Raw genomic sequence first — 57,671 nt, 5'->3', positions numbered from 1 at the left:
TTGGAATATTTACCCCAAATGGAATAGGAGAGTACGCTGGTAAGGCACTTTATTTTGAGAAGAAAGATGCCCCTCGTGTTATATTCTTGAATATGGTGTGTAACGGGGTGCAGGTGATCTACGCTATTGTTTTTGGGTTGATTGGGTTGACTATTCTGAATCAGTTCCATGAGATTATCCCCAATACGTATCTGTACATTGTATACGCTGTGATAGCAGTTGTATTTACGTTGTTATTCTCTATCAGAAACTTCGCTATAAAAGGCTATTCTATACAGACTATTCTCAATTTATTAAATGAGATACCAAAGAATAAACACCGCAAGAATCTATTCTTAGCCCTACTTCGCTATGCATCGTTTACCCATCAGTATGTGATTTTGTACTATCTATTTGGTGTAGATATACCTTATTTTGAACTCTTATGTGCAGTATCTGCTATTTATCTGATGGCCTCTTCATTGCCTAACTTTCAGTTTTTAGAGTTTGCTGTTAAAGGGAGTATTGCCATGTTTATCTTCACTGCTTTAGATGTTAATCAGTGGGTTGTTGCTTTAGTTGCTACCTTGATATGGTTACTGAATATTGTGTTGCCGATCAGTATCGGAAGTTACTTTGTATTGACATTTAAAGTAAAAAAATAGATAACAACAGCAGAGATACAGTACATATTACTGCTTACTCAAGACAACAGGAACCACGAATTGACTCTTCACAGGAACACCTCTTTTTAGAGCAGGATGTACTGTAGTGAAATCTTGACTTTGTTTGTGTAAGATATCATCTATTGTTTTAGTCAATCCTTTTAGGCTATCAGGAATCTCGTATAGCTGAAAGTCTATTTTAGAATTTGCTTGTACAGTCACCAGTATTTTGAGTGTGTCTAGTTGATCGAAGTTGCCTTGAATAGTATCTGCATTTAATCTTAACTGTAGATTTTGGGTAACATATGAAAAGAAACAATCCTTTTTAGCTTGGTTATCTGTTAGAGAATCACATGATTCTACAGACGGATAAGTATCTACCTTACTCCAGTCTATCTTCTCTAATTCCTCTTTTAATAAAGCCTCTTCGTCTAGTTGATAATTCGCTTTATTCTGACAACCTAGTAATACTATCGATAAGAAAATTGAAAAGAGTAATTTTTTCATAGCTTGGATTATTGTATCTTTAATTCTCAAAAATACAAAAAATACAGATGGAATATGTACTATTATTAATCAGTATCTTATTATTAGCAGGAGGACTTATCGGAAGTGTGCTACCTGCGCTACCAGGATTACCATTGAGTTGGGTAGGCATTCTATGTCTATATTTGACTAAGGGAGTAGAGATGGATCATCCTATTCTATGGGTTAGCTTTGTGGTGATGATAGCGATTTCCATTTTAGATTATATCATTCCCGCACAAGGCACTAAGAAATTTGGAGGGAGTAAGTATGGCGTATGGGGAACCAATATCGGACTAGTAGTCGGGATATTTGCACCTATTCCATTAGGGTTTATTATAGGGCCATTTGTCGGAGCTTTAGTAGGAGAGTTGATTTATAATAGCAAAGAAAAAGGTAGAGCATTAAGAGCAGCTACAGGCTCGCTGATTGGTTTTTTAGTTTCTACTTTTATGAAAGTAGTAGTCTCTATCATCTTTATAGGTTTAGGGATAAAGATTATTTGGAACAACGCCTCAGTGTGGTTCTAAGATAGTCGTCAATTATTTATCCAAAAAGCAATGTCATGCTGACGAAGGAAGCATCTCATACTATAAGAATTCTCGTATGAGATCTTTCCTATCGTCAAGGTGACACGCTAAGCGTATATAGCAACACATTACACCTACCACACAGTCTGTGACTTTAGTACTACTGTTCTATTTTTACTTTGAATGTTTCTCTCCATGCACTTGATACTTGAGTCTTGATTTCAGAATTAGTGATACGCACTTTTAGCTCATCATTAAAACGGACATTTACATCATTTGCGTACTCGTCGAAGTTATTGACACGTACATTCATACTACCATCTGCATTTAGAGGTACTAATCCATAGTTTGTATTAGCGCTAGGAGTGAAGTTAGCGGGAGTATTCGCTTGTGCAGGAGTGATGATAGAAATATCTTTAAATACTATCACCACTAGACATGCAGCTATTACTGTAAGTATAGCTTTAGTGTATAAATCAACTTTCATAATATTTTTTTTAATAGTTAACTAGTTGAAATATACAAAAATAAGCGTTCTAAATATAGACTATCTTTTATTTTTTACTTCCTAATAACGGTTTTTCTATAAAAGTAATTCCGATACCGAGTAAGATAATAGCACCTCCTATCATCATCTGTACAGTGATCTGCTCGTCTAAGAATACCCAAGCTAGTATAGCCGCTAGCAGTGCCTGACTAAGAAGGCTTAACGATACACGAGTAGCTCGCATATGCTGAGTAGAGTAGCTGATTAATAACCAAGCTAACAATTGACAGATAATCCCTTGTATCACTAGTGTCACCCATCCCTCTGTAGACCATCCCGTAAAAGGCGAACCTGCTATTAGATTCACTATCGCTAAGAACACAGATGAGACCAGTAAACTATATGTCATAAATGGGATAACTCCTACAGTAGATAGCACCTTTTTACTCATCAAGATATAGCATGCATACAATATCCCTGACAATATCCCGAAGGCAAAAGGCAGGTCAAAAGAGAAATCCATGAATACTTCTACTCCGATAAGAACCACCATCCCTAGAATAGCGAATACTGTTCCTATCCAGAAGTTAGACGTAGGCTTAGTACTTAAGAATAAATAACTACCTATACCTACCCATACAGGAGCGAGGTTAGTCAGTAATGTAGCCTGTGTAGCAGAAGACCCTTGTATCGCATAGTTCCATACAGCGATATCAGATCCGAAGAAGATTCCACATAGCACGATCAAGATCATTGTTTTAGCATCATATAGCTTGATCTGTTTCGTAAAGATAGCATAAGGCACTACGAATACTGCAGCTATAGCCATACGATAGAATGCAGATACTAGACTCGGAGTCAAGTTTAACTTCACAATCACAGGGAATATAGAGATACATATTATTCCGATAAACAATGCTATACGTGGTTTATTAGCCATAATGGGTCTTTTTTTTAATAGCTGCAAAGTAACACTTTTCTTTTGCTAGTTTCTCTGTTTTTTAACAAAGGTCATTAGAATATGAGTTAGATTGTTGTGATTAGAGAAAGGGGTTTAACTTTTTCTTCTTACATTTAGTTCTGATAACACATATAGAAGCCCCCAACTCTATATTACTTAAACTCGAGAAGAGAATGAATAAAGAACTTTGGGCAAAGATAGAAGCGTTCCAACTAGATAAATGGACAGATGAGTATGGATTCGTATTGCGCTTAGCGAAAGAGAACTTATGGACTAAGCATTTTACAGAATCAGCTATACTAGAATACAAGAAGTTTATGTATCTCGCTGCCACTTCTAATCAGATGGTCTCCCCATCAGATATTGTCGATATCGTATGGCATCAGCACCTTATCTTCACACAGAGCTATAATCGCTTCTGTAAGCTGTTAGGAAAGGATATACAGCATATCCCTTCTACACATAACCGTACAGAGATAGACAAATTTAGAGAAGCAAAAGAACAGACCACCACCCTCTATACTAAAGCATTCGGAGAACAACCTAAAGAGATATGGGAGTATCGCACGATGTATGACAGCCTTCGATTAAAGAAATCTAAGCTAAGTGATAATGGACTATTAGGGACATCATTAGTACTTGTTATAGCACTCTCTATTATTTTATTTTATCCTTTGCGCGCTATTTATCGAGAGATTAGTAGTGAAGTATTCTTACCATTTTGTATAATTATCTTTATTGGGTTATATATATTTATGGTTCGCCATAGTAAGACTAGGATTCAAGAGATTATTACAGATAGTAGTTACGAGTCATTTATCTTTAATCTACATCCTTATGAAGTGTTGTATCTAAAGAATAGAGGAGTTAGTGAAGGTGTGATAGGAACATTTCACGAATTGATAGAACAGAAGAATTTAAAGCTAGAACCTAAAGGTAGAATTAGATTGATACAGAGTCGTATTGTGAAAAACCGTGAACAGGCTGCTGTACTAAAAGGTATAGAAGAAACAGATATAAGAGATTATGAGGATTTAGTGAATATGCTGAAGACTAAACCCGTCTTTATGAATAACAAGATTGTTATAGATGCACTGTTTAGTTATATCCGTAACTCAAATAAAATTAACCAATTGATTATTCAACTACTTGTTACATTAGGTGGTATGTCTTTTTTAGCATTTATGCGTATAGTTATTGGTATTAGTAGAGATAAACCTGTGTTTCTTATTTCTATATTGACTATCGTGATGGTTGTAACTACCATCGCTACTATAAGTGCAGTATCATCTAGCTTAATCGAAAAAGGTGTTTTAGCCTATTATCAGTCAAGAATTATCCCTAAGAAAGCAAAAGAGAACAACTGGCAGTGGTCTTATGTAGAGGGAGGTATGGCGGCTCTAGGAGCAGCTCTAACTACCACAGTTATATTATCGAATAGTAAGCACAATAATGTATTTGATTCTAGCAATAGTTGGGGTACAGACTCTAGTAGCTCTAGTAGTAGCTCTCATAACACCTATAGTAGCGACTCAGGTAGCTCATGTGGTAGTAGCTGTGGAGGTTGCGGAGGTGATTAGAGATAATCTATTCAACGACATCCCACGTCTATTCAACCCCATCGTAGGGCTGTATTACATACAGCCGATGATGTATAGCCACACAACGTATCACAGATTATAAACATAAACACCTCATACTGAATTAATTATTTCATAATGTTAAATAAATAATTATTTTTTGTTTAAAATGTTAAAATATATTTGAATATATGTCTATATTAGCATTTTGAAAATTATTATTGCTGTGAAAAAGAATCTTTCATTGTCTGAAAGATAGAGGTACTATTAGTTTAGACTCGTTTGATTATCGTAAGTTTGTTATCTAATGTTCATATAGTAAGTGTAAGTGATAAGATTAATTATTTTGAACATTTGAAAAGCCAAAAGGATACTTCCTTTTGGCTTTTTTGTTTCTTAACGAATGCAAAGAACGACTTAAGCCTACTATCTCTCTAACTCCACAAATGAATTGTACTATCATCATGATGGCAACCTGCATAGATAAGGAATGCTGATATCAAAACATTTAGACATAATGTATTGTTTTCCCTCTCATTCCCAATACCCTATTTTCCAAACTCTGTTCCCCGTTCCCCAATTCCCATCACTTTATCACGATAACATTGAAGAGCTGTTGTAGCATCTTGCGAAAGTGTTGTCCATATCTATCCTCTATCTCAGTAGGAGAGAGTGAGGTAGTGATATGTATGCGAGGGTACATCTGATCAAAGCGTTGCTCATAGTGACTCTCGATGATATTCGTAACTACCTCACAGGCGTACCCGTAGTGTTTTGCCACTTGTTCTTTGCCAAGGTTATCTAGGCAGAAGGGTTTTGCATTGATGTTTTCGTATCGTGTAGTCGTCTCGAATCCTCTCTGCATAAAGTCATGAGCGAGTGAGCGACACGTCTTGATATCATACTGTTTCTTTCTAGAGAAAAAAGGTTTGACCAGCTGCATCACAGCAGTCTTGCCACTACTAGGAGCCCCCATGATGAGCAATCCTTTATCTAGCGATAAATCTAATCTCTCTAGTGTAGCGTGATCTTCTATGGCATAGATAAGCACTTTGTACAGTGCATCTTTGTGAAACGGATTAATGATAAACTCTTCCCCATATAACTTTTTTCCTCTTTCGAGGATATAAGATAAGCAGGTATTAAAATCATACTGCTTCGTTCTCTCAACCAAATCGTATGTGTCTTCTAAATTAGTTTTATAGCGCTTCATCATATTTTGAAATTGTTGAATTATTTATATTTATATGTTTTTGTTTATTGTTTATAGTTTTATATATGTGTCCCACTACTAGTCCACGACTTGTCCCACTTTCGGGACAAGTGCTGACCTCCTCTAGTGTCCCACTTTCGGGACAAGTAGTGGACTGGTGCACTGTACCATTTTTTGGACTAGACGTGTCAGACTTAGCCTTCTTTATTTTCTTGTGTCGCTCTATGATATCCAGAGTATAGATGATCTTCATCACAGAGTTGCTATAGCTAGACGTAGACGGTGTATAGACTATCCATCCCCAGTCCACCATCTCTTGGAGGCACTTACTGTACGTAGTCTCGCTCCCTATTTTGCTCAAGCTCATTAGTTCAGGACGGTTGATAATAAATGTTTCTGTAAAATGGTTGAGGTTCCACTGCTGGAATAAGGCGATGTATAAGCTAACATGGGTTGGTTTTACAGCAGGATTATCCTTTAGTAATTCGAACCAAAAGTTGAGATGCTTGATGTAATTGATGTTTTTCATATTGTCTTTTTTAAGTTGATAAATAGCTTTAGAATAGTATCAAATTTAAAAAAGAGATTCCATTTAAAAATACAATTTATAAACAAAGTTTCGATTATAGGAGGTTTTGGTTTTAGGTAGTTTATAAATGGTTATAATACCTTATTTAATCAGCTATAAGGCTTGTTTTACTAGAAGAAATAAAAGGATAAATACCGTTTTTAAACCAGATTAATGTAACTATTCAAATATTGCCAAAAGCGAGAGAAGTGCATTTGTATTCGAAACATTGTTCTTGTTTGATTACATGGTTCAATAATTGGACTAGAGATGGACTCATCTGCTTTTTTTGACCGCTTATGCTATCTTGTGCCCTGATTATAAACCCATCAAAAAAGTAAAATGTTATGAGAAGAAAACCAACGAGATTTTGTATTTACCCAAAAGATGTCATGCTTATCACGGGTAAGAGTTATTCTACGTCGCTAAGACTGTTGCGAAAGATCAAGACAGTCTACCGCAAACCTAAGGAAGCTTATGTCAGCTACACGGAGTTCTGTGAGTATACAAATCTAGATGAACAAGAGGTGCTAGAGGCGATCAGTAGATACTAAGAGACGGCTATAGCGATGTAGAAGAAAGCCTATATCGCTATTTTTTTGTGCGATGAGGTAGAGATAGTTCAGATCAACTATTGATGAAGTAAGGAGATGGTTCGGATAGAGAATGACCATAGTTCGGTAAAACACCTTCTAATCCAAGTAATCACTGCTACTCTCCGAATAGTTTCCGAACGAGATAAAAATGAAATCTTGTTGTAGTTTGATTATCAGTGTGTTGTTTTAGTTTCAGTCAGGCATACTGAGTCAAAAAGGGATTTTAGAGTCATTATCTCCATATCTGTTCATTTATAGGCATAGCGCATCGCTCCACCTAGAGATAGAGGAGATGAGAATCAGGAAGGATTAGGCTATCCCAATGTTGGCATCATAGGAGTAGATGAGGTACATGTACACACAGTGGACTTCTTCTTTCTAAATAAATAGTAGAGATGATTAGCTCCGTCGACAACGAGCGTGTTGATGTGAATCAATTCATACCCTTTGCCATCTAGATAGTTCATGATATCGATATCTGAATTAAAAATCATGGGTGTACCATCATCATTTTTGAGTTGCTTATTTTTTGCCTTTTGCCCGTAGTTTATATTGGCATAATGCTTACTTGATAGGGTAGGTACAGTTACGGTTACCTCTAGATAAGTAGCCGTGATCTCCGATAGAGGCGTGTCACTGACCGTCTGCCCATAAGATATTGTACAGAATAGTGTAGCGATAAGTAGGATAAATCTATTCATAGTTGCGTTTGATTATATATGTAAAGCTAAAGATAGGCTATATCGCGAATATATATATGTGTTAGTCTTATTAATTTAAGAGTACATACTGAGAATGTTGAACTACGATATAATAAATAGGGGATATCACAGTTAATTAGGTATTGCTAAAAAGAAATAAAAACACAGCGCTAAATCGCACGAAACAAATTGTTTATGAAAAAGAAAATACTACTAGTATCTACTGTGCTTACACTACTGACTACTACTGATATCACCGCTCAAGTGAAGAAGGATAACACTCCTCCTAACCGCGATCAGACTACCAAGAGCTATAGTAAGGAGGCTACTCCTGTGCGCTCTCGCATCAGTATCGAGCAGCTATCTCGCAATCTGACCAAAGCCTTTAAGGAGAAATTTCCTACTAATTCTGTGGATTATGATCGCTCAGTTATTTTTGACTTTATGATAGAGCCTGACGGTACTGCATCTTATATCGAGGTAGTGCGCAGTGACTTCGACAAGGAGATGGAAGTCCACCTTATCCAACTAATCGATAAAGTAACCATGAACGCCTGGGAACCTGCCTCTCTAAAAGGTAAGAAAATACCCATGCAATACACCGTAAAGCTATACGTGATGAAGGGAAATTAGTTTTAATGAGGAATAATGTACGTCTTGTATATAAAGGTAGAGACGGATCATCATCCGTGTCACATAATGTATGCCACATGCGTTAGACCCTGAAACTATACGTGATGAATAATTGACAATGAATAATGAGGAATAATGTACGTCTTGTATATCAAAGTAGAGACGGATTATCATCCGTGTCACATAATGTATGCCTACATGTGATAGACAGATATTGTTTATTCCTCATTGATATGCCTTGCAATATTTTGTGTCTACCGCAATGCGTTGACATCTTTCTTTATCCATGTAGTATGTCATCTTGACGATAGGAAAGGTCTCATATTATAATTAGGAATTAAAAATTAAGAATTAGGAGTGTGTGCCTATGGCATTTATTATTTCATCCTATAGGTATGTAGAGACACAATATTTTGCGTCTACTGTAGTGCGTTGACACCTTTCTTTATCTATACCATATGTCACCTTGACGATAGGAAAGGTCTCACTCGTATTGTAGAGTGAACACTGCTTATGGATGATTTATTTCTTATAGATTTTTCTTTTTAGTCAGTTGAATATTAGTAACTAATACATTTTTGACTTTCAGATATGTACCTTCCCTAAATAAAATGAGGTGATTACGGAATACCGTAAAGGTTATGTGTAAAAAGTGGTTATTATTGTATGTAAGTTTAAAATTTTTAATTATGAGTTTATCTGCATTTTATGACTTTGTAAATTGTTTAAAAACAAAAAGTAGAAAGAGGGAATAGTAGTATTTATTGCGAAGCATTATTAGTAACTTACTATTATAACAATAAAGTAGAACAAGAAGTACTTCCTTGTACATTTAGAAGAGATACTATGGGGTATGGTAAAGTTGCGTTAGAAGAGGGAAACATAATACATCCTGATAACTTTCATTTAGATTTTGATACAGATTATCAAGAGTATAAATTTGAAAATAACACTTTAATAATTACTGGAGAATCATCAAAGATGGGTGGTAAGTATAAAGTAGAGCTAAAGGAGCAATAGTTAAAGTTGCTTACGTAAAAACACTTTATTTCTATAAATTAGAAGTAAAGTGTTTTGTTATAGCTGTATAAGCTATGTGTTTTCTCTTGCGTACTTGTCTTTTAAAGCTATTTGTGCCAAAGGTTGAACTACATCGTAAAATGTAGCTATAGTAGTTTGCCTGTTTCTTATTTTTTACTTCGAAATGTTCAAAGTGAAAGAATCCATCTATATGTTTCACTAGCCTATAACGTTTACGTTTTAAAGTGCGTAACTCTTGTAATTCAGTATCAGGTCGTTTTATAGGTACATTGTAGACTTTTTTAAGTTGATTTAGGTATAACGTTGTTTTAATATTTGAATTTTCTTCTAATAGTCTTAAAGTTCTTTTACTTCTTCTTTTTATTGTAGATACGATTTTTCTGTAATATTTAGATAAGTTAGGAGATTTAATACATACATTATATCCTCTAAATTCGAACCCTAAATAAGTTAAATGTGAAGGTACAAGTTTATTCGTATCACCAATATTTTTTATTTTAAAACATTCAAGACGAGTGTCTTTATTCTTATTAAAGATTACTTTTTTGAATAGGAATTTCTCTGTCTTTTCTTCACTAATACGAATATGATAACTTTTAATTAAGTTAAGGACAGATTCTTCAATCTGCTTTTCTTGACTTGGTTTGCACATAATAAGTATATCGTCAGAATACCTTCTATAGAATCCTCCTTGTTGTTTCACGATATTATTTATAATTGTTAAATCAAATTCATATAAGTAGAGATTAGCAAGAGTTGCACTAATAGGAAGACCTTGTGGTATTCCCATTTGTACCTTCTTACCATTGTTAAGTTCTCGATAAAAGTGATTCTTAAAGACAGGTAGTTTACCTTCTTTTATGTGATTTCTAAAATCTACATTGTCATAGAAGAAAGAGCGGTAACCTTTCTTCTTGCGTATGTCTGAGAGCTTAGATTCATCAAAGCCTCTTTTTTTACCTCCCTTTTTAGTTTTAGTTAATCGTAAGTTATCTAGTAATACATAACTAAAGTTAGTACAGGATTTAAAGACATTGTAATGATCTTTTGGAAGCACTGGTTCATTTATTAGCCATGCCCATCGTTCTTTAAGATATTTGTGATCTAGTGTTGAAAAGAAACTTTTAAGGTCAAAAGCTAGTACCATTACTTCTTCTGAGTCAAGCGCCCTATGCTTAATCTCGTCAAAACACTCTTTCGCAAAGTGGATATTACTTTTGCCACTAGAATTTTCTTTACTAATTAATATTTTTCGATAGGCAGTAATTGCTTGATTAAGTAAAGGTTCTTCTTCAAGTTTTGCAATATATTTTTGATTCAATAGATAAGCGTAATAACTATAGACTAATGAGTCAAAGTGACTTGCATAATGTAGTGGGCGCACTTTAGCATTGCGTATAGGTTCTTTAGTCTTTATATCATAGTGAGTGTGACTCCTATCATCAGTAGTGTGCTTTGTACTATTTCCTTTTTTATATTTTCTATCACTAATATTAGTATGTATAAGGGGGTAAAAAGCATAAGTACTAATGAAATGAGGATTTTGAATTATTTGTACAATTCGCTTGTAATCTTTACCTATTTGTAAAGATGGAGATAAATGTAAGTAGCCTTTTTCTTTTAGCCAAATAGGTTTTTCCATATTAATCAAAAAATAACTGCGAGTAAACAATAACGTCTTTTATATTACATACACCTTAAGGTTGGATCAGTACCCAGTAACTGAGTCATTGGACTGACGATTATCTTTGTATCAAAATTAATTAATAGTTTATTAACCCCTAAATTAATAGTTATGGAATTTATATTATCAACTGTATTTACATTAGATACAAATAGTTTATTAGAAGCAATATCATTTATAATATCTTCTCTACTCTCCTGGTTGTTTAATGACAACTGTAGAGGTCGAGAAATAAATATTAAGAAAGATTTGGATCTTAATAAATTTATGATTCCTTTACCTCTATAATCTCTTTATTATAAAGTAGACAAGATATCTTTAATCCACACAACAGTAATATGACTTTTACTCGCAGTCTGTACAAATATAAGTATATTTGTGTACTACTAACTGAAAATAAGAATATATGACATTAAAAATAGGAGATGTTGTTTTTTATAAGACACATCCATATACTGCAAATGATCAAGAAATTAAAATAGCAATGTATGCTGATTATACTACTCCTATAATGGTGGTAAATAAGAAAGGTGAAGGAGAAAAATTTAATACTAAAACTGGTAGAAAAGCAGGAGAATTTGTTGAATGTATTTATTACAATTCGAGAGATGGAAAGTATGTGTCAAAAAGGATGAATGCAGAAGAGTTGATAAAATGTGGGGATTCTTATGTAAGAAAAGAAGAAAGCCGCTCCTTTTTGAAAGAGTTAGGTTCTGAATGTACTACTATTGAGGAAGTAAGAAAAAATATTGAAGAAAAGTATATTTATAAGCAGGTTGTATTGAAATCAGTAGACTTAGAACTATTCAAACATAAAATAAATAGAACAAAAGAGAATGGTGATTTGGTAGAAACAAATCATTTAGAGTTCCTACCTCCTGTAATGACTGTTATTGGATGTAAATTTATTGATGAGAAAGATAAATTTTGTAGTCATACAGGTGGACCTGCAATTGAATTAAAATGTAAGTGGTATAACTCTCAGAGTAAAACTTTTTCTGAGGAATCATTTAGAATAGAAAATTTGTATTTGATAGACTTAAAAATAGAAGGAATTACAAATGATTTGTTGAGTGAATATAAAGAACAGATTGAAAGTAACTCATTTAACTTAATTGAGTTAAAAAAACCTTTAGTTTTAGAGGGGACTGATGGATTATCAGTGAAGTATTCTCTATTACAAATAGAAAGTATTGTGTATAAACATTATTTTTATGAAGCCTTAGTTTACAGCCTTCTAAAAAACAGTAAAGAATCTATTTTGATTAATAAAAAGATTAAGGAGATTAAGGATGGTGTTTTATGGGGAACAAGTTACCCTGATTATGCTTATAAAGGTTACCTAAGTGGTATTACAAGCTATCCTATTAGAGAGAATGAGTATTATCAAATTTCGTATAATGATAAAATGGATAGGTTTACAAAAAGAGTTATTAAAATTAAGGACATTTTTTTTGTTATTGAAAATGAAAAGAAAGAAGCTTTATTTGAGAACTTAGGGTGGCTGAATGATGATATTAGTGCAGCTGATAATGAAGTAAAAGAATTTATAGATAGTTCTAATTTATTTTTTATAAATTCTTTTGGAAATAGCAATGTAACTATTAGTAAAGATAAAGGAGAAGTAGGTATATCAGTATCATCTAAACTTATTAAGGATAAAAACATAGTAATTCTTTTAGAGACTAATTGTTTACTTAAAAATGGAGCAATTAGGCATTTTAGATTAGATGGAATATCAGAAATACGTGCGATTAATAATGGTGTTGATTTGTTTGAGAATGGAGTTATTCCTGAGAATGAAGTGTAGTGCCTTATAAGTACATAAGCTCTTTGTCAGTTATAATTAGGTATAAGATTTTTTTTGACATAATGTCTTGAAAATTAACTATATCGACATTTATTGTCTTTGTAAATATGACATTATGTGATTTTTATATAATTGGTATGCCTATTGTCTATTATTTGTCTTATTAATGTATAAAACTGTAATATGGACAAAGCTTATCGAGTAGATACTCAGAAGATTGTATGGGCAGAAGAACTTCCTATGTTAATGAAGGGAAGGACTAAGGAGGAATTATCGTTTCAATGCTCAGACCCTAAATGTAGAGTAAAAGTTGTTGCTAATAGCTACAAATTAACGAACAAAAAAATACCGTATTTTAGTATTAATCCTAAGTTAGCTCATGTTGACAATTGTGAGGAAGCATTGCTATATGGACTAACAGGTAAAGCTAAAGATCGTAAGTTAACAGTCAATGAATTAAAAGTGGTAGGTTATCCATCACAGTTAGTATTATCTGATGTTGCTGAAGATCCTATTGAAATCATTGCTGATTCTATTACTACTAATAGTAGTGATGGAACAACTACTGGGAAAATGAGATTAGGTTATAATGATGAGCTTTCTTTTGACCCAGAAGACGGTAAGAGAAATAGTAAGGTTAGTTCTATAAAAAGAATCGTTGATTTTTATCTTGGTTTTGAAAGAAATAGAGATGTTGAGATAGAGGTACTAGGAGAGAAAAGTGAGTATCGTTATTTGTTTAGACGTATCGGATATGGTTTGAATCATAGTCCATTTATTGATAATAAGATTTTTTATGCTCCCTTAAAGTTATTTAAAAGTGGGGCATTAACTGAAGATGATGATAAAATGGTATTTGAGTTATTGCCTCATAGAGAAAGTAAGGAGAATAATTATAAAGTAGTTTTGTCTAAAAAAGATCTATCTAGTCAAAAGATAAGTAGAATTCGTAATAATTATAAAAGGGTGTTTGATGAAACCTACGAAAGATTTACATTGAAGACCTTAGATAAAGGTTATGAAGGATATGTATTTTTTTTAGGAACAGGACCGACTAAGGATAAACCATTAGAATTTAATGTAGTGAGCTCTTTTATTTATTTTAAATATACCGATGTTCGCAAGACAATTAATGAAGCAAAGTAGTGTAATACAAAAAACGAGACCACTGGTCTCGTTTTTTTATTATCGGTGTCCTAGGATGCTTTTAAGATAGGTGTTACCTCTCTCTTTAGCTTCGCGTAGTTTTATTTCTTCATCGGTGAGGATGACCTCTTCTTTTATCCATACGCGTTCGATGTACTTCTGTAGGTAGATGAAGTAGTTAATCGCTTTTAGCATACGTCTGCGGGTAGATACTTCTAAGAAGAATACATCTGCATCTGGGCTGATCTCACGTTGGTAATACAGCTGTATGTACGGCTTGCCTTTTGGGTCAGGGTCTTGCTCTAGCTCGTAGTGGAAGTACTCGTATTGGTTCTCTCCATTTTTACCTTTGCCGAGGTAGTTTTGTATGGTGATACGTGGAGCATGACCTGCAGCTCTGTCCTCTAGTCTGAATCTCCACTGCTGTCCACAGTAGTATATCGTAGAGTCTTCCTTCTCATAGTATCGCTGACCTAGTCGCTGTACGACAGGGCGCTTCATGATGTCGTTAAAGTTGGCTACGGTGATGATCTTCTGTTTCTTATTATAGATACCAATCATATCACTGTATTCTACTAATAGCTTCTCCCATTCGATGGTCAGTGATTCGGCTATACTGGTATTCACCATCGGCTGCCAAGTCTGATCTAGCTCTGTAGGGTATCTATAGAAGGTCTGTAAGGCGTAGTCTTTAGAGAATGGAAGTAGAGACTTCTTCTTCTCTATGGTGACTAGCATTGCGTATAAGTCTTGGTACTGGAAGTACACAGATGTAGTGTACGAGTTTCCATTCGTAAATGAGATACGCTTATACATATCTTCTTCTGCATAGTCTATGACGATCTCTTCTCCAGTAGGGATATGATCTTGATTAAAGATGCTACCACCTGCTAGCTTCATTAGGTTGTCTAGGTTCACCTCCTTATTCGCAAAAGCAAATGGGTACTTCTCATCTGCATAGGCAGGATTAGGCGTTTCTAGTAGAATGGATTGGTTCTGAGCGAATGATTGTAAAATAGCATCAGTACGCAACCAATTTGCCCAAGAATATATGGTGTCATCTAGTTCTTCTCGTTTATATAAGAATTCTGGTTTGATCAAATGGAATAGGACTGTAGGCTCTGCTACGTCTCGTTCTAAGTCATGGTTTAGCAAGAAGTCTATCTCTATGCGATCTTTCATACTGAAGCGATAGTCGTCTACACCATAGTCTGTATTGATAAACAGTCTAGCGCGTATGGTACCTCCTACGATAAGTTCTCCATGATTATAATCTCCCCAGAATACCTCTGCTACCTTTAGATTTCTTTTGACATAGATACCTTGTCCTCCTACTGCTATATTATTAGTAGTAAGGCTACCTAGTACCACGAGTCCTGTAGAAATCTCTGTATTAGCATTGAAAATTTGGGGTACAGTAAGATTGCCATTTATAAGAATAAACGGGATAAGGTCATCAGTATAATGTTGGGCAGAGATGGTATCTAGGTTTAGTGGGTCTTCCCACTGCTGGTGCCCTTCGTAATATAAGATCGGCAAGTCTAGATTCTCATGCTTATACCAACAGTCCTCTGGTAATAAGTGCTTTATCTCTGCTAGAGGGATAAACTTCATAATCGGTGAATTAGTAATGTTTTATTATAACAAAAGTAAGTAATTATTGGCTCTATCGTTAGATGAAGATAGGAATTATCTTCATCATTTTCTAATGAAAGTAATGATAATAAGTACAATGATTGAAAATAGGGTTTAAAGAGTTTTTTTAGTTGTTAATCAATTGATTAATAGTTGGTAAAATATTTTTTTAAAGAAGAATTTGACTACTTGTCGGTTAGAAGTAGTGTGTAAAATATTTGAATAGTATAATTAATTGTTCTGATATATGTGATGAGTGTTATTATTTGTTCTCTGCTAGAGGCTTTCTTTTCGTTAAAATTCTATCAATTAGAGAGGTTTGTTTAAAAAATACGCAATTGCTATGTACCATATTTGATTTGTTTTAGTTAATAAAAAGTGAATTTTGTTAATTTGTAATTAAAATTATTTAGTTAAAAAAGTTATGAAGAGAATTTTATTTTTATTTCTAGGTCTATCATTATTAGCTTCGTGTAGTAGCGATGATAATGCTGTGATAGATGATGAAAAATTAGGTGAGTTAGTCGTAAAAATTGAACAGAAGAACTACTACGTAGGTGATAAGGTATCTATAAAGGTAGAAAGCCAAAAAGGGGAAGAGGTGAAAGGTGCTAGAATCTTCATCAATGAGACACAGGTGAATGCACTATATGAGTTTATGAAACCAGGAGATTTTAAAGTAGTAGCGAAGAAGGCGGGGTATACTTCTAGCAAGGTTGTAGATATTAAAGTGAAAGCTTATGTAAACATAAATCTATCGGTAAAGGAGAGCAAGGTAATCGTGGGAAACAAAATCGTATTCGACGTATTAAATGATTTTAAAGAGACTGTAGCTGCTAAAATATACCATGTAGAGAGTGGAACAGAGATAGAGGGAGCTGAATATACTCCGACAGAGGTAGGTGTGTACACTTTCGTAGCAAGAGGTGGCGAAGGCTATAAGGAGAGTAATAAGGTCACTGTAGAGGTGTTAGCTGATACGAGTTACTTCTGGATAGGAGGTAAAAACTATGAGGTTCATGAGTTAACCTTTGACGTAAGCCAGTATAAGTATAAATCTGGGGTTAAAGACAGAGTGTATCTCTTAAATGGAAAAACGATGAATGCTGTAGAAATCAATGTTTGGAATATAAATGGAGAAGCTGCTAATAACATGAGTATTACAGTTTGGATTCCAAACCCGACGATTAAATTGAACAGTAAGAATCAAATTACTGATTTTGGTCAACGTGTTTCTTTAAGTGATTCAAGTGATTGGATCGTAAGAAGTGTGTTTTTGATGTTAGAAGGGGAAGATGCCCAATCATATGAAGTGAATGAAGATCGATTGACTGATATTACATTAAAAACGAAAGGATTAGTAATACCAAATAATGGGGTTGGTGCTGGAAAGAAAGGTGTTGAGAGTCAAGGGGTATTTGATTTTAAAGCCTTTGGCGATAAGGAGATGAAGTTATTATTTAATGGATATTTTACTACAACAGAAGCTGTTAAGAAATTCTAAGAGAGTAACGTTATAGAAAGAAGAATTGTTTACATTTTTTTTAAAGGGAAGAAGAGCCTTACTGTTTTATACTAGTAAGGCTTTTCTGTATCTACTAGTTTAGGTGTAGATCTGATGTAAGAAGTGGCGTATAGTGTCCCACTATATGCGACCATAAGTGACTAGAATAGGTCATGTGTGGTTAAAAAAGTCATGATTTAAAATAAAGTTTTTGATATGAAATAGATTTGTATCAGAAGATTAAGCGATAGAGTAGCTACTGAGTAATAATCTGATATCATAATTAATAACCATTTTAAAAAATTAGAAATCATGGCAGAAATTAAAAAAGGAATTTTAGGAGGAGTACAAGGAAAAGTAGGTACTGTAGTAGGGGTAAACTGGAGAGGTAAAAACATTATCCGAAGCTTGCCAAAAAAGAGTGGTAAACCTGCAACGGAAGGACAGTTAAAACAACGTGCAAAGTTTAAATTAGTAGCAGAGTTCTTATCTCCGTTGAATCAATTGACAGGGAAGTATTTCGGAGAGTATCAAGGGGCTAAGTCTAGAACCAACTTAGCGATGTCTTATCAGTTATTAGAAACGGTAATAGAGAAAGATGGTGACTTAGCAATAGACTACGCTAAGGTAGTGATCACTAAAGGGGTGTTGCCTGTGCCTATCGTAAGCGATGTGAAGATAGAGAATGCTAAACTTACTGTGAATTGGAAGTCTGATGTGGGAATAGGATTGGCAAAGGAGAAAGATGATATGGTCTTCGTGGTGTATAATCAAGATGCTAACCAGTTCTACGTGATAGAGAATCAGGCTAATCGTAAGGCAGGGACTATCTCTGCTAATATCCCTGCTGAGTGGGCTAAGAATAACTCAGTGTGGCTAATCATAGTAGATGAAGCTAAGAAGTATAGCAGTACAAGTGCTTTCTTAAGTGTAGTGTAGGCTGTGTGAGGATGAATAAAGAAGAGCCTGGGGATAACTCAGGCTCTCTTTATCTTTGCATATATACTGTGTTTTCATAAAAAGAAAATAGTTCTTTTTAGAACGTTAGTCATTATTAATTTTCTTTTTGTATTTCAAAATATTTAGTGCAAAAGGGAATATACTATTTTAGTCGTTATATTAGTGTATAATTGATTTGATGTTTTCTAAAAATATAGAATTCTTATGCTGAGTAAATTAAGTATTGTTTTAGGAGTTTGCCTTATGACTGTAGTAGGCTGGGGGCAGCGCAGTAATTCTGATTATAAACCTATATTTAACGTAGGGTATAATCAAGGAACGCATAGCATGATTCAGTTAGGAGTGGAGTATGATGTATTGAGTTCTGATGAAAAATGGCTTTTTGTAGGAGGTGGTGTATTGGCAACTCCTTATCACAAGGAATGGCATTGGTTGCCGTATGTGGATATTACTAAAAGCAACGGATTATTGTTCTATGGAGCAAAAACTTCTACTAAATATGTACAACCACAAGTAGGTATATCATTATTAAACTTGATGGATATAGGACTGGGATACGGTATCCCCTTTAACGAGGATAGGATACCTGTAATAAAAGGTTTTAATCTGAATATCAAAATACGCCTTAGTGGGAATGATAGTGTATATCCAAAGTTAAAAATGGGGTTCTAGATATTGTAAAAGTAAAGAGCCTCAGTTTATTAGCTGAAGCTCTTTACTATTATCCGTGTATGTGTTCTTTGTTTCCGTAAGATTGGATTAGTTCTCCTTCGAACTCAAGCCATTCTTTCCAACGTTTGTCTACATCTACTTTCTCTGTGTATTTCTTAGCGAACTTTAAGAATGTAGTATAGTGATTTGCTTCTGATACCATCAGTTCATGATAGAACTTTGCTAACTCTTCATCTTTGATGTTTTGAGATAGTGTTCTAAAACGTTCACAACTTCTCGCTTCTATCATCGCAGCGAATAATAGTTTATCAATGAAGCACTCATTACGGCTACCGTCTTTCTTAGAGAATTTATACAGCTGACCTACATAGTCATCTTTGCGTTCTCTACCTAGTGTGTATCCACGTTCTTTAATGATGTTATGTACCATCTGGAAGTGTTGCATCTCTTCGATAGCAATCTCCGTCATCGCAGTCACTAAGTCTTCGTGCTCTGAGTTATACGTAATCAATGTTATGGCATTCGTAGCTGCCTTTTGTTCGCACCAACAGTGGTCCGTTAATATCTCTTCTAAGTTAGACTCAGCGATATCTGCCCATCGAGGGTCTGTTAATAGTTTTAATCCAAGCATAATTCCTTTTCGTTTTATGCAAAAATAGCAATTATTAGGTAGTAACATACTGTATTATTGGATTATCCTATCGCTATTAGAGAGTTGCTTTTGTCTGTATTATACGTTATTGCATATAAAATGATGTTTTAGAGGTGGATTATATGTAATTGCATATAGTTTTGTATATTTGTGTATAATTATATGTTATTGCATATAATATGAGTTAAGATTTTCATTGTATTTAATTCTGGAGTATATGAGCACATCATTAGGAGAGTTTGTTAAAGAACATCGCAAAAGGGTTGGTTTAACACAAGAGCAGTTAGCTGATAAGGCTGGAGTTGCATTGACTGTTATTAGAAAGATAGAGCAAGGGAAAGATAATTTAAGCTTAGCTAAGGTAAATGAAGTACTTATCATGTTTGGACATACTCTAGGGCCTATAAATACTAAGGAATTATGAGAAGGGCATTAATTAAGTATGATTCTGTTAATGCAGGAGTATTAACGGAGACTGATCAGGGAGAATATGTATTCGAATATCTAGTAGAGTACATAGAGAAGTATGGGCAGCAGTTCATTTGTCTATGCGTTTGGCAGAGTTGTTTGATATCAACGTAGTGTCTTCTAGCTTAATTAGAATGGCATCAGGAGAGTTGTGTTATATAACAAAAAGAGTGGATAGAACTGCAAATAGCAAAAAACTGCACATGATTGATTTCTTGCAGATCCTAGAATTAGAAGATAAGTATCTTGGCACAATGGAGCAAGTGGGTAAGGAGATAGGAGAATTATCATCTTATACAGCATTAGATAAGATGCGTTTCTTTGAGTTGGCTGTTTTTAATTTTATTATAGGGAATAATAATATGCACTTAAAGAACTTCTCTATGTTATGTATAGATAATGTGTGGGGATTATCACCTGCGTATGATTTGCTAAATGTAAAAATAGTTCTGCCTAAAGATAAGGATGACTTTGCCTTAAACTTAGGAGGTAAAAAGAAGAATCAAAATAGAGCATACTTTGAACGCTTTGCAGAAGTATTGAAGTTGAATAAAAAACAGGTAAACAATGTGTTTTCTAGAATAGAAGGATGGAATAAAAAAGCAGTGGAGCTTATCAATAAATCGTTCTTATCAGAGGATTTAAAGAAAGATTATCTTCTTACAATAAATACACAGATAGAAAGGCTTAAGCAATAGTTTATGAAACACAATTTATCCAGAAAGAAAATATTAGTTATTGGACCTGTATGGCCAGAGTCTAAATCCTCTGCAGCCGGGAAGCGCATGCTTCAGCTGCTGCAATGTTTTAAAGACTGGGGGATGCAGATCTACTTCGGGAGTACAGCGAAAAAGTCTGAGGTGAGTGATGATTTGTCTTGTTATGGGGTGACTGAAGTAGAGCTGTGGTTAAATGATGCGCGTACAGATGAGGTATTAGCTGATCTGATGCCTGATATAGTGATGTATGACCGCTTTATGATAGAGGAGCAGTTCGGATGGCGTGTGACAGAACAATGTCCTGATGCGATGACGATATTAGATACGGAAGACTTACACTTCCTTCGATTTGCTCGTCAGGAGATGCAGAAAAAAGGAGGACAGGATATAGAAGAATATTTATACAGTGAACGTACTAAACGTGAACTAGCTAGTATATTGAGATGTGATTTGACTTTGATTATTTCAGAGTATGAGTATAAGTTATTAGTAGAGAAGTTCCATATATTACCGAATGCGCTGTTGTTTATCCCTTTTATGGAAGAAGAGATTACAGTAGAGGATATTGGTAATTGGAAACGATATGAGGAGAGAGAGGACTTTGTGTTTATAGGGAACTTTATTCACGAGCCGAATTGGCAGACTGTTCTTAAGCTAAAGACGGCAATATGGCCGCTGTTGCGCAAGAAGTTACCGCAGACAAGAATGCATATTTATGGAGCTTATCCTTCTCCTAAAGTGATGCAACTACACAATGAGCGCGAGAAGTTCTTAGTACACGGTAGAGCAGATGATGCCCTAGAGGTCATTAGTGATGCTAGAGTGATGTTAGCTCCTATACCATTTGGAGCTGGGATTAAAGGGAAGTTTATTGACGCTATGAGAGTGGGGACGCCTTCTGTGTCTTCGTCTGTAGGTGGAGAGGCAATGCGTGGGGAATATGAATGGAACGGTTTTATCACAGATGATGTAGAAGAATTCGTGGATAGAGCAGTTGAGCTTTATACAACGGAATCTTTATGGAAGGAGAAGCAAGAATATGGTGTGAAGCTTATCAAGGCTAATTATGATAGTAAGTATTATGGAGACTTATTTTATAGTGCTGTCAATACCATGTTTAGCAATCTAAAAGAGACGCGTAGAGCCAACTTTATAAGTGAGGTACTAAGACATCACAGTGTACAGAGTAGTAAATTCTTTGGGATGTGGATACAAGAGAAAACAAGTAGATAGGGTGCCACGGATTATAAAAATCCGCGACAACAACTCACTATCTACTACATCCTATTAGGTTCAAAAAGCATCAGAGTAACTTCTTCTTTTCCCACAGGTTTATTTTCTACTCCCTTTGGGACAATAATGCATTCGTTAGGGTGAAGAGTAATTACTTTATCTCTAAAGTGAAGTTCTAGGATTCCATCTACTACCATAAACAGTTTGTCTTCATGGTCATGTGAGTGCCATTCAAACTCTCCTTGTAGTTTTATTAAATTGATGGTGTGATCATTGATATTTCCTAAGTTTTTTAATTGCCAAAAGTCTTTTAGAGAATCTGATTCTTGAGCTAAGTTTATTTTATTCATTTGAGTCTATTTTAGATGTATTATCTTTGTTATTTAGAATTAGTAAAAACAACTAAGCAAAGCTAAAGAGGTATACATCTGGTTTTTGCAGTATGATGTTTGTTTTTTGCAATAATAAGATCGTGTATGAGATTAGGATTAGGTTTTGACGACTGTAGAAGAGGAGAAGGGTATGTACAGATGCATAGACAATTGTGTACAGAAGACTTAGATCTGCACTTCTATCAGAGTACTCAACAGACTTCGAGTAAGACGTATGTGTATAAGGAACAACCTTATATACAGCTCCATTATGAGCTAGATAAGGGGTATACGGAGTACAAGGCACGATATCAACAGAAGTTTTCTATCTATACAGAAGTAGGGAAGTGTACCTTATTTTATCTGCCTGTACTAGATGGTTATCTATATGATCCTGTATGTGATAGTGCTATAAGCTGTGAGATCGAAATAGGAGAAAATTGGTTAATCCACAACTTGAAAGAGGAGTCTAAGGAGAGTTATCAATTCTTAAAAAAGATGTCTCTCGGTGAAATCGCCGTATTAGGAGACGATAGTTTCACAATCACTCCTGATATGAAACAGCTCATTTATGAAATCAATACGTGTCCTTATACGGGTATGGTAAAAGATTTGTTTATCGAGGGTAAAGTAATGTTACTTCTGGCATTACAGTTAAATCAGGTGCAATCTGATGTAGACCAAAAACACGCTCAGCGCATACATGCTCAAGATATAAGTAGATTATATGACCTAAAGACGCTCTTAGAGCAAGAGAGTTATCTAAAACATACCATAGAAGAATTAGCGATGCGTATAGGAATGAATCGTACGAAGCTGCAAGCAGGGTTTAAGCAGTGCTTTGGGATGACTATTCACGAGTATGTATTAGAGATGAGAATGAATGAGGCATATCGTTTATTAACGTCTTTCTCTAAGGGGACCTATAGTATAGAGGAAGTAGCTAGATCAGTTGGCTATAAGAACTATGCACACTTCTCTATGATGTTTAAAAAGAAGTTCGGTGTGTCGCCTAGTACTTTTATATAATCTACTTTGAAGTACGACAAAATAATATAAATTAATGGAATACAGAAGACGCTGTCAGGGTACTCGTTATTGCATTTTTGTTGCCCTTATCGCATAGTTATCGGATAGTGATTACATAGTGGTCGCATATTTTTGGTCGTTTTTAATGCGATCAGTATGCGATTGTGATTCTATTTTATTGTTATCACTAGAATGAAGGGGAATAAAAAAGGCATAAAAAAAGCGAGTAATTTCTTACTCGCTCTAGTATTATAGTTAATGATGGATTATTTCATCATTTCAGTATAGTATTTGTAGAACAATGGAATAGTCTCAATACCTTTTAGGTAGTTGAATACTCCGAAGTGTTCGTTAGGAGAGTGGATCGCATCAGTGTCTAATCCGAATCCCATCATTACTGATTTAGAACCTAATTCTTCTTCGAATAAAGCTACGATAGGAATACTTCCTCCTGAACGTACTGGAATAGGTGTTACTCCGAATGTATCTGTATATGCTTTAGAAGCAGCTTGGTATCCGATAGAGTCGATAGGAGTCACATATCCTTGTCCTCCGTGATGAGGTTTTACTTCTACACGTACTCCTGCAGGAGCGATGCTTTCGAAGTGTTTTTTGAATAGTTCCGTGATTTCTTCCCAGTCTTGGTTTGGTACAAGACGCATAGAGATTTTAGCAAAAGCTTTACTAGCGATAACTGTTTTAGCACCTTCGCCTGTATAACCTCCCCAAATACCATTCACATCTAATGTAGGACGGATAGAGTTACGCTCATTAGTCGTATAACCTGCTTCTCCGTATACATCGTCAATATCAAGTTTTTGTTTGTAGTCTTCTAAAGAGAATGGACGTTTAGCCATTTCGTCTCTTTCTTCACGAGATAATTCTTCTACTTTATCATAGAATCCTGGTACTGTGATATGGTTGTTCTCATCGTGAAGAGAAGCAATCATCTTCGTCAATACGTTAATAGGGTTTGCTACAGCTCCTCCATATAATCCTGAGTGTAAGTCTCTGTTAGGTCCAGTTACTTCTACTTCTACATAGCTCAATCCTCTTAATCCTGTCGTGATAGAAGGTTGTTCGTTAGAGATCATTCCTGTATCAGAGATTAAGATTACATCATTCTTAAGTTTCTCTTGGTTTCTTTTTACGAACCATCCTAAACTTACAGAACCAACTTCTTCTTCTCCTTCGATCATGAACTTCACGTTACATGGTAATGCATCATTTGCAATCATGTATTCGAACGCTTTTACGTGCATATACATTTGTCCTTTATCGTCACAAGCTCCACGAGCGAAGATTGCTCCGTCAGGGTGTAGATCTGTTGTTTTGATTACAGGTTCGAATGGAGGAGAAGTCCATAACTCAATAGGATCAGCAGGTTGCACATCATAGTGTCCATAAACTAATACTGTAGGAAGAGCTGGATCGATGATTTTCTCACCATAAACGATAGGATAACCAGGTGTTTCGCATAATTCTACTATATCACATCCTGCTTTTTCTAAACTTTCTTTTACTGCTTCTGCAGTGTTGATTACATCTTGAGAATAAGCGCTATCAGCACTGATAGACGGCTTTTTTAATAGTTCAATTAGCTCATCTAAAAGACGTTGCTTGTTTTCTTGAACAAATTGTTTTGAATCTTTCATAATATAAAAGGATACATTGATTTTGTTACTCACAAAGCTAAGAATAAAAAAATACAATTTTTTTCTTGCAGATAAAAAAACCTGTTGTATATTTGCAACGTCTTAAAGGAACAGGATGTTCCACTAGATTTCGCGGGTATGGTGAAATTGGTAGACACGCCAGACTTAGGATCTGGTGCCGCAAGGTGTGAAGGTTCGAGTCCTTTTACCCGCACAAAAAAGCCTCTTCATTTGAAGAGGCTTTTTTTATGGAATTATTTTAGGAATCATTTATTTTTAAAAGTCTCTGTATAAGAGTTTTAAAAATAAATGATTTTTTTTATTATTTAAGATTTGTTTTTAAGCAAAAAAATCTATTATATTTGCCACGTCTTAAAGGAACAGGATGTTCCACTGATTCGCGGGTATGGTGAAATTGGTAGACACGCCAGACTTAGGATCTGGTGCCGCAAGGTGTGAAGGTTCGAGTCCTTTTACCCGCACAAAAAAGCCTCTTCATTTGAAGAGGCTTTTTTTATGGAATTATTTTAGGAATCATTTATTTTTAAAAGTCTCTGTATAAGAGTTTTAAAAATAAATGATTTTTTTTATTATTTAAGATTTGTTTTTAAGCAAAAAAATCTATTATATTTGCCACGTCTTAAAGGAACAGGATGTTCCACTGATTCGCGGGTATGGTGAAATTGGTAGACACGCCAGACTTAGGATCTGGTGCCGCAAGGTGTGAAGGTTCGAGTCCTTTTACCCGCACAGAAAAGCCTCTTCAAACGAAGAGGCTTTTTTATTGGTGTAAAGTTATAGCTTAATTAACTTTTTTGTAGCAATACAATAATCAAATATTATATAGCAGTACGAGAGTTTACATCATTATTTTGTATAGACCTACTCGTATTCGTTTTAGCTTTTAGAAAATATGTTTCTTGATATTATCATTGATTAGAAATTATGTATCATCTTTTTTTGTAAATTTCATTCTTTAAATATTGAATTTAGAGGAATGGTGTGACTTTTGTATGAAGTGGAGTCTAAATTATAATGTCTAAGGATTAATCAAGGAAAAAGGAATGGAATTAAAAAATTTGCTGGCAACTGTATTAGAGTTTGAGTTATATACGAGTAAGTCTATCAGTATTACGATAGGTACCTTATTATTCATCGCATTCACGCTTATGATTACTAATGTAGGGGTGAGGCTGTTGAAAAAAGCATTTATACGTATGGCTACTCCTGATGTAGCGGCTAGGCTAGGGAGTGTTTTTAATTTCATTAATTACTTTATTTACCTGATTATGATTTTCTTTATCCTGAATGTAGTAGGGATAAATATCAGTATGTTTTTGACTACTTCAGCCGCTCTATTTGTTGGTTTGGGATTTGCACTACAAGATATCTTTAGAGATTTGATAGCAGGTATTTACATCTTGTTTGACAAGACATTGAACGTTGGTGATGTGGTAGAGATAAGAGGTGAGGTGGCTCGTGTGAAGGTCATTAACCTTAGATGTACTATCGCTGAGACGCGTAATAGAAAGGATATCGTGATTCCGAATAGAAAACTGATAGACGATATTATGAATAACTGGACGCATGAGGACCCTGTGATACGTGCTAGGATTAATGTAGGTGCATTTATAGGGACGGATGTAGAGTTAGTCAAATCGGTGTTATTATCATGTGTAGAGGATAATGATGAGGTGCTAAAAACACCTAAACCTATAGTGTTTATAGATGAGTTCGGAGAATCTTCTATCCGTTTTATCTTGTATTATTTTATAGATAACGCTTTTGATAACGATCGCATCGGTAGTGAGATCCGCTTTGAGATAGACAAGAAATTTAAGGCGAATAATATAGAACTACCTGTGCCTGTACTCAAATTAAAACAAGGTGCTGAGTCTGTGTAAAAGTTATAGCTTCTAGAAGTATTCAATATCAATAAAAGGATTAATTTTGCTTTTTTCTAAAGAGAGATGGCTTCTAATAAAACTAATTCAAATCCTATGTCTGCTGTGGGGGCTAGACCAAAGAGAAAACCTCCAACAAAACGAAAACCTTCTAGAAAGAAGAGTACTAAATCATCTACATGGACTACTGTGAAGTGGGTGGTCATCATCGTGGTATTAGTGGGAATAGGTATTTGGTTTGGGTTACATTTTAGAGAGGGAATACGCTATTTCTTTAGCTCTGATGACAAGTCAGAAGGCAAGTCTATCTATGATGTGCGTACTGTAGAGGTGTTGAATAGACATGATAGTATGCTAGTCGGCTTCGATGTGTCCCATTATCAAGGGGTGATCGATTGGAAGGTGGTGGATTCTGTAGCTGGTAAAGCTTCTCTTGACTTTGTGTTTATTAGAGCGACTATGGGTAAAGATGGCAAGGACAAAGCTTTTCATCTAAACTGGAAAGGCGCTAGAGCAAATCACTTTATTAGAGGGGCATATCACTATTATCGCCCTGATGAAAATTCGACAGAGCAAGCAGAAAACTTTATCAAACTAGTGAAAATATCTGAAGGAGACTTTCCTCCTGTATTAGATATAGAGGATATGCCTAAAGAGCAGTCTATGGAGAATCTTAGAAAAGGACTGCAAAACTGGATCAAGCTAGTAGAAGCGCATTATAAAGTAAAACCGATCTTGTATTCGGGAGAGAATTACTATACACATCACCTTAAGGAATGGTTCCCTGATCATGTATTATGGATCGCTAACTACAACTTCTTTGTTGAAGAAATAAAGCCTGACTGGCATTTCTGGCAATTTACAGAGAAAGGGGTTATCAATGGAATAGATGGTAAGGTGGACTTAAATATCTATAATGGGAATAAGGCAGATATACGAGAGTTACTTGTGCCTTAAAGTTCTTTTAGGGTGTACAGTGTCCCACTTTCTGCTACCATATACACTCATTATCGTCATAATAGGGCGTTATGAGCAATATTGAAAAGAACATAAATAAGGTTATTTACTTTTGTGCTGTATCTGATTTAGATTGGATACACCGTAAGTAATGACTTATAGTATGTTCTTTGACATTGTGTATAATCCTAGAATCAGCGTTAGTTAAACCCAGATTAAGCATTAGTCAAATACGATAAAGCTATTCTACTTCATATCTCTTTCATTAGCTCTAAAACCATACTATAGTATGCTTTTATTAGTAATTCAGACCTATTTTGTATACTTGCTTTTCGTTTATATGTCTATCGCTTATTCCAGGATAATAAGGAAAAAATAAGGATGGGATGTTATTTTCTAACATCAAGGGCATCTCTTAAGGCATTGCCTATCAGCATAAAACTTATCACTAGTACAAACATAGCAAAGCCTGGTAATAAGGCTAAATAAGGTTTGCCTAATAAGATATAGTTATAGTTTTCTTTAATCATGGCACCCCAACTAGGTGTAGGTACTTGTGTTCCTAAACCTAAGAAACTTAGTCCACTCTCTACTAAAATGGCAGAAGCAAAGTTAGCAGCCGAAATTACGATGACTGGAGCCATACAGTTTGGCAAGATATGTTTAGTAATGATTCTGTAGTTAGAATAGCCTAAAGCATGGGCAGCAGTTACGTATTGTTGTTCTTTTACACTGATTACTTGTCCTCTGACTACACGAGCTACTTCTACCCACATCGTTAGTCCAACAGCGATGAATACTTGCCAAAAACCTTTGCCTAAGGCTAAAGTAATGGCAATCACTAACAGTAAGGTAGGTATAGACCAAAACACATTAATCAACCAAAGAATAAAGGCATCTATCTTTCCGCCAAAGTAACCGGCTATAGCGCCTAATGTGATACCTATCACTAAAGATATTAGCACAGCTACAAAGCCTATAGATAAAGATACTCGAGCACCAATAACTAGTCTACTTAGGTAGTCTCTTCCTTGGTTATCTGTACCTAACCAATATTTCTTTTGTTTGATAATCTCGGATTCTTTAGCGTTGTTTAAAGAACTCAGCGCTATGCTTTTAGTTTCTTCTAGTTGTGGTTGGTTACTATACCCCTTATAGAATAGGGTATCGTTAGTAATGTGATATTCACTAATAGGGATAAATCTAGTAGCTTCTTCTCTTCCAAACCAAAGCTCACTCCAGGTGCGATCTGTGTCTGTAGGAATAGTGATAGTAGATACTGTAAAACCTGGGCTCTGAGAACGAAGGGCAAGGTCTCCTGCGTTAGCATTCTTAGAGTTGTCAGGGATAATGAAGTAAGCAAAGGCTGCTACTATAGCAATGCTTACAATAATCCAAAAACACAAAACGCCCCAAAAATCTTGTTTGAATTTTTGGAGCGCAATCTGTGTATATGATTTGCTAGTGTGAGACATTCTATAATTTAGAACTTACGTTGTTTTTATCACCACTTACTTTATATATTTTCTTTGTGTCTAAGTCTTTTAAGATTTTCACACCTTCTTCGATATAGACATCGCCATTTAGCATCTCATGCCATCTATCTCTTTTGCTTTCAAGTATTGTATCGTTCTTGATTCTAGCTAATTCGCTAGGTAAAGAAGTAAATTTCAATTCGTTTTTATACTTAGAAATAGCTTTGAATTTCTTAGCTTTCTCTTCTACTTCTTTTTGTTTTGCACGATATTTCTCAAGGCTTAATGGAACTTCTTTTTCATCTTTTCTTTCATTGATCCATTGCGCGTTCTCGTCAATCAATTTGAATTGCTCATTAAGGGCAATACGTTCTTTACTTGACTTGATAACAGCAGAGAAATCATTGTTATACGGAGTATAAGTAGCTCTTTCTATCTTGTCCCATGGCATTGCGTTATCCATATCTCTTTCTCCCATGTCGATATAAGAATATCTGTCTGGTAATACGATATCACTTAGTACTCCTTCGCGTTGAGTAGAACCACCATTGATACGGTAGAACTTCTGTAGTGTTACTTTTAAAGCACCTAAATCGCCATAAGGTTGTTTTCTTAATAGGTCATTAAGTGTTATTAAGTTTTGTACAGTTCCTTTACCATACGTGTGTTTACTACCGATGATAATTCCACGCTTATAATCTTGGATAGCTGCTGCAAAGATTTCAGAAGCAGAAGCAGAGAAGTTATTTACTAATACAACTAATGGTCCTTCCCATACGATAGGAGTATCTTTATCATCTAGTACTTTTTGTTTTCCTCTAGAAGACTTCACCTGTACTACAGGGCCTTCTTTAGAGAATAGCCCAACCATTTTGATAACTGTCTCTAATGAACCTCCACCATTGTTTCTAAGATCCATAATGATACCGTCTATGTTCTGTTGTTTTAGTTCTTTAATTTCTTTTTCAACGTCTGTAAATGCGTTACGACTGTCTTTGTTCTCAAAGTCAATGTAGAATTTAGGTAAATGAATAACCCCATATTTCTTGTCACCATCTTGGATAACACTTGACTTAGCGTAAGTTTCTTCCATTTCGATAACTTCACGCATTACAGGGATAACCTTAATCGTTCCGTCTATTTTCTTAATCGTTAAGAATACTGTAGTGTTCTTTTTCCCTTTGATCAGTTTTACAACGTTGTCAAGACGCATACCAACGATGTCGATAGGTTCTTCATCTTTAGTCTGACCAACTTTAAGGATAATATCTCCAGTTTCGATTTCTTTACCTCTCCAAGCAGGTCCGCCTGGTACAAGTTCATTAATCTCTACACCTTCTGATTTTTTGCGTAAGACAGCACCAATCCCTTCGAAGCTACCACTCATGCTAGCATCAAACTTCTCCTTGTCTTCAGGAGCAAAGTAGAAAGTATGTGGGTCAAAACGCTCTACAATAGAGTTTAAGTAGATAGCAAACCAGTCTTTTCTTTCAAGGTCTTTAATGAATTCAAAAACTTCATCATATGACTTTAAAGCACTTTCACGAGCCTCTTTTTCAAGTTGTTCAAAAGATTTCTTTTCAACAGGCTTTTTGTCTTTTGCTTTTTTATCTGTTTTCTTTTCTTCTTTAACGATAGGCTCTCCGAACTCGTCAAACTCTTCTTCTTCCTCTACTTTACCTTCTTGTATTTTAAGATTGTCAGTAATGGTAGATAAGACATTAAGTTTTAGTAGTTTTTTCCAACGCTCTTTTAATTCTTCCGCATCTTTAGCGTAGCCGATATTGTCATAGTCAGCATTTAATACATCGTCTGATTCGAATTCGAATGGTTGTTCAAGAACTTCCGTATAAATACCTTTAGCTTCATTCATACGTTGAGTAATACGCTCATAAGTCAGGTCAAAGAAAGAAAGTTCCTTTAACTGAATCATGTCGTCTATTAGGTACTCATATTTAGAAAACTCATCGATATCCGATTGTAAGAAGTATCTCTTCATTGGATCCAATGCTTTTAGATATTCTTTATATACAGTAGCAGAGAATTTATCATCAATCTTTGCTGGATTATAATGCGTGTTTTCTAATATATACGTTACTAATTCTAAAAGAAGCTGATCTTTTTCAGGCGTATCCTTTTGCTGTTTAGGCATAAAACTCCACAGAAGAGCAGACACTCCGATAAGTAGAAGTATAACCTTATAATTTCTTTTCATAAATAGCTTAAAAGTATTCATTAATTAGTTTTGAACTAAAGTAGTTAAAAAAGTAAATATTTATACGATAAGGTCGATAATTATTTGTTAAAACACATAATCGTATAAAAATCCGTAGTTGTTATATGCTTAAACCCAAAATCCGTATCAGCCAAATACTGCAAAGTAATTCTACTTTATAGCTCCTTCATTAGCTCTAAAACCATACTAGTGTATGCTTGTATCACTAATTCTGACCTATTTTGTATAATTACTTTTCGTCTATATGTCTATTGCGTATTTTCGGTTAAAACTAAGTAATTTCACAAACAAAATAACATATAATCCTTACATTAGCGAATGTAATTAAAATAAATATATGATGCAAAGACCTTTAATACTTGTTACAAATGATGATGGTATCACAGCACCAGGAATGAGAGCCTTGATAAGTGTGATGAAAGAGATAGGAGAAGTAGTGGTAGTTGCCCCAGATAGTGCTCAATCTGGAATGGGGCATGCTGTAACGATCAATAATACGCTTACGTTAGAAAAAGTAAATATCGACCCAGAGATAGAATTAGAATACGCTTGTTCAGGTACACCAGTTGACTGTGTAAAGATAGCGCTAGGACAAATACTAGAAAGAACACCTGATCTGTGTGTGTCTGGTGTAAATCACGGTTCTAACTCTTCTATCAATGTTATTTATTCAGGAACGATGAGTGCTGCACTAGAAGCAGGGATGAGTGGTATACCTGCAATAGGTTTCTCTTTATTAGATTTTAGCTGGAGCGCAGATTTTGAACAAATAAAACCTTTTATAAAAAAGATTACAACAGAGGCACTTAAACATGGGATTCCAAAAGACGTGGTGTTGAATGTAAACTTCCCAAAGTTGGCTACTGAAGATATTAAAGGAATAAAAGTGTGTAGACAAGCTAAGGCTACATGGGTGGAGAACTTCGATAAACGAGTTAGTCCTCATGGAAAAGAGTACTACTGGTTAGTAGGAGAATTCGTGAACCAGGATAAAGGAGAAGATACAGATGAGTGGGCATTGCGAAATGACTATATCTCTATCGTACCAGTGCAATTTGACTTAACAGCACATCAAGTATTAGAACGTATTAATAGATGGGATCTGTAGATGAAAGATAAGATTGTTCATATTCTAATCGGTTTTGTTGGAGGTGTAGTGGCTACTGTAGTGGGTATAGAACTTTATTTGTTGTTGTTTACTAACTATGAGTTGTTTAGTGATTTTAGTTTCATTAATAACATAGGGTTGGTAGGAAGAATAACAGCGATAGGGAGCTTACTTAATTTGCTATTGTTTACGTTTTTTATTAATCGCAGATTAGATTTTATGGCTAGAGGTTGTATTTTAGCCGTAATTATTTTAACCATAATAACACAGTTAGTGTAGATGAAGTATTATATAATAGCAGGAGAGGCATCAGGGGATCTACATGGATCTAATCTTATGCGATCTATATACAAGAAAGACCCTGAGGCAGAGATACGCTTTTGGGGAGGAGATTTAATGCAACAGGTAGGCGGTAAGCTCGTGAAGCATTATAAAGATCTTGCTTTTATGGGATTTGTTGAAGTGGTACAAAATCTAGGAACAATATTGCGCAATATTAAGTTCTGTAAAAAAGATATCGCATCTTTTAATCCAGATGTATTAGTGTTTATTGATTACCCCGGCTTTAATATGCGAATAGCTAAATGGGCAAAGAAAATAGGTATAGAAACACATTATTATATCTCACCTCAAATATGGGCTTGGAAGGAGAATCGAATCAATGATATCAAAAGAGATTTTGATTTTATGTATGTAATTCTGCCTTTTGAAAAGGATTTTTATGAGAAGAAACATAATTACCCTGTAACCTTTGTAGGACACCCATTAATTGATGCTATTGCAAATTACCGTGCACAGGAGCATGAGGACTTTAGAAAAAAGCACAATTTAGATGATAGACCAGTGATTGCGTTATTACCTGGTAGTAGAAAGCAGGAGATCAGTAGATTATTAAATGAAATGCTTTCTGTAATACATCATTACCCACAATATCAATTTGTAATAGCTGGTGCTCCAGGACAAGAAGCTTCATTCTATGAGACTTTTATAAAAGATCAAAATATTTCGTTTGTATTTAATGAAACGTATGCTTTATTGAATATTGCCCATGCTGCATTAGTGACTTCAGGTACAGCAACGTTAGAAACAGCATTGTTTAGTGTGCCACAGGTTGTTTTATATAAAGGGAATCAAGTATCTTATGAAATAGCTAAACGAATTATAAAATTAAAGTATATTTCTCTCGTAAACCTAATTATGGATGACGATGTGGTTGTAGAGCTTATTCAAGGGGATTGTAATGCTGTAAGAATAGAGCAAGAATTCGCAAAAATCATACAAGGTGAAAAAAGAAATGAAATATTGTTAAAATATAAAGAATTAATTCGTAATTTAGGCGGTCGAGGAGCGAGTGATTATGTTGCGGATGAAATAATAAAAAATCATATGACAAAAAGAAGTTAGTTAACCACCACAAAATAACCAATATGAAAAAGTTTACATTATTATTAATCAGTGTTTTGGGCCTTTCTGGTTTCCATACAATAGAAGCGAAGACAACAAGTAAAGCTGTTTATAGTAGCCCTGTTAAAAAGAAACCTACAGCCGTTATCGCTGAGAGTAAAAATGTAGATGATAAAATACAAGCAGAATTAGACGCTTTATTAGGTGACTTTATGGAGGAGGCAAAAGAAGCAAAAGGGGAGTACTTCGATAATTTGACTAGTCAAGTGTTGAATACCGCTTTTGATTATGAAGGTGTGCGTTATAGATATGGTGGAATGAGTAGAAAAGGTATGGACTGCTCTGGTCTAGTGATGACTGCTTTCGGAGATACTAGTGTGAATCTGCCACGTACCTCAAGTGAAATGGCTCAAGTAGGTGAACGTGTGAGAAAAGCAGAAGCACAGACAGGTGACCTAATCTTCTTTAAAACTCGTGGCAATAGAATTAGTCATGTAGGAATAATCACTGAAGTATTAGATGACGAAATTAAGTTCATTCATTCTTCAACTAGCAAAGGAGTGATTGTGTCTTCAACAAAAGAAAATTACTATAGTAGAACTTTCGCACAGATTAACCGTGTTGTTCTAGAAAGTATGAATTAAGATTACAAGGATTCAAAAAAATAATATTAAGCTCTATCCATCAGGATAGGGCTTTTTTTATTGTATTCACTATATTTTTAGAATTGCTGATACTAATCAAAGAATCAGTTATTTTGGAAAGGGTTTTGATACTTATTGTAAGTATGAAGCCTATTAAATTCTCTTTTTTATTTTATTCTCTATTCCTTTTTTTGGGAATATACTTAGACTTACCTATAAGTACTTTTTGGGTGATAGCCACTTTATGTATTCTTCTATTTGTATTGACAATATCATTAATGAATAGATATGTACATTTTCCGTCTTGGTTTATGGGGAGTAAGGATATTGTATTATTTGTCAGTCTCTTTTTCTTTTTAGGTGTTGGGTTAAAAGGTTTGGTTAAGAATCAATATGATTCTGAGTTACTAAAAATAGAGACATATCTAAATAAGCCTAAAAATAGTAGAATAGATATAAAAATAACAGAGACTCTTAGTAATAAAACGAACAAACGATTTATAGGAGAATTGATTAGAGTAGGTGATACAGTGTGCAGTAATAAGATTGCTCTTTATTTTAATGAGCGTCAAGATTCACTTGTAGTAGGAGATGTCATTAGTTATTATGGCAGGGTAGGGAGTATACAACAACCGAAGAACTTTGGCCAGTTTGATTATCGAAAGTATATGCAAGGTAAGGGAATCTTTATTCAAAGTTACGTAGGAGATTACTTTGTAGTAGGACATGATGTACATTGGCGTTATGAAATATTGAAGTTAAGGAGGTCTTTAATTGATAAAATATATCTTGACAACACTGTTCTTCAAGAGAATACTAAAGGTCTAATCATGGCTCTGTTAGTAGGGGAAAAGTCATATATAGACTCTACTATTATTAATCAGTTTAAAGAAGTAGGAGTCATGCACGTATTAGCGATTTCAGGATTGCATGTAGGACTTATCTACTTAGTTCTTGCCCGAAGTTTATTCTTTTTACCTAAGAGGATAAGGAGTATTGTGATACTTGTATTGCTGTGGTTCTTTGTCTTTTTATCAGGTTTCTCAGCTTCAGTATTTAGAGCGGTTCTCATGTTTACGATTTATCTTGTTAGTCAACTTTTAAGAAGAAATCAGAATTTAGAGCACAGCATCGGTTTAGCCTTATTCTGTAGTCTATGTATATATCCTTATTGGGTATATGATCTAGGTTTTCAGTTAAGCTATTTAGCCGTTATTAGTATTGTGTATATTCTACCTTTATTTAAAAAGTTCTATTCTAAAAATAAAATACTACAGTATATACAGGGGATTACTTATGTGTCTATAAGTGTACAGGTTGGTCTGATACCTATTCAGTTGTATTATTTTCAGCAGTTCTCTTTTCTGTTTTTATTAGCTAATCTAATTGTCATACCGTTAATAACAGTACTTATTATTTTAGGGATGGTCTATTTGATTGTGATGTGGATTGAAAGTATATCTATAGCAGTTGGTTTTTGCCTTAATGTGTTAACGGATCTAATGTACCGCTTAATAGAACTAGTGTATCGTTTGGATTATTTCTCTTATCAGAATGTACAGATAGGCTTTACACAAATGTCTTTAATCTTGATTCTTATAGGAGGAGTATTACTTACTTATTATCAGAAGAAATTGAGATATATAGTAGTAGGGGTATTACTATGTAGTGCTTTACAGCTAGGTGCTACTTTAGGATCGAGTAAAGAAGATACTTTGGATACTGAAATTGTGGTTCCATTCATGTCTAATAAGAATAATAGATCAATATGGATTAGAGACTATGATACTGTACATGTATTAATGAATCTTATTGATAGTACTGACCAGAGATATCTACGTGATTTAGATAAATATGTACAAGAGTATGGTTTAGATAAAGTCATGTACCATCCATTAGAGGGGATCGTACCGAATACTCAAGACAAATTGCTAATTATAGATACTGATAGGATAGCGTATAATGGAGTATTAGATGCTTCTGTTGTATTATTCTCTGGGCAACCTAATATTAACTTTGAGCGAATGCTAGAAGTGAGGTTACCTAAATTAGTGATCTTTCATAATTCAGTCCCTTTTTGGTTTAAGAGAAAGTGTATTGATATATGTGTAAAAAAGAATATCCCTTTCCATGATATGTATGAAAAGGGATATTGGTCTTCTTTATTATAATGATCTTAAATCTGTTGTAATAGTTGTTGAGGGGTTTGGTACCCAACGATTACTTTAGTCACATCACCTTTTGTACCGAAGATAACCATAGAAGGGTATCCAGGTATTCTTAAGAACATCGTGAAGTCATGTGTAGCATTTCTACCTTTTCTTTCACTGTTGTATCCAGGGTTTGTGTACTTTGTTCCTTTGTAGTTTATTTCTTCATTACCTTCTGCATCAAATTTCACAGCATAGTAATTCTTGTTGATATACTCGATTACTTTAGCATCACTAAAAGTATTTTTGTCCAGCATTTTACAAGGTCCACACCAGTCAGTAAAAGCATCCATAAAGATAGGTTTAGCTTCTTTCTTTTGTGCTGCGATAGCTTCGTTAAACGACATCCATTTTATTTCTTGAGCATTAGCTGTTAATCCTAAGAAAGTAATGGTAAGTAATAAAAACAGTTTTTTCATATTTCTTTTAATATTGTTATTATTTGACCCCGTGCATTAATTTCTTCAACACTGGGTTAAGAGCAATAACTAACAACCCTGCTACAATAGGCACTATAGTGAAGATTAAGAAGAATACTGATAATGAGTATTGCTCTGTAATAGTTTCTATTTGTCCACCCAATGTGGCAGCTAAATTGTTTCCAATTGCGATTGCAAGATACCACATTCCGAACATTAGTGCAATCATTCTTGCAGGAACTAATTTAGAAACATACGATAATCCTACAGGTGATGAGAATAATTCTCCTAATGTATGGAAGAAGTAAGCAAAAACTAACCACATCATAGATACTCTCGTACCTTCTGTAATACCATGTGAACCGTATGCTAATACTCCGAATCCGATAGCCATAATAATTAATCCTAGTCCATACTTAATAGATGCAGGAGGGTTAAATCTAGAATCCCATAACTTAGATACTAGAGACGCTAATGCAATAATAAAGAATGAATTAAGGATAGAGAACCACGAAGCTGTTATCTCTACTTGATTATCTTTTATTTCTGTTATCTCTGCTTGTACTATTTCAGTTTCTTTATTTGCTTCAGTAAACTGTTTAGTTAGATTTTCTTTTTGTTTACTATCAAGGATATTAAAGTTACCTAACTCTTGAAAGATTTCTACTTTATCCCCTTTAGTTAATGTTGCTAACTGTGATACTACAGCAGTATGTTTGACCACATTATCTCCTTCTTTAGGTTGGTTAGCAGCATGTATCGCTTTATAGTCATAGATAGGCTCATTGTGCTTGTCTAGAATAGGCTTACCTTCTCTGTCTACTTTTTGAACTTGGATTGCATCATAAGTAACTTCGTATGCATGTAATGACCAGTCTCTGTTAAGCATCCAGATAGCTGATGCCCACACTCCCACAAAAGTAATCGCTAATATAATGTTAGATAGTAACGCTTTTTTAATTGTCTGTTTTGCTAATAAAATAAGTACCCAAGAGATAATTAGTAAGGGCACTATCGTCAGTAATGAGTTGAAGATATTAAATAGCAATGCCTTGTCTCCAGATAGAATTCTCTGTGTATTGTCACGTGCGAAGATGATTAGCGATGTAGCTCCTTGTTCAAACGACATCCAGAAGAATATCGTAAAGAAAGCAAAGATGATAACCGCTATCATACGATCTCTAACTACTTTAGCATATCTCATTATACGTGATATAATTAACCACATCAATATTAATAGTCCTGTGACAACAACTACTGCCTGACCATCCATACCGAATATTTCGGCAGGGAATAATCTAATCTTACCTACGATATAGAATACATCACTAAATGCATATAAGAATCCAATGATAGTAGTAATAGCTATAAGTATATAGTCTAATGTAGTAAATGGATTGCGTTTCAGTTCATCCTGTTGAGCAGGTGTTAAGTCTTTCGTATCTAGAGGTGTGTCTTCTTTTATTTCTGTAGATGTATTAGGAACATCACCTATAGCTCCGAAGATAGGTTTAGCAAACCAGAATTGTAGTGTACCTAGTAACATGAAGATACCTGCTAAACCAAATCCATAGTGCCATCCGATACGCTCTCCGATATATCCACATAGCATCATACCAAAGAATGCTCCTGCATTAACTCCCATGTAGAAGATTGTATAAGCTCCATCTTTCTTCTCAGGGAATGATTTATACATCTCTGATAGGATAGAAGTCATATTTGGTTTAAAGAATCCTGTACCTACTACTAATAGTACTAATCCTAGATACATAAAGAACTCTGTCTCAAAAGTCATAGAGGCATGCCCTAGCGTCATAATTAGTGAACCAATTACTACAGCCCATCTATAACCTAGATATTTATCTGCTAGGATACCTCCGAAGATAGGAGTGATGTATAATAACATGGCATAAGTAGCGAATATAGCTCCTGCATCTACTACACTCATTTCCCATCCAGGGTTGAGACCTATGACAGACATGGTTAAGAATTGAATCAATAATACGCGCATTCCGTAGAATGAGAATCGCTCCCACATCTCTGTAAAGAAGAGAACGAATAATCCTGAAGGATGTCCCAGAACTTTACTGTCGAAGAAGTTCGGCCGGTCAGTAGTAGAGTTTTCCATAATGTAATTTTAAAAGTCTAGTTTGTGGTTAGTTATAAGATTGTGTTTAAGACATAATCTCATGTCATAAAGGCTAAAAATAGTAAAATAAACTTAAGATTAATTGTTTTACTAAAAAATATAAATAGTTTTTAGTGAGAGATTAGTATTTATAGTTCGTTTTTATTCACTATTCTTAATTCTACTGGTTCATATTGCGATATGATAGAATAAAGTATAATCAGATTAAGTGTTTTTATATAAAATAGTAATTGTTGTAAAATAAAGTAATTTGCGGTTATGCTAAATTTAGCATACTAATCTGTAATGAAGAGTTGATCCTAACTTCGTCAGCATATAACTATATTGAGATCATGATGATATACTTCTATATAGATTATTCGGGTAGAGATAGAGTATCATTCGGTAAAGTACCTTTTATCCCTTGTAGTTATTAGTTATTACCGAATGATTTCCGAAGTTACTTCATTTTGTTTAATGATAGTGGTTGAATATGAGGTTGTTAATGTTCAATTAAACGTTCAGAATAAGGCAATAAGGGATTATGGAGTCATTAACTCCAAATGAGGGCATTAGTAGACGATTTGTTGTTAGTTGTGTTTATAGAAGTTGATATGGAGCCTCTTTAGCACACGCTAGTATAGAGAACTAGATAATGTATAAACATAAAAAAACGCCTTAGATTACTAAGGCGTTTATATGAGTATTTATTGATTTGCTTTTTTCTGTTCTAGAGGTCTGATGACTAGTCTGTCGTAGATGACTAGTGTGACCACAGAGAACATCCCGATACCGAATACCACATACCATATCTTGTTTGGATTATAAGTGCTCCATAGCATATCTACCATCTCCCAGTGAGACATGCTTAACTTCTGTTCTGCTAAAGCGAAGTACTCATTCTTAGAGAATGGGAAGTGTACTTGGCTAATGTCAATACCTTTATTGATAGCGTATTCTTTAAAAGAGGTAGCCACTTGTGACCAATCTACACTGTCCGCTTTAAGGTTAAACTGCTTTTCGAAGGCAGATAGAGACATATTTAGAGTCTTTGATCCTTGTTCCATGAACTGTTCATGTGTTACCACTTCTGGCATATCTATGCTTCTAGTAGCCATCTCTGTTTTTAGTAGTGATAGTTTGTCTGACCATGCTTGATATAAATCACCTGATATGAATTTTGTCACATAGTAACTAGCTGCCACAGGTAAGAAGTATGTCCCTTGGTAAAGTCCATCCTTACCTTTAGGTGTAATCAATGCTATAAATGAAGATACAGTAGGGCTAGACATCATCTCTCCGATAGAGAAGATCATTGTACCTAATATGGTAAACAATGGGTTGTGTGTGTAGAATGTAAGTCCTACCCCTATACTCGCGATTATTGCACCTCTGATTACCGCATTGATATGGCGCATTTTTATCACAAAGTATGAGACACTAACTTGACAGATAATAATCATCAATGAATCTATATTAGTAAACCATTCTGGTTTTACTTGACCATCTTGAGTAAGTAATGTTCCTAAGAATGGTATATTTTCATTAATCCAAGTACTTAATGTAGCAGAGTTAACCCAGTCTTCAATAAAGTTAGGCAGTGTGTTGAACAGTTGGTTGAACATCGTCCAGAACCCAATCATTAATAATAATAGTATTCCTAGACGTACATCTTTTAGTGCTTCGAAGATTCCTAATACAGAATCTTTGATCGCTTTACCAATAGAGTCTTTAGGTTTCTCTACTTTTGATTCTTTGTAGAAAAATATTACTACAAATAAGTTTATTGCTATAACGATAGCTGCTTGTATAAATATAATCTTCCAACCAAATGTAGTACGTAAGCCTGATGACATTGCTGGTCCGATAAACCCTCCGATGTTAACCATCATGTAGAATATACCGAAGCCAAGTGTTCCAGAATTTTCGTCAGTATTACTAGCAATAATTGCGGATGCTACAGGTTTAAAGAATGCTGCACCTACAGCAACTAATAAAAATGTTGCATAGACATTGGTATAGGTTGTTACTTCTCCTAAAAGATAGTAACCAGCAATCATAATGATAAAGGAAATAATCAATGAGATCTTATACCCTATACGGTCAGCAATAACTCCAAATAATAGAGGTAAAAAGTATAGGATAGCTACAACGCCTCCCATGATACTACCTTTTTGGATATGGTTAAAACCAAGTCCTCCCATGTCAGTAGAGCCTACTAAATATAATCCTAATAAGGTATAGATACCATACCATGCCCACCGTTCCATCAGTTCCATAAAGCTGGCTATCCAGAAGTTTTTATTGAATGATGTTATTGTTTGTCTCAACGTTTTATTGGACTGTGACATGGTGATAGGTGATTTAAAAATTATAGGTGGTAAGTTAAGTTGTATATTCTAAACTGCAATGGATGATAACCAAAAAAATGTTATTCAAATAGAAATATAGATGTAATCTGAGTAATTATGATGATGTATATATGATATAATAAAAGCGCCTTAGTTGTCTAAGGTGCTTTTATTAAGTTTAAAAAGAATAATTTACACTGAGTAGTAGTTGTCTTCCTAATAGCTTATAGGTCGTAGAGGTACTGCTGTAGTCTGTTAAGGCGTAGTTTGCATACGTCTTAGTATTAAAGAGGTTCGTTAACTCTAGACGCGCGTTCCACTTCGACTTATTAGGGATATACGCAATATTAAAGTCTAAAAAGGTGTAATACTTACGACTAGGTGCCACCTTATCGAAAGAATATAACTCACTGATTAGGTTTAAGAAGAGGGTATCTTTCAATTTATATTTAGCAGTCAGTTTAGTCTCTGTATCTATAAAACGCTCAGTGCTAATGATGTTCATATACGTAGTAAACCAATTCGTACTTACGGCATAGTTAAACCTTGATCTAAGGTTAGACTTCAGCTCTATTCCATAGGTAAGTGATGTGCTTCTGACCCGTCTCGTCTCAGAATCATTTAGCGTATTATAGAAGTCAGCTTGATTAGCATTTAGACTCAGCTTTAGGTTGTGTTTTAGCTTTTGGAAATAGTAATCTGTAGAGGCTAGTATGAAGTAGCTCTCATTGTTCTTTATAGTAGATATATTACTCTTCGTATGGTTAGGATAGATATAGTTATTCTGTGTATAAAAGTCGTTGTACTTATTATACGATATCGTCACCGTAGAGAATGACCTATCGTGGTAGTTGCCTAATGTATAAGTCAGACCTACTGCATTATTTGTGAAAGGATCTAGGTTAGTAGTTCCTCTTAAGAAGCTTCTATACGATGTCTGTATATACCCATCATAGGTTTTGGCAGCATTGATATTGGTATAACCATATTTATAATAGATGTCTATTTTGTTCTTGTCATTAATTCTTTTTTCGATAGAGAAGTGTGGGCTTATGACTAACTTCTGAAGGCTGTTATCCGTAGTTATTGACTTTAACTTATTGTCAAATAAGGAAGCCGAGATACTTGTCCCCATACTCCACGTACCCCATGTCATCTTCGTCAATGCCTTTGCATAGAGTTCGTTTACTTTTAAGGTTGAGTTATTCTTGTTAGTATAGATGTCATCATCTGCTAAGTTGTTTAGACTGTAGAGATGTGTGTTCGTGTTCGTATTCCCTAGCGTGATGTGAAGTAGGTGGTTACCTTTCATCATTCCTTTATAGCTGGCCTGTACAGTGTGATAGTTCATTTTATTCTGAACGAGTTGACTGAATGGCGCTGTCGCATCCTGTATATAGATATTAGGCGTATTGATATAATCTTGAGTGTTCTGCTCATAGATATTCTTATAGCTAAGCACTAAAGCTTCTCTATCAGATAGCTTAGTGGTGTACTCTAAGTTTTGTTCTACTCTTTTGTTCTCATTATCTAGAGCTTGATTATTCGAAATATCGTTGTAGCGTACATCACTATTGATTTTACTATTTGAGATATTGCCTTTTAGATCATATTTCAGTGTAGAGGTTTTATTGATATCGTAGACCATATCTCCTTTTAGAAACGAGAAGTTACTTCTGTTCTTATTGTTCATCATTTCTATATTGTGATAGGAATGATCTGGAGTATATAGAGTCTGATCCATAGACCTTTTGCCTAGTAGAGTCTCTTTATTAAACAGCCCTGATATCTTCACTTCTACTTTAGGAGATAGAGTCACAGCCGTGTTGATAGAAGCAAACTGGTTATTGTTATCCTTATATCGATGGTTTCTGAGGCTTAGTGAGATATTGTCAATATTGATAGGATTAGATAGGGCAGTAGGAGTTGCTATTTCCCCTTTATTACTATTTAGAAACGAGCTAAGGTCGCCCGTAGCATCATAGCTAATATTGTTAGACTGTAAGATAGAGTAGAACTTCGTCTTTTTGCCAAAGTTCATGATGTTTGATCTTACACCATGTACCTCTTTATCACGTACACCAGCTCCCGCCTCGACATTGCCAAACCATACACGCTTAGCCTTTTCACTGAGTTTAAGGTTAAGTGCTATTTTCTTAGCAGGGTTTAGATCTGTCAGGTGTTTGTTCTCAGAATAATTTTGTAATAGTTCTACTTCTTCTACCGGATTGACAGGCATATTCTTAGTCAGCACTCTGTATCCTCTATCGAAGAGGTCTGTGCCATCTACCATGACCTTTTCTACTTCTTGATTATTGACACTGATCTTCCCATCAGTACTAATCTCTAGCCCTGGTAGGTTCTTGAGTAGGTCTTCGATGACGCGTTCATCTCCTTTAGAGAACTGTTTGACATTATAGACTACAGTATCCTTCTTCACTGTGATGGGTGAAGTAGCCTTAATGGTGATCTCGTTGAGTACTTCCGCAGAAGAGAGTAGGTATAGGGATGTGTCTAGGCCATAGTTGTTCTTAGTAGCATCTAGGGCAATAGTCGTTTTCTCTATTCCTACTTTTTGTATCGTAAGTTGAGAGGCAGTAGGGTGGTTCGCTATGTTTTTAAACTCTACTAGTCCTTCATTGTTAGATGAGGTATACGCTAAGGTTTTATTGTTTTGGTCTTGTAGAAATACTGTGGCACGGATTATCTCTACACCCTGACTATCTAGTAGTCGTGTAGTGATATGCTGTGCTTGAGTTAGGTAAGTGCACAGGAGTATTAATAGGATAATTATATTACTCTTCCCACTCATATTTTCGCTCTAAGTCCATATTTCTAGATTTTTTAAAGTCATTCCCATCAGTAATTGTTTCTAATACTTCTACACCAGGTATACTGCCAAATAACCTAGATAACCCCATATCATAATTCTCTACCTCGGCTTGATAACTCGTTAGATAAGTTTGTAGAGTCATAGTAGCACGAGAGATATCGTATTTCATAGGAAGTACTTTAAATTTGTTTGTTTCTATTTTGGTTAATTGCCAGTGATATCGATGGTCTTCTTCTGTAATCTCAAAAGCAAGACCAGGTAAGTTATTAAACTTCCATGGCCCTATCTGAATAGGGTAGTCCATAGAATACCACACAGTATAGTTTCTCCCTCTGAAGCTTAGTGTAGCTTTATGAAGTAATACATTTTCTTTAGTTGTCTTGGTTTCATCGTGTAGTTGCCAATCCATTTGAGGAATATCTTCCTTGATAAAGTATCGCGCTTCCCAAGGCTTTATTCTTGAATAGAGCAGGTTCTTCTTAAAGTCAAAGTAGAAGAACTCTTCAAATTCTTGTTTATCGTAAATCACTATTTCATTTGGCTCTCTGGGAGGCTCTTTAGTGAATTTGTATTTGCCATTAATGTATAGACTTTTATCTTCTTTAGGGCTAATGTATAGTTTGTCTTCTGCTGAGATGATATGAGCATCAGAAGTTGTTGTCTTTAGATAAGTGATGCCGTAATTGGTATCTTGGGCATATCCAATAACACATAAGAATAGAATAATAAATAAGTAATAGGTTGATTTATACATATCTAAGTTTTAGTTCTTGTTAGAACGTTGTGTATAGATCAGATATTGTAAATATTATTAATTAAATCTTAAAAACTAAGGAAGGAAAGCTGGTTCGTTTTATTGTTTTTATTTGTTTATTGAAAGTATTGCATAAAAAAAGCGCCTTAGTTGCCTAAGACGCTTTTGTATATTAGATTAGAATAGATAGTGAACTATCTAACTTCTTGCATAAGTTTTTTCATAAGTGGAGAAAGTGCGATTAACACTACCCCTGCGATTACTGCATATAATCCTAAATCTTTATACCCATCAGTATACGCTAATAGAGCATCATAGTTAGGATGGTTACCAGTAGCTACTTCAGAACGACTCTTAGACATAGCAGCTCCTAAGATACCTGCTACATACTGTCCGTAAGCACTAGCTAAGAACCACATACCCATCATCATCCCTTGTAGATTAGCTGTAGAAAGTTTAGTCATGATTGATAGACCAATCGGTGATAAACACAGCTCCCCTAAAGTAATAATCAATAAGGCAAAAGTAAAGAAGTCTAATGATGTCATACCTGCTGCGTCAGCGAATAGACGTGTAGCAAATAATGCATAGTATCCAGCTCCTAATAGGATAAATCCTAAACCGAACTTCATTACTGTATTTGGCTCTATTTTCTTCTTAGCCATCCAGATCCATAATAGACCTAAGATAGGTGCGATGAAGATGATGAAGAAAGCTCCTCCTGAGTTATTCACTCCGTTAGGATCTAAGTGCATACCTAGTAAATCAGAGTTTAAGTTCTTCGCTGCGAAGATGCTTAATGATCCTCCTGCTTGCTCATAGATACCGAAGAATAGAATAGAGAAGAAGATAAATACTAGGGCAGCGATAATCTTTTTACGCTCCGCACTAGTCAGCTTCGTCATTTCATAGAATAAGTAGATTAATGCTAATGGTCCTACTGTGTACATAAAGTATGCAGTATAGTCTGTGTTATCAATCATGAATACGATAACAGGTACCATCGCAAACGTAAGGATGTATGTCCCTACTTCTTTCCATAAAGGCATTTTAGTCTCACTACCATCTTTAGCTACTTGCATAGGCTGTAGTCCGATAGGTCCTAAATGACGTTTTGTAAAGATGAAGTTGATTAAACTCACTAACATCACGAAAGCAGCTAAACCAAAAGCTACACTCCAACGGTTCTCTACAGCGATAGAGTCTTGGAATAAGTGTCCTTTACCGATAGCGATACATAAGTATCCTCCGATAAGTGCTCCTAAGTTAATCCCTGCATAGAATAATGAGAAACCAGCATCAGTACGTTCGTCCCCTTTTTTGTATAAATATCCTACCATAGTAGAGATATTCGGTTTAAAGAAACCTGTACCAATTACAGTAAATGCAATACCTACGAAAAAGTAAGCGTGTGGATCTATAGCTAGAATAATACTACCTAAGATCATCATCGAGCCTCCCCAGAAAAGAGATTTACGGAAACCTAAGATTTTATCAGCGAAAATACCTCCTAAGAATGTGAATGCGTAAACGAATGCTTGTGTAGCTCCATACTGTAAGTTAGCTTGTGCTTCTTCAAAGTGTAGTTGGTCGATCATAAAGAAAACCAACATTCCTCTCATTCCATAGAAGCTAAAACGCTCCCACATCTCTGAGAAGAATAAGCTCCAGATTTGCTTAGGGTATTTACCTGAGAAATTCTGAATCTCTTCTAATGTCTGTTGTTGACTCATTTTTTTTAGTTATTTATTATTGTGCAATGCACTGTGTTCTTATCGAACACCGTGCATTAGTTTTTTCAATAATGGGTTCACTAGCATTACCATGATTGCTGCTGCAAAAGGTATTAATGTGAATAGGAAGAAGAAGTGACTAAGTGAGTACTCTTCTTTAATATTTTCGATTTGTCCCCCTAAGATGGCTGCAAATTTCTGAGCAATAGCTAAGGCTAAATACCACATACCGAACATGAATGCAAGCATCTTGCCAGGTACTAGTTTAGAAACATAAGACAGTCCTACAGGTGAGATAAATAATTCCCCTAAGGTATGGAATAAGTACGTTAATATTAGGAATATAATCGACATTTTTACTCCGTCAGTAGCTCCCATAGATCCTAAACCTAAGATTAAGAATCCGATAGCTACGAAGATTAATCCGATACCGTACTTAAATGCAGCCGATGGATTATACTTAGAATCCCACAGTTTAGACACTGTAGATGCTAACGAAATAATGAAGAATGAGTTCAAGATAGAGAACCAAGATACAGTGATCTCAGATACTTCTTTATTAAACTCTGCGTTCAACATATAGATAGCCATAGCCCAGATACCAGCAAAACAGATGAATAAAATAATATTAGACATCGCGATTTTTGACCAAGTAGCTTTTGCTAATAATATAAGTACCCATGAGATGATTAACAATGGAATCACTGTAAGACATGTATTGATAATGTTGAAAGCCATTAATGCAGTTCCTTCTAACGATCTGTCTACATAATCTCTCGCTACAAGTACTAACGATGTAGCCCCTTGTTCGAAACTCATGAAGAAGAACATTAAGAAGAACGCTAATAAGATTACAGCGAACATTCTGTCTCTAATCACTTTTCCATAACGCAAGATACGTGAGATCACTAAGTATAAGAACGTGATAAGGGCTAGAATAGCCATGATGTTCTGTCCTCTTAATGCTTCTGTGTCTAAGAATGCAAATAGATCTAGTACTCCGTTTTTAGATAATGGATCATTGAAAGCATATAATAAACCGATTACAGATACGATAGCGATTAAGATATAATCTACTAGTGTGTAAGGGTTTTTAGTATCTTGATCTTCTTTGATTTGCTCTGGTGTTTTCTCTACTGTAGTGTCTACTTTTTTAAGCTCACCTAAGTCTCCCATTAATGGTTTAGCTAACCAGAATTGGATTGTACCTAATAGCATGAAGATACCTGCTAATCCGAATCCGTAGTGCCATCCTTTAGTCTCTGCTAAGTATCCACATAGCATCATTCCGAAGAAAGCACCTGAGTTTACACCCATATAGAAGATGGTATACGCAGCATCTTTTTTGTCTGGTAATGATTTGTACATTTCTCCTAAGATAGAAGGCATATTTGGTTTAAAGAAACCTGTACCGATCACAAGACATGCAAGTCCTACGAAGAACCATAGTTTAGAAATTCCTTCTGCAGCCATCGATGCGTGACCTAAAGTCATGATGATAGCTCCGATAATTACAGCCCATCTAGAACCGATATATTTATCTGCAATAACTCCACCCAAGATAGGTGTTAAGTATAATAGCATGGCATAAGTACCGTATAGTGCACCTGCTTGTTCTGCTGACCATCCCCATCCTGAGAATGCATCGCCAAAGATAACTTTAGCTGTTAAGAATTGAATTAACAATACTCTCATTCCGTAGAAAGAGAATCGCTCCCACATCTCTGTAAAGAAAAGAACGAATAACCCTGCTGGGTGCCCAAGCACATTAGATTTAAACAGGTTTGAGTTTGTAGCTGTTTCTGCTGACATTTAAGTAAATATTAGTTTGTTTTAGTTCGTACTTATTGGTGATATAGTACTTTGGTTGGTTTTAGGTGTAAGGTTATTTTGGCTTATAAATTGTTTAAGATGAAATTAGTCATCTTCGTATATAATTGTAATCTTGTATTTCCTCCTGAGATACCGTGATTCTTATCTGGATAGATTAGCCAGTCGAAGTCTTTGTTCTCTTGTACTAGCGCTTCTATCATAGCCATAGCATTCTGTACGTGTACGTTGTCGTCAGCAGTACCGTGTACTAGTAGGTAACGACCTTTTAGTTTAGAAGCATGTGTGATAGGTGAGTTATCATCATATCCAGCTTGGTTCTCCTGTGGAGTAGTCATATAGCGCTCAGTATAGATACTGTCATAGTATCTCCAGTTAATCACTGGTGCTACAGCGATAGCTAGTTTGAATACGTCGTTTCCTTGTAGGATAGCATTAGAAGACATAAACCCTCCGTAGCTCCATCCCCAGATACCTATTCTGCTAGCATCTACATAAGATTGTTGACCTAGGTATTTAGCAGCGATGATCTGGTCATCTACTTCATATCTACCCAATTGGTTTTGTGTCATTTTTTTAAACTCAGCTCCTCTGAATCCTGTTCCTCTACCATCTACAGTCACTACGATATACCCTTTCTGAGTAAGCATAGCATGCCAATAGTCGTTAGAGTCTAGCCATTTATCAGCTACTTGTTGTGATCCAGGACCACTGTACTGATACATAAACACAGGATATTTCTTAGCAGGATCAAAGTCTTTAGGTTTCATTACCCAAGCGTTAAGCTGTAATCCGTTAACAGTAGGAATCTGTATGAATTCTTTAGTAGGTAAGTTATAGTCTAATAATTTGCTCTCTAATTCTTTGTTGTTTAGAATTTCTTTTACCACTTTACCTGTTTTAGACTGTTGTAAAGTGTAAGTAGGAGCTACTGTACTAGAAGAGTACACATTGATAAACTGTTCGAAGTTAGGGCTGAATATCGCTCTATTCGTTCCTAGTTTCTCAGATAGTTTCTTTTTATTTTTTCCATTAAGGTCTATAGAATACACTCCTCTATAGATAGAACCTTCTTCTACAGACTGGAAGTAAAGTTTCTTAGATTTAGTATCGATACCGTAGTAATCCGTTACTTCCCAATTCCCTTTTGTGATTTGGTTTACTAATTTACCTTCTTTGTTATAGTAGTATAGGTGGTTATGACCATCTCTCTCACTTAGCCATACGAAATCGTTGTTGTCTAAGAAGCTAAGCGTAGCTACATCTACATAAGCCTTATCTGTCTCATTTAGAATCAGTTTTTTGCTTAATGTATTTCCATCGATGAAGAATACTTTTAAGTCATTCTGATGTCTATTGATGATTTGAGCACTTAAGTATTGATTGTCATTTGTCCATTTGATTCTAGGGATATAGAAATCGTTGAACTCGCTTAAGTCTACTTTACTTGTCTGGTTAGACTTCACATCGTAGATATGGATAGATACTAGAGAGTTCTTTTCTCCTGCTTTAGGATATTTAAACTTATCTTGAGTAGGATAAAGTCCTGTTCCATATACATCCATTGAATATTCTGGAACGTCAGTCTCATCAAACTTAATATAAGCTATCTTGTCTCCATTCTTATTCCAATCAAACATGCGTACGATACCAAACTCTTCTTCGTATACCCAATCAGAGATACCATTGATGATATGATTTTTCTTACCATCATTCGTTATCTGTTGTGTTTTTTGAGAAGCGATATCATAGATATATAAGTTATTCTGATACGCATAAGCTATTTTAGAACCATCATTAGAGAATGTTGGTTCAGATATTTTGTGATCTGCTATTTTAACTAGTGAATTTTTAGTTGGGTTGAACAAATAAAAATCAGTTAAAGCAGAACGACGGTAAATAGGAGTGGTGTTCGTTCCTATTAATAATTGTTCTTCTTTATGATCGAAGATATAAGTATCTATCGATTTAATATCTTTAAACGCACTAGTAGAAAAGATTGTTTTTGCTTTTTCTAGTGTTTCGAAGTTATAAAGGTTTATTTCTTGGTGGTCTTTAGCAACGCGCTCAATGCGTGAGTATTGATTCGATTTTTCCATCGAATTAACGGATTGCATTACTTTCGTTCTAAATGTGCCGTTCCAAATTTCTTCTTGTGCAATTTGTTTCTGAGCCAACCCAATTTGGGTAGCTATGATACAAAATAGTAGGGTTAGGTTAAGGTGTTTCATTATCTATTTAATCGAAAAAACTTCCAATTTTAATGAAAAAATATGATTTACACCAATTTATTTTTCGAATAAACCAAAAAAAGTCTAATTCTGTTGAAGCTATTTTGGTAATAAAAATCATAATATCATAAACAAAAAGTACTAATAGCTGTTTTTTTAGTTTTTTTAACCTTGTAAGAATGAGTTATCTTTGTGGCATAAACAAAAATAAAGATGGAAGGTAATATTAATGGATTCTCTAAGTTGAGTAAACAAGACAAAATCAATTGGATAGCACAAACCTATTTTTCTAATTCTGCTGATACAGTAGAATTGATAGAACAATATTGGAATTCAGATGAGGAATTACAGAAGCTTCACGATGAGTTTATAGAGAATACGATTACGAATTTCTATTTGCCTTTTGGTGTAGCTCCTAACTTTAGAATTAACGATAGATGGTACACTATTCCGATGGTGATAGAAGAGAGTTCTGTAGTAGCTGCAGCTTCTAAGGCTGCTAAGTTCTGGTCAGAACGAGGCGGATTTAAGACTACTATACTAGGGACAGAGAAGATAGGACAAGTACACTTTATATATAAAGGAGACAAGAGTAAACTAGTTCAGTTTATTAAAGATATAGATAGTAAGTTCTATGAAGATACGAACTCTATCACACAGAATATGCAGAAGCGCGGTGGAGGTATCTCAGCGATCGAGCTAAGAGATAAGACTGCTGATGTGGATAATTATTATCAACTGCATGTGACATTCGAGACAAAAGATAGTATGGGGGCAAACTTCATTAACTCTTGTCTAGAGCAAATCGCTAAAACGCTAAAAACGGAGGCGATGAACTGTACAGCGTTTACAGAAGAGGAGAAAGCAGTAGATGTAGTGATGAGCATTCTGTCTAACTATGTACCTAACTGTGTGGTAAGAGCTGAAGTTAGCTGTCCGATCGAAGACCTAAAAGGGAAGGATATTAAAGAACCGCAGTTATTCGCAGAGAAATTTGTACAAGCTGTGCGTATCGCAGAGGTAGAGCCTTTTAGAGCAGTAACGCATAATAAGGGAGTGATGAATGGGGTAGATGCTGTGGTACTAGCTACAGGGAATGACTTCAGAGCTATCGAGGCAGGAGTACATGCTTATGCTGCTCGCAGTGGTCAGTATAGCAGTTTATCTCATGCTAGTATAGAGAATGGTGTCTTTAAATTCTGGATTGATTTGCCACTAGCACTAGGAACTGTGGGAGGATTAACTTCATTACACCCTATGGTAAAGGTAGCTTTAAAGATGCTTCAGAGTCCATCTGCTACTGAGTTAATGCAAATCATAGCTGTAGCTGGATTAGCACAGAACTTCGCTGCTGTAAAATCATTGACAACGACAGGTATTCAACAAGGACACATGAAGATGCACTTAATGAATATCCTAAACCAGTTCAAGGCAACAGATGCAGAAAGAGTAAAAGTAGTAGCTCATTTCGAAAAGAATGTAGTATCCCATAGTGCAGTAGTAGAACTGCTAGAAAGCCTTCGCAAATAATGGTGAAAGAATATTATAGTAACGGAAAACTGCTTATCTCAGGAGAGTATGTCGTGCTAGAAGGAGCTAAGGCTTTTGCCTTGCCTACTAAGTATGGACAATCACTGAAGGTAAAGGAGAAGGAAGGTGACTGTATTCATTGGACGAGCTATGATGTGGACGGTAGTATCTGGATGAGTGAGGTAGTGCCTCTTCAAGATGTACTAGATACGCATGAAATCGAACATCAATCGGAGTATTATAAAACGCTAGTAGATGTACTGCGTGCTGCACATAGACAGAATCCTTCTATTCTAGTAGAGGGAACTGGATATGAGGTGGTATCTGAGCTAACTTTTCCTCGTTTATGGGGATTAGGGACTTCTTCTACTTGGATTAATAATGTAGCGCAGTGGTTTAATATTAATCCATATCAACTATTACAGGAGTCATTCGGTGGTAGTGGATATGATATTGCCTGTGCTCGTCATGATCAAGGAATCTTTTATACCTTAACTGATGTAAACCATCCTGAGGTAGAGCAGGTGTCCTTTAATCCGTCTTTTAAAGAGCATTTATACTTCGTATACCTAAATCAGAAGAAGAGCAGTAAAGAGGCTATTGCTAATTTTAAAGCGAAACGCCATGGTATTCACCATCAGGTAGAGCGTATATCAGAGATTAGTAAGGCGATGTCTGTTAGCACTACATTAGAAGAGTTTAGTCAACTAATGGATGAGCATGAGCAGATTATGAGTGAGGTATTAGGAGTCGCTACTGTGAAGCAAAGTTTATTTGCAGACTTCGACGGATCAATCAAAAGTCTAGGAGGCTGGGGAGGAGATTTTGTGATGGTCGCTTCTAAAAATGACCCTTTGGAGTATTTTAGTTCTAAAGGATATGAAGTAATGGTAAACTTTGAGAATATGATTCTTTTTTAGAAGTTTAACTACTATTTTTGATTTTAATGCTTTATATTTATCCTTTCATAATATAGTATTTTTAAAACAAAATCTATTGGATTCATTAGTGATGCTTAGGTTGATATCGCAAAGAGACTATCATTAATTAAAGAAGAAGCATAAGTGCTATGTTTTGAGTACTGATTTAATTAAATAGAGATGTTGACCATAAGGCTTTACTAATGCTTAATGTAGGTTTTAAGTAAAGAAAGTCTGAATCTTTATGAGCAAGTTGGAGAGAATGACAATCTGGAGAGGTTATCTGTTGTAGGATAGCCTCTTTTTTTATTGTATAGTGTCCCAGTTTATGGGACCATAAGTGTTTATTAGTAGGCATAAGTAGGCAATATCGTCACAGGTAGAAAGTATTATTATAGTCTTTCGTATTTTTGACACCGTATAAGAATGATAACAGACAAGATCGTTTAGCACAATAAAAAGAGTACCATGAGAAGAATCATATTAGACATCGATGAATATTTAGCAGGACATAAGGGAAGTTTGGTGGTAGGGATTGTGACTTTGTTGAGTTTTGCTGAGAATAAGCGTCTTGTTTCTTCAAGTAATTTTGATGAATATGGAGTGCTGAAGCGTGAAGTAGTTCTATATGAAGATGATCTAACTGAGGAGGGAAAGTTGGTGTTCATGGATATCTTAAAAGATTGGTTATCGTATATAGAAGGAGGTGAGAAGAAAGGAAGTGATGGTAAGTACTTGACTCAACTTTATAAGCGTCAGAAAGAAATTATAGAGAAAATAGAAAAGTCCACGCAGTGGTCATGGACATTAGCGGTATCAGAACATTGGTCTGTAGGTATTAATAATCCAATAGGAGAGGGATATCTAGAAGATACTTTATTATTTACGGCTGAGAATATAAAGGATGGTAGAGGTATATATGTGATGTATAGTAATGATAAGGTAGGGTATGAAGTAGAATATATGGAGTATAATCGTGTGCTCGGTAGTTGGGATTATGAAGGTGAGTTTAGGAAGTATGAAGTCCTCTGTCAAAGTCATGATCTGGGAAGTGTGAAAGAGGTTGTACAAAAGTTATTGAATCAGACAGATCAGGATTTGCTACCGTTTGTTCAGTACGGGTATTGGTATGTTGTCGTTCATAAGCTGATAAGAGGAAAGAAGAGTTATCAATCCAATGAGCTACTGTACTTCGCTAGTAATGACAAACTGTTTATAGAGGTGTTCTGGATAGATAATCAGTTTAAAGTATCGTTGGTTAAGGTTAAACACCCTGTTTCTAAAGGAACAACCAATGTGGACTTGAACAATATGTTAGAACATCATATTACGTATGCAGATACAGAAGAAGAGCTAATGCGAAAATTAGAAAGGGTATTGTGTATGCCTTATGAGTTTATACCTCATAAATAGTAATAAATATGAATGCATATTATAGTTATGACCATTTAGAACTCGAGGGAGTGGAAGGCTGTATCAGTTATTATGAGGTGTCTGAAGAAGGCTATTATCTGCGCAGTGTGACTAATCATAATGGCTGTTGGACGAATAGTTATATTGAGATAAGAGATCAAGAGTTCTTTTTGCCCGAAACGTTGTTAGAAGACGAGGATAAAGAGTTTCTAAATGAAATAAGTCATGAGGAGTTTCTCGATCAATGGTCACAGAGTAAAATGCTTTATGAAGAGCATTGGGCTGTATTTAAAAAGGAGCTAGGTGATCAGGTAGAAGGAGAGATAGTCTGTTTTTACCCACAAGGTGTCATGGTGGATATAGGAAGTGCTTTTTATGGATTAGCAGATTATCATCAGTGCCTGTCTGTATTGTCTAGAGAGAAGATGTACCCTGGTACAGTAGCTTGCTTTAAGGTTGAAGGAGTGGATGAAGAGAACTTTCTCGTAAATCTAACAAGCCTAGTTTAACAATACTTTGTCAATTGTAATTGTTAAAATTAAACTTAAAAGGCTATTTTTGAGCCTTTAATGATGAGAGTATATATTAAATGTTAACCTTGAAAAAGAAAGTAGCGGTACAAATACAGTGTTATCTATGGATAGCACTCTTGATGTTTACTACAGTTGGCTGTTCTGCTAAGAAGGCTTTTTTTGAGGTATCAGGACTTCAGGTAGAACGTTCTTTGAATGCAAATAAAGCATTAGGCGTTAATCAGATTTCTTGTGATGTAGAGACTTCATCTGTAACTGTTTCTTCAAAGCAGTTAAAGCAAAAAGTAAAAGGAATATCGTTGAGTTCGTTGGCTTATACAACGGGAGTAGACTTGGCTTTATTTCACCACAGTAAGGGAGTACAATTAGACTATATTCTTAATATAGCAGGAACCGACCCTCCTAAATATATATTATATCAGCAGTTTAAATTAGCTATAGCGTAAGGATTTATATACTTACCTAAGTATTGTTATTCTCTAGAATGAACGACGGGATAATGATCTATGGGTTTGTATTTTAATGAGTTAAAACAAATTGATTACACTATTTTAATTTAAAATCATGCAAATTTTTAATAAGCAGTCGTATACAACGGCTGGATTTTTTACACTTGGAATTCGCTTAGTAGTTGGATGGACTTATTTCTCTGCTTTTTGGCGTAGGTTAATATTAGAGAACAAATTAATAGAAGAAGAAGCAGGATATATTGGTGCGAAGTTTAATCATTTTTTGCCAAATGCTTTAGGTATAAAACCGCTTATAGAATATCTAGTGAGCAATCCTGATATGCTATGGTGGGCGATGGTTATCTTTACAATAGTAGAGGCTATTGTAGGATTGTTTATTATGTTAGGTCTATTCACTAGGCTGATGTCTGTAGGGGTATTCTTTTTGGCGATGGGAATCTTACTAGGTTCTGGCTGGATAGGGACTACATGTTTAGACGAATGGCAGATAGGAGTGCTAGGTGTAGCAACAGGATTTATGTTATTCTTGACAGGAGGTGGATATGGTTCTCTAGATTATTATTTTGCAAAGAAAGGCAAGGCATTTACGACTAAGAAGTGGTTTGGTTTCTTAGGCTCAGGAGAATTACCTATTAAGAATCTTAAGCCTGTGGTATTCATAGGATCTTTTGCGGTGTTATTATTGACATTATATACGAATCAAGTTTTCCACGGAGGAGTGTTTGGTACTCTACACAATAAGTCTGTTAAGCCTAAGCTAGAGTTGGCAGATGTGACTTGGAGAGAAGGACAGTTGAAGTTTGAAGTATATCGTGTAGAAGGTGCAGATGTATATGGATCATTCCTTATAGGTGTGCAATTAGAAACTAGGGATGGAGAGGTTATTCAGAAGTGGGATGGTGAAGCACTGTCAAAACTGAGTAAAGAACAAATCAGTAATCGCTATGTAGCTAAGATAGCTCCTGGTAAACACAGTTTGATTATTCCTTTAGGTGCAAAGGCTGATCTTACTTTTGAGCCTGGTGTAGCTCATCCTAAACAGAGTGTTGTTCTTCGACTGATAGATATCAGTGGGATTGAGTGGACAGCTGAAGTGAATTAATGAATATAGTGATAAGGTAGCTTCTATTCAGCTTTTGATGGTTTGAGGATATTTGATTGAGATTAATTGTCTTTAAATAGTAATAAGGTTGTGTTTATTTATGTAAATTGCTTAGTAAAAAAATACAATATGAGCCAAATAGATGATGTGTTAAGTTCAGTGTCCCATCGTCCTTGGGCATTGCCTGAAGGACCTTGGAAGTTCTATCAAGAGTGGAATAGAGCTATCTTTTTACATTTTGAAGTGCCTCTAGAGGTACTGAGACCCTTAGTGCCAGAAGACTTAGAACTGGATAGTCTAGATGGGAAGTACTATGTATCTATCGTGCCATTCACGATGGAGAATATTCGTCCACGTCGTTTACCTGCAGTGGGTGTGGTATCTGATTTTGATGAGATTAACGTGCGTACTTATGTTGTGATAGATGGAAAACCAGGAGTTTATTTTATCAATATAGAAGTAGGAAAAA

General features: G+C 35.2%; 50 protein-coding genes and 3 tRNA genes (2 of these 53 running past the window's edge). 33 read left to right on the top strand and 20 right to left on the bottom strand.

The genetic code is table 11. The annotated features are described in order from the left end of the window. Nucleotides 1-644: the 3' portion of a lysylphosphatidylglycerol synthase domain-containing protein gene (locus tag MODO_RS01255; RefSeq protein WP_006257568.1), read on the top strand. Its footprint begins 295 nt before the window's first position; only the last 644 of its 939 coding nucleotides appear in the window; its start codon lies off the left edge, out of view; the stop codon is at nucleotides 642-644. A 27-nt stretch (nucleotides 645-671) separates the two neighbouring features. Here the strand turns inward: MODO_RS01255 and MODO_RS01250 are convergent, their stop codons facing one another. Next, nucleotides 672-1,151 carry a hypothetical protein gene (locus tag MODO_RS01250; RefSeq protein ID WP_006257567.1) on the bottom strand — a complete coding sequence of 160 codons (480 nt, stop codon included), beginning with the start codon at nucleotides 1,149-1,151 and terminating at the stop codon, nucleotides 672-674. 47 nt (nucleotides 1,152-1,198) lie between these two features. Between MODO_RS01250 and MODO_RS01245 the strand changes: the two genes are divergently transcribed. Beyond that, a complete protein-coding gene (locus tag MODO_RS01245) occupies nucleotides 1,199-1,699 on the top strand; it encodes a DUF456 domain-containing protein (RefSeq protein WP_006257566.1) in 501 nt (166 codons plus the stop codon). 160 nt (nucleotides 1,700-1,859) lie between these two features. On the opposite strand, the gene MODO_RS01240 is transcribed toward MODO_RS01245, so the two are convergent. Further along, on the bottom strand, nucleotides 1,860-2,186 hold the full coding sequence (locus MODO_RS01240; protein WP_006257565.1) for a hypothetical protein: 327 nt from the start codon (nucleotides 2,184-2,186) through the stop codon (nucleotides 1,860-1,862). Nucleotides 2,187-2,253: 67 nt separating this feature from the next. Next, the gene (locus MODO_RS01235; RefSeq protein ID WP_006257564.1) at nucleotides 2,254-3,126 is read right to left on the bottom strand and encodes a DMT family transporter; all 873 of its coding nucleotides are present in this window, start codon (nucleotides 3,124-3,126) and stop codon (nucleotides 2,254-2,256) included. Nucleotides 3,127-3,320: 194 nt separating this feature from the next. Here MODO_RS01235 and MODO_RS01230 point away from each other — a divergent pair, with 194 nt between their 5' ends. Continuing rightward, on the top strand, nucleotides 3,321-4,727 hold the full coding sequence (locus MODO_RS01230) for a glycine-rich domain-containing protein (protein WP_006257563.1): 1,407 nt from the start codon (nucleotides 3,321-3,323) through the stop codon (nucleotides 4,725-4,727). A gap of 586 nt (nucleotides 4,728-5,313) precedes the next feature. Here the strand turns inward: MODO_RS01230 and MODO_RS01225 are convergent. Next, entirely contained in the window at nucleotides 5,314-5,943 is a 630-nt protein-coding gene (locus MODO_RS01225; RefSeq protein ID WP_006257562.1) for a hypothetical protein, read from the bottom strand. A gap of 912 nt (nucleotides 5,944-6,855) precedes the next feature. Between MODO_RS01225 and MODO_RS01215 the strand changes: the two genes are divergently transcribed. Continuing rightward, nucleotides 6,856-7,062, top strand: a complete 207-nt coding sequence (locus MODO_RS01215; protein WP_006257560.1) for a hypothetical protein — start codon at nucleotides 6,856-6,858, stop codon at nucleotides 7,060-7,062. Nucleotides 7,063-7,418: 356 nt separating this feature from the next. Here MODO_RS01215 and MODO_RS01210 read toward each other — a convergent pair whose 3' ends face one another. After that, nucleotides 7,419-7,805 (bottom strand): hypothetical protein, encoded by a 387-nt coding sequence (locus tag MODO_RS01210; RefSeq protein ID WP_006257559.1) that lies wholly within the window; start codon nucleotides 7,803-7,805, stop codon nucleotides 7,419-7,421. 195 nt (nucleotides 7,806-8,000) lie between these two features. Between MODO_RS01210 and MODO_RS01205 the strand changes: the two genes are divergently transcribed. Together MODO_RS01205 and MODO_RS19155 are read left to right on the top strand one after the other, a co-directional pair. Further along, entirely contained in the window at nucleotides 8,001-8,438 is a 438-nt protein-coding gene (locus MODO_RS01205; RefSeq protein ID WP_006257558.1) for an energy transducer TonB, read from the top strand. An 846-nt stretch (nucleotides 8,439-9,284) separates the two neighbouring features. Further along, nucleotides 9,285-9,458 carry a hypothetical protein gene (locus MODO_RS19155; protein WP_006257557.1) on the top strand — a complete coding sequence of 58 codons (174 nt, stop codon included), beginning with the start codon at nucleotides 9,285-9,287 and terminating at the stop codon, nucleotides 9,456-9,458. Between the two features lie 31 nt (nucleotides 9,459-9,489). Here MODO_RS19155 and MODO_RS01200 read toward each other — a convergent pair whose 3' ends face one another. Further along, the gene (locus MODO_RS01200) at nucleotides 9,490-11,121 is read right to left on the bottom strand and encodes a reverse transcriptase domain-containing protein (protein ID WP_006257556.1); all 1,632 of its coding nucleotides are present in this window, start codon (nucleotides 11,119-11,121) and stop codon (nucleotides 9,490-9,492) included. Between the two features lie 448 nt (nucleotides 11,122-11,569). On the opposite strand from MODO_RS01200, the gene MODO_RS01195 reads away from it, so the two are divergent. Next, nucleotides 11,570-12,973, top strand: coding sequence for a hypothetical protein (locus MODO_RS01195; RefSeq protein ID WP_006257554.1), 1,404 nt, complete (start codon nucleotides 11,570-11,572; stop codon nucleotides 12,971-12,973). 183 nt (nucleotides 12,974-13,156) lie between these two features. Further along, on the top strand, nucleotides 13,157-14,119 hold the full coding sequence (locus MODO_RS01190) for a hypothetical protein (protein ID WP_006257553.1): 963 nt from the start codon (nucleotides 13,157-13,159) through the stop codon (nucleotides 14,117-14,119). Between the two features lie 39 nt (nucleotides 14,120-14,158). Here MODO_RS01190 and MODO_RS01185 read toward each other — a convergent pair whose 3' ends face one another. Beyond that, nucleotides 14,159-15,733, bottom strand: a complete 1,575-nt coding sequence (locus tag MODO_RS01185) for a hypothetical protein (RefSeq protein WP_006257552.1) — start codon at nucleotides 15,731-15,733, stop codon at nucleotides 14,159-14,161. A gap of 445 nt (nucleotides 15,734-16,178) precedes the next feature. On the opposite strand from MODO_RS01185, the gene MODO_RS01180 reads away from it, so the two are divergent. The 3 genes from MODO_RS01180 to MODO_RS01170 all read left to right on the top strand — a co-directional run bounded on the left by MODO_RS01180 (nucleotide 16,179) and on the right by MODO_RS01170 (nucleotide 18,890). Continuing rightward, on the top strand, nucleotides 16,179-17,258 hold the full coding sequence (locus MODO_RS01180; protein WP_006257550.1) for a hypothetical protein: 1,080 nt from the start codon (nucleotides 16,179-16,181) through the stop codon (nucleotides 17,256-17,258). Nucleotides 17,259-17,570: 312 nt separating this feature from the next. Further along, complete coding sequence (locus tag MODO_RS01175) at nucleotides 17,571-18,197, top strand: DUF6266 family protein (protein ID WP_006257549.1); 627 nt, start codon at nucleotides 17,571-17,573, stop codon at nucleotides 18,195-18,197. Nucleotides 18,198-18,422: 225 nt separating this feature from the next. After that, the gene (locus tag MODO_RS01170; RefSeq protein WP_006257548.1) at nucleotides 18,423-18,890 is read left to right on the top strand and encodes a hypothetical protein; all 468 of its coding nucleotides are present in this window, start codon (nucleotides 18,423-18,425) and stop codon (nucleotides 18,888-18,890) included. 49 nt (nucleotides 18,891-18,939) lie between these two features. Here MODO_RS01170 and MODO_RS01165 read toward each other — a convergent pair whose 3' ends face one another. Next, complete coding sequence (locus tag MODO_RS01165) at nucleotides 18,940-19,521, bottom strand: MiaE family protein (protein ID WP_006257547.1); 582 nt, start codon at nucleotides 19,519-19,521, stop codon at nucleotides 18,940-18,942. A gap of 238 nt (nucleotides 19,522-19,759) precedes the next feature. Here MODO_RS01165 and MODO_RS01160 point away from each other — a divergent pair, with 238 nt between their 5' ends. Genes MODO_RS01160 through MODO_RS01150 form a run of 4 tightly spaced genes read left to right on the top strand, consistent with a single transcriptional unit; the run spans nucleotide 19,760 to nucleotide 21,962 of the window. Continuing rightward, nucleotides 19,760-19,966, top strand: a complete 207-nt coding sequence (locus MODO_RS01160) for a type II toxin-antitoxin system Y4mF family antitoxin (protein ID WP_006257546.1) — start codon at nucleotides 19,760-19,762, stop codon at nucleotides 19,964-19,966. Then, nucleotides 19,963-20,124 carry a hypothetical protein gene (locus MODO_RS19425; protein ID WP_006257545.1) on the top strand — a complete coding sequence of 54 codons (162 nt, stop codon included), beginning with the start codon at nucleotides 19,963-19,965 and terminating at the stop codon, nucleotides 20,122-20,124. The genes MODO_RS01160 and MODO_RS19425 overlap by 4 nt, the downstream gene beginning before the upstream one ends. After that, nucleotides 20,091-20,708, top strand: coding sequence for a HipA domain-containing protein (locus tag MODO_RS01155; RefSeq protein ID WP_006257544.1), 618 nt, complete (start codon nucleotides 20,091-20,093; stop codon nucleotides 20,706-20,708). The genes MODO_RS19425 and MODO_RS01155 overlap by 34 nt, the downstream gene beginning before the upstream one ends. A gap of 3 nt (nucleotides 20,709-20,711) precedes the next feature. After that, the gene (locus MODO_RS01150; RefSeq protein ID WP_006257543.1) at nucleotides 20,712-21,962 is read left to right on the top strand and encodes a glycosyltransferase; all 1,251 of its coding nucleotides are present in this window, start codon (nucleotides 20,712-20,714) and stop codon (nucleotides 21,960-21,962) included. 44 nt (nucleotides 21,963-22,006) lie between these two features. Here the strand turns inward: MODO_RS01150 and MODO_RS01145 are convergent, their stop codons facing one another. Further along, entirely contained in the window at nucleotides 22,007-22,312 is a 306-nt protein-coding gene (locus tag MODO_RS01145) for a cupin domain-containing protein (RefSeq protein WP_006257542.1), read from the bottom strand. 126 nt (nucleotides 22,313-22,438) lie between these two features. Here MODO_RS01145 and MODO_RS01140 point away from each other — a divergent pair, with 126 nt between their 5' ends. After that, a complete protein-coding gene (locus MODO_RS01140; RefSeq protein ID WP_006257541.1) occupies nucleotides 22,439-23,362 on the top strand; it encodes a helix-turn-helix domain-containing protein in 924 nt (307 codons plus the stop codon). A 266-nt stretch (nucleotides 23,363-23,628) separates the two neighbouring features. Here MODO_RS01140 and MODO_RS01135 read toward each other — a convergent pair whose 3' ends face one another. Further along, nucleotides 23,629-25,017 (bottom strand): dipeptidase, encoded by a 1,389-nt coding sequence (locus MODO_RS01135; protein WP_006257540.1) that lies wholly within the window; start codon nucleotides 25,015-25,017, stop codon nucleotides 23,629-23,631. 132 nt (nucleotides 25,018-25,149) lie between these two features. Here MODO_RS01135 and MODO_RS01130 point away from each other — a divergent pair. From MODO_RS01130 to MODO_RS01110, 5 genes are all read left to right on the top strand, one after another. Beyond that, nucleotides 25,150-25,231 (top strand) — tRNA-Leu (locus MODO_RS01130). A gap of 186 nt (nucleotides 25,232-25,417) precedes the next feature. After that, nucleotides 25,418-25,499 (top strand) — tRNA-Leu (locus MODO_RS01125). A gap of 186 nt (nucleotides 25,500-25,685) precedes the next feature. Next, nucleotides 25,686-25,767, top strand: a tRNA-Leu gene (locus MODO_RS01120). A 314-nt stretch (nucleotides 25,768-26,081) separates the two neighbouring features. After that, a complete protein-coding gene (locus tag MODO_RS01115; protein WP_006257539.1) occupies nucleotides 26,082-26,921 on the top strand; it encodes a mechanosensitive ion channel family protein in 840 nt (279 codons plus the stop codon). A 66-nt stretch (nucleotides 26,922-26,987) separates the two neighbouring features. Continuing rightward, nucleotides 26,988-27,878 (top strand): glycoside hydrolase family 25 protein, encoded by an 891-nt coding sequence (locus tag MODO_RS01110; protein WP_006257538.1) that lies wholly within the window; start codon nucleotides 26,988-26,990, stop codon nucleotides 27,876-27,878. Nucleotides 27,879-28,267: 389 nt separating this feature from the next. On the opposite strand, the gene MODO_RS01105 is transcribed toward MODO_RS01110, so the two are convergent. After that, a complete protein-coding gene (locus MODO_RS01105) occupies nucleotides 28,268-29,353 on the bottom strand; it encodes an ABC transporter permease (RefSeq protein ID WP_006257537.1) in 1,086 nt (361 codons plus the stop codon). 1 nt (nucleotide 29,354) lies between these two features. Continuing rightward, a complete protein-coding gene (locus tag MODO_RS01100) occupies nucleotides 29,355-31,589 on the bottom strand; it encodes a carboxy terminal-processing peptidase (protein ID WP_006257536.1) in 2,235 nt (744 codons plus the stop codon). A gap of 340 nt (nucleotides 31,590-31,929) precedes the next feature. On the opposite strand from MODO_RS01100, the gene surE reads away from it, so the two are divergent. The 5 genes from surE to MODO_RS01075 all read left to right on the top strand — a co-directional run bounded on the left by surE (nucleotide 31,930) and on the right by MODO_RS01075 (nucleotide 36,916). Beyond that, nucleotides 31,930-32,697, top strand: a complete 768-nt coding sequence (gene surE, locus MODO_RS01095) for a 5'/3'-nucleotidase SurE (protein ID WP_006257535.1) — start codon at nucleotides 31,930-31,932, stop codon at nucleotides 32,695-32,697. Then, complete coding sequence (locus tag MODO_RS01090) at nucleotides 32,698-32,976, top strand: hypothetical protein (protein WP_006257534.1); 279 nt, start codon at nucleotides 32,698-32,700, stop codon at nucleotides 32,974-32,976. It abuts the gene before it with no gap. Then, a complete protein-coding gene (gene lpxB, locus MODO_RS01085) occupies nucleotides 32,977-34,101 on the top strand; it encodes a lipid-A-disaccharide synthase (protein WP_006257533.1) in 1,125 nt (374 codons plus the stop codon). It abuts the gene before it with no gap. A 23-nt stretch (nucleotides 34,102-34,124) separates the two neighbouring features. Beyond that, the gene (locus tag MODO_RS01080; protein WP_006260523.1) at nucleotides 34,125-34,745 is read left to right on the top strand and encodes a C40 family peptidase; all 621 of its coding nucleotides are present in this window, start codon (nucleotides 34,125-34,127) and stop codon (nucleotides 34,743-34,745) included. A 143-nt stretch (nucleotides 34,746-34,888) separates the two neighbouring features. Next, on the top strand, nucleotides 34,889-36,916 hold the full coding sequence (locus MODO_RS01075) for a ComEC/Rec2 family competence protein (RefSeq protein WP_006257531.1): 2,028 nt from the start codon (nucleotides 34,889-34,891) through the stop codon (nucleotides 36,914-36,916). Between the two features lie 5 nt (nucleotides 36,917-36,921). Here MODO_RS01075 and MODO_RS01070 read toward each other — a convergent pair whose 3' ends face one another. From MODO_RS01070 to MODO_RS01035, 8 genes are all read right to left on the bottom strand, one after another. Beyond that, complete coding sequence (locus tag MODO_RS01070) at nucleotides 36,922-37,374, bottom strand: thioredoxin family protein (RefSeq protein ID WP_006257530.1); 453 nt, start codon at nucleotides 37,372-37,374, stop codon at nucleotides 36,922-36,924. Nucleotides 37,375-37,393: 19 nt separating this feature from the next. Further along, complete coding sequence (locus tag MODO_RS01065) at nucleotides 37,394-39,502, bottom strand: peptide MFS transporter (RefSeq protein WP_006257529.1); 2,109 nt, start codon at nucleotides 39,500-39,502, stop codon at nucleotides 37,394-37,396. A gap of 707 nt (nucleotides 39,503-40,209) precedes the next feature. Then, nucleotides 40,210-41,853, bottom strand: a complete 1,644-nt coding sequence (locus MODO_RS01060) for an MFS transporter (RefSeq protein WP_006257528.1) — start codon at nucleotides 41,851-41,853, stop codon at nucleotides 40,210-40,212. Between the two features lie 178 nt (nucleotides 41,854-42,031). After that, nucleotides 42,032-44,665: a porin family protein gene (locus MODO_RS01055; protein ID WP_006257527.1), complete on the bottom strand. Its 2,634-nt coding sequence runs from the start codon at nucleotides 44,663-44,665 to the stop codon at nucleotides 42,032-42,034. Then, complete coding sequence (locus MODO_RS01050; protein WP_006257526.1) at nucleotides 44,649-45,440, bottom strand: GLPGLI family protein; 792 nt, start codon at nucleotides 45,438-45,440, stop codon at nucleotides 44,649-44,651. The genes MODO_RS01055 and MODO_RS01050 overlap by 17 nt, the downstream gene beginning before the upstream one ends. Before the next feature lie 194 nt (nucleotides 45,441-45,634). Next, nucleotides 45,635-47,173: a peptide MFS transporter gene (locus tag MODO_RS01045; protein WP_006257525.1), complete on the bottom strand. Its 1,539-nt coding sequence runs from the start codon at nucleotides 47,171-47,173 to the stop codon at nucleotides 45,635-45,637. 39 nt (nucleotides 47,174-47,212) lie between these two features. Next, nucleotides 47,213-48,985 (bottom strand): peptide MFS transporter, encoded by a 1,773-nt coding sequence (locus tag MODO_RS01040; protein ID WP_006257524.1) that lies wholly within the window; start codon nucleotides 48,983-48,985, stop codon nucleotides 47,213-47,215. 83 nt (nucleotides 48,986-49,068) lie between these two features. Beyond that, nucleotides 49,069-51,234, bottom strand: coding sequence for a S9 family peptidase (locus MODO_RS01035; RefSeq protein ID WP_006257523.1), 2,166 nt, complete (start codon nucleotides 51,232-51,234; stop codon nucleotides 49,069-49,071). Nucleotides 51,235-51,447: 213 nt separating this feature from the next. On the opposite strand from MODO_RS01035, the gene MODO_RS01030 reads away from it, so the two are divergent. The 7 genes from MODO_RS01030 to MODO_RS01000 form a co-directional block, all read left to right on the top strand. After that, entirely contained in the window at nucleotides 51,448-52,764 is a 1,317-nt protein-coding gene (locus tag MODO_RS01030; RefSeq protein ID WP_006257522.1) for a hydroxymethylglutaryl-CoA reductase, degradative, read from the top strand. Next, nucleotides 52,764-53,684: a GYDIA family GHMP kinase gene (locus tag MODO_RS01025; RefSeq protein WP_006257521.1), complete on the top strand. Its 921-nt coding sequence runs from the start codon at nucleotides 52,764-52,766 to the stop codon at nucleotides 53,682-53,684. Before MODO_RS01030 ends, MODO_RS01025 begins: the two co-directional genes overlap by 1 nt. 468 nt (nucleotides 53,685-54,152) lie before the next feature. After that, nucleotides 54,153-55,097: a hypothetical protein gene (locus tag MODO_RS01020; RefSeq protein WP_006257520.1), complete on the top strand. Its 945-nt coding sequence runs from the start codon at nucleotides 54,153-54,155 to the stop codon at nucleotides 55,095-55,097. Between the two features lie 8 nt (nucleotides 55,098-55,105). Then, on the top strand, nucleotides 55,106-55,606 hold the full coding sequence (locus MODO_RS01015) for a hypothetical protein (protein WP_006257519.1): 501 nt from the start codon (nucleotides 55,106-55,108) through the stop codon (nucleotides 55,604-55,606). Nucleotides 55,607-55,686: 80 nt separating this feature from the next. Beyond that, nucleotides 55,687-56,076, top strand: coding sequence for a hypothetical protein (locus MODO_RS01010; protein WP_006257518.1), 390 nt, complete (start codon nucleotides 55,687-55,689; stop codon nucleotides 56,074-56,076). Nucleotides 56,077-56,194: 118 nt separating this feature from the next. Continuing rightward, the gene (locus tag MODO_RS01005) at nucleotides 56,195-57,202 is read left to right on the top strand and encodes a TQO small subunit DoxD (RefSeq protein ID WP_006257517.1); all 1,008 of its coding nucleotides are present in this window, start codon (nucleotides 56,195-56,197) and stop codon (nucleotides 57,200-57,202) included. A gap of 129 nt (nucleotides 57,203-57,331) precedes the next feature. Beyond that, nucleotides 57,332-57,671 carry the 5' end (the start) of a YqjF family protein gene (locus MODO_RS01000; RefSeq protein WP_006257516.1) on the top strand. It continues 389 nt past the right edge of the window, so 340 of the gene's 729 nt are visible here — the first part of the coding sequence; it begins with the start codon at nucleotides 57,332-57,334; its stop codon lies off the right edge, out of view.

The sequence above is a fragment of the Myroides odoratimimus genome, from assembly GCF_001485415.1.
Taxonomy (GTDB): Bacteria; Bacteroidota; Bacteroidia; order Flavobacteriales; family Flavobacteriaceae; genus Flavobacterium; species Flavobacterium odoratimimum.
The sequence above is the reverse complement of the archived record's forward strand: the minus strand, read 5'-3'. Positions and strand labels throughout refer to the sequence as shown.

Coding starts and splice junctions, on each gene's coding strand:
- MODO_RS01210 (WP_006257559.1), bottom strand. CDS start 7,805: ATGAATAGATTTATCCTACTTATCGCTACACTATTCTGTACAATATCT.
- MODO_RS01185 (WP_006257552.1), bottom strand. CDS start 15,733: ATGAAGTTTATCCCTCTAGCAGAGATAAAGCACTTATTACCAGAGGAC.
- MODO_RS01135 (WP_006257540.1), bottom strand. CDS start 25,017: ATGAAAGATTCAAAACAATTTGTTCAAGAAAACAAGCAACGTCTTTTA.
- MODO_RS01070 (WP_006257530.1), bottom strand. CDS start 37,374: ATGAAAAAACTGTTTTTATTACTTACCATTACTTTCTTAGGATTAACA.
- MODO_RS01175 (WP_006257549.1), top strand. CDS start 17,571: ATGGCAGAAATTAAAAAAGGAATTTTAGGAGGAGTACAAGGAAAAGTA.
- MODO_RS01145 (WP_006257542.1), bottom strand. CDS start 22,312: ATGAATAAAATAAACTTAGCTCAAGAATCAGATTCTCTAAAAGACTTT.
- MODO_RS01240 (WP_006257565.1), bottom strand. CDS start 2,186: ATGAAAGTTGATTTATACACTAAAGCTATACTTACAGTAATAGCTGCA.
- MODO_RS01235 (WP_006257564.1), bottom strand. CDS start 3,126: ATGGCTAATAAACCACGTATAGCATTGTTTATCGGAATAATATGTATC.
- MODO_RS01080 (WP_006260523.1), top strand. CDS start 34,125: ATGAAAAAGTTTACATTATTATTAATCAGTGTTTTGGGCCTTTCTGGT.
- MODO_RS01115 (WP_006257539.1), top strand. CDS start 26,082: ATGGAATTAAAAAATTTGCTGGCAACTGTATTAGAGTTTGAGTTATAT.
- MODO_RS01190 (WP_006257553.1), top strand. CDS start 13,157: ATGGACAAAGCTTATCGAGTAGATACTCAGAAGATTGTATGGGCAGAA.
- MODO_RS19155 (WP_006257557.1), top strand. CDS start 9,285: ATGGGGTATGGTAAAGTTGCGTTAGAAGAGGGAAACATAATACATCCT.
- MODO_RS01230 (WP_006257563.1), top strand. CDS start 3,321: ATGAATAAAGAACTTTGGGCAAAGATAGAAGCGTTCCAACTAGATAAA.
- MODO_RS01155 (WP_006257544.1), top strand. CDS start 20,091: ATGCGTTTGGCAGAGTTGTTTGATATCAACGTAGTGTCTTCTAGCTTA.
- MODO_RS01110 (WP_006257538.1), top strand. CDS start 26,988: ATGGCTTCTAATAAAACTAATTCAAATCCTATGTCTGCTGTGGGGGCT.
- MODO_RS01055 (WP_006257527.1), bottom strand. CDS start 44,665: ATGAGTGGGAAGAGTAATATAATTATCCTATTAATACTCCTGTGCACT.
- MODO_RS01020 (WP_006257520.1), top strand. CDS start 54,153: ATGAGAAGAATCATATTAGACATCGATGAATATTTAGCAGGACATAAG.
- MODO_RS01150 (WP_006257543.1), top strand. CDS start 20,712: ATGAAACACAATTTATCCAGAAAGAAAATATTAGTTATTGGACCTGTA.
- MODO_RS01045 (WP_006257525.1), bottom strand. CDS start 47,173: ATGAGTCAACAACAGACATTAGAAGAGATTCAGAATTTCTCAGGTAAA.
- MODO_RS01105 (WP_006257537.1), bottom strand. CDS start 29,353: ATGTCTCACACTAGCAAATCATATACACAGATTGCGCTCCAAAAATTC.
- MODO_RS01065 (WP_006257529.1), bottom strand. CDS start 39,502: ATGGAAAACTCTACTACTGACCGGCCGAACTTCTTCGACAGTAAAGTT.
- MODO_RS01160 (WP_006257546.1), top strand. CDS start 19,760: ATGAGCACATCATTAGGAGAGTTTGTTAAAGAACATCGCAAAAGGGTT.
- MODO_RS19425 (WP_006257545.1), top strand. CDS start 19,963: ATGAGAAGGGCATTAATTAAGTATGATTCTGTTAATGCAGGAGTATTA.
- MODO_RS01075 (WP_006257531.1), top strand. CDS start 34,889: ATGAAGCCTATTAAATTCTCTTTTTTATTTTATTCTCTATTCCTTTTT.
- MODO_RS01100 (WP_006257536.1), bottom strand. CDS start 31,589: ATGAATACTTTTAAGCTATTTATGAAAAGAAATTATAAGGTTATACTT.
- MODO_RS01025 (WP_006257521.1), top strand. CDS start 52,764: ATGGTGAAAGAATATTATAGTAACGGAAAACTGCTTATCTCAGGAGAG.
- MODO_RS01250 (WP_006257567.1), bottom strand. CDS start 1,151: ATGAAAAAATTACTCTTTTCAATTTTCTTATCGATAGTATTACTAGGT.
- surE (WP_006257535.1), top strand. CDS start 31,930: ATGCAAAGACCTTTAATACTTGTTACAAATGATGATGGTATCACAGCA.
- MODO_RS01060 (WP_006257528.1), bottom strand. CDS start 41,853: ATGTCACAGTCCAATAAAACGTTGAGACAAACAATAACATCATTCAAT.
- MODO_RS01170 (WP_006257548.1), top strand. CDS start 18,423: ATGCTGAGTAAATTAAGTATTGTTTTAGGAGTTTGCCTTATGACTGTA.
- MODO_RS01005 (WP_006257517.1), top strand. CDS start 56,195: ATGCAAATTTTTAATAAGCAGTCGTATACAACGGCTGGATTTTTTACA.
- MODO_RS01195 (WP_006257554.1), top strand. CDS start 11,570: ATGACATTAAAAATAGGAGATGTTGTTTTTTATAAGACACATCCATAT.
- lpxB (WP_006257533.1), top strand. CDS start 32,977: ATGAAGTATTATATAATAGCAGGAGAGGCATCAGGGGATCTACATGGA.
- MODO_RS01180 (WP_006257550.1), top strand. CDS start 16,179: ATGAAGAGAATTTTATTTTTATTTCTAGGTCTATCATTATTAGCTTCG.
- MODO_RS01030 (WP_006257522.1), top strand. CDS start 51,448: ATGGAAGGTAATATTAATGGATTCTCTAAGTTGAGTAAACAAGACAAA.
- MODO_RS01090 (WP_006257534.1), top strand. CDS start 32,698: ATGAAAGATAAGATTGTTCATATTCTAATCGGTTTTGTTGGAGGTGTA.
- MODO_RS01040 (WP_006257524.1), bottom strand. CDS start 48,985: ATGTCAGCAGAAACAGCTACAAACTCAAACCTGTTTAAATCTAATGTG.
- MODO_RS01225 (WP_006257562.1), bottom strand. CDS start 5,943: ATGATGAAGCGCTATAAAACTAATTTAGAAGACACATACGATTTGGTT.
- MODO_RS01215 (WP_006257560.1), top strand. CDS start 6,856: ATGAGAAGAAAACCAACGAGATTTTGTATTTACCCAAAAGATGTCATG.
- MODO_RS01015 (WP_006257519.1), top strand. CDS start 55,106: ATGAATGCATATTATAGTTATGACCATTTAGAACTCGAGGGAGTGGAA.
- MODO_RS01035 (WP_006257523.1), bottom strand. CDS start 51,234: ATGAAACACCTTAACCTAACCCTACTATTTTGTATCATAGCTACCCAA.
- MODO_RS01010 (WP_006257518.1), top strand. CDS start 55,687: ATGTTAACCTTGAAAAAGAAAGTAGCGGTACAAATACAGTGTTATCTA.
- MODO_RS01200 (WP_006257556.1), bottom strand. CDS start 11,121: ATGGAAAAACCTATTTGGCTAAAAGAAAAAGGCTACTTACATTTATCT.
- MODO_RS01245 (WP_006257566.1), top strand. CDS start 1,199: ATGGAATATGTACTATTATTAATCAGTATCTTATTATTAGCAGGAGGA.
- MODO_RS01140 (WP_006257541.1), top strand. CDS start 22,439: ATGAGATTAGGATTAGGTTTTGACGACTGTAGAAGAGGAGAAGGGTAT.
- MODO_RS01050 (WP_006257526.1), bottom strand. CDS start 45,440: ATGTATAAATCAACCTATTACTTATTTATTATTCTATTCTTATGTGTT.
- MODO_RS01205 (WP_006257558.1), top strand. CDS start 8,001: ATGAAAAAGAAAATACTACTAGTATCTACTGTGCTTACACTACTGACT.
- MODO_RS01165 (WP_006257547.1), bottom strand. CDS start 19,521: ATGCTTGGATTAAAACTATTAACAGACCCTCGATGGGCAGATATCGCT.